This window comes from Bacillus sp. FJAT-49711 (assembly GCF_018343715.1).
In the GTDB taxonomy this organism is placed as follows: domain Bacteria; phylum Bacillota; class Bacilli; order Bacillales; family Bacillaceae_C; genus Lederbergia.
Map to the genome: position 1 here is coordinate 247,032 of NZ_JAGYPL010000003.1, position 57,671 is coordinate 304,702.

The following is a 57,671-nucleotide window of genomic DNA, read 5'->3' on the forward strand; positions in this document are numbered from 1 at the left end:
AGATCCTTAACGGCTTTATGTTTATGACCACAATGAGAACAAAGTTGACTGGAAGCAAAATTCCTTGCAACAAGGACTACTTGTTTTCCGTACCATTTTGCTTTATATTCCAACATCGTTCTGAATTGTGACCACGATACTTCACTGATTGCCTTTGCAAGATGGACATTTTTAAGCATCTTTTTTACAGCTAAATCTTCCATCCCAATCAAGTCGTGGTTTTTAACAAGATGGGTGGAGATTTTATGCAGCCTATCCTGCCGTGAGTTCGTGATTTTTTCATGGATTTTGGCGACTTTCACTCGTTGTTTATGCCAATTGGAGGAGCCTACTTGTCGCCTGGATAGGATACGTTGGGCGTTGGCTAACTTTTCCTCTAACGTGCGAAAAAACGTTGGATTTTTGTATACGGTTCCATCTGATAGAGTGGCAAAATCTTTTAATCCAACATCGACCCCTATGGATGAACCTGTTTTGGGTAGGGGCTGTATATCCACTTCAGCAAGAATGGAAACAAAATATTTACCAGCAGGGTTCCGCCGAATGGTGGCATTGATTATTCGCCCATAAACTTCTCGACTTTTCGCAAAGCGTACAAGTCCCAGTTTTGGGAGTTTTATCTGTTTGCCCAGCACGGCAATATTTCCATTTACATATTTCGTTGTGTAGGATTGAACAGGATTTCTTTTTGACTTAAAGCGAGGCTCATCATTTTGCTTTTTGTAATATCTTCTATAAGCTTCATGGACGATTTCAACCGATTTTTGCAGGGCGATGCTGTCTATTTCTTTCAAGAATGGATAGTGTTTCTTCAACTCTGGAAGAGCTTTAATCGACTTGTTCTTATGGAAAAATTCCCCTTTCCAGTTGTTCCTAGGGAGTTGTCCGTTTTGAACCATTTCCGCAACAATATGCCAATAGGCATCTTTCCCTTTTTGTTTTCCTACAAAATAATTGTAAACAAAACGGCAACAACCGAGGGTTTTGGCGATTAGGACTTCTTGTGTTTTAGTGGGATAGATTCTGAACTTATAGGCCCTGTTCACGATCAAAGGATGCTCACCTCCCCTTCTGATTTTGAATGTATTGCCGAATCTGGGTCTCTGTCTGTTCGCTTGCGGTTGCGACAAAATAAGAAGGGTTCCAGAGATGACCACCCCAGAGTGTCCCTTTTAACTCAGGGAACTCTTTAAATATCAATGTACCATATGTTAGCACCTTTTTGTGATTAAGTTACGATTATCCAGGGTCTATATGCAATCTGTATTTTGGCATATGTCGAATCGTTAACGTGATATGAAATCACGCCCGATTCGAAGCCGATTCGTCTCATGATTGAAATCACAAGTGTTCTCGGCTATATCATAAAATAAGATAAAAATCTTGTCATAAATGAACCTCTCAATATTAATTCCTTCAATTTAAATATACCTTACCTTGTTTGAAAAAACATTGCTCCAATTGATCTGATTTTCTAATGAGGAAGACTGGATGAAAGAGAGGAAAATGCAGAGTGGCACAACAGAAAACGTATCTTTGTGCCACTATTTCAGTATATGAAAAGACTAAATTAGTTTGTAAATGTAATCATTATTTTTATTAATATGATCTTACTTTGCAAGCTCCATATATGTTATAGAGACTTTTAGATTGGCATTTCTTTCCCTAATGCGATCGAGTAATTCTTTATCCTTTGTCGTATTTTTGCTGCGAATGGCATATGTGTACAAAATCATCGTACCTAGATTAGTAGTTTCAATTTGCCTAAGTTGATGACTATTTGTATATTGCATGAATATTTCATCCAATAGATTTTCATGATTTAAATTTTCAGGAATCGTAACTTTTAATATTTGCGTATCTTTTCCTTTCCCATAGCTAAATCTATAGAGCAGATAAAATATAAAGCTGCCAAATATCGTTAACATAATCGCTAGATCAAACTTAAACAATCCACAAGTCATCCCGACACAGAGGCCAAAAAATATATAAGCAATATCCTTAGCATCCGTTACAGCACTTCTAAAGCGTATTAATGAGAATACCGCAAATAAACCGAAAGCTACTCCTGAATTACCACTTACTACATTCATTACGACCGAAACAATAACACTCATAATAATAATTGTATGGACAAAGGCTTGGGAATACCGCTCGCCTGTAAACGTCAATTGATAGACTTTTGTAATAATCAAACTTAGTACTAATGCAATAATCATCGCAATTAAGCTCTTCCATGCTGTCGTTGCATCCATTACATTGTTTGTCGAAAAAAATTGATTGAAAACATCCATTTTACATTACTCCCGCTAATTGTAATTCTTCCTTAATAAGGTTGTTCGGAATTTCTTCACTTCTTAACAATTCCAAGCTTGTGCAGAACTTGGATGCGCCTCTTTGTTCACACTGTAAATCTTGTAATATACGAGTCAGCCATAAAGGCACACTGTCGTTTACTTTTACCTCTAATACAACAAGATTCGGATCAATAAAATGTTTCCCAAATGGCCCGTGTTCAATAGATAGATCATCGTTGCGACACCGAAGGTTAAAATCACATGTTATTCTTAAATCCGGATCATCAATACCATGCAAAGCATGTCTGTCGTAGCTGACGACCATTTCGGGATATAAATTATAAAGTTGTCGGAAATAATGAATTTCACGTAAAACTTGTGTATTAGAAGTATCATATTCTTTCAATGGCAAGTCGAGATTGTTTGTTAAATAGCGGTATGCCTCTTTAAGAGGTATAACCATTCTTCTTTTATTCACGACCTTTTTGTGCTTTTGTTTTACTTCAAAAAAAGCTTTGCCATTTATAGAAGTATCATCGTATACGCGCAGCCTAAGCTTCTGCCTATACTTATATTTATTTTTTGTTTCAAAATATATCCTTTTATCAGGACTCTCAAAATATAAAGTGGTTATGGTATATCTACCTTCTATACCATTTTTATCAGGTCGCATATTAGGCAATATTTGTTTAACTAATTCATCATATTGCTCTTTCGTTATTAAATACTTTTGCTCTTTCCGTCTAAATATTTCAATAGCCATTATTTCATCACCTTTATGACTGAAATATCTTGTTTTCGATACTTTTTATTTATCGTGAAAATTTTCATATTCTTTTTCAAGGATTCTACCTGTTTGTGAATCTATTTTTATTTCAACTTTTTGATTGTCCGTAACAAACTCAATCTCATATTCATGATCCTCTGCATCAAAATCAACTTCCGTCACTTTTCCGTTTGAATCACCTAAAGCAATAGAAATAGCTTTTTCCCTGGTGATGGCTTGATTTTCATTTGACTTTTGAGATCTGATATTCGTTTCTTCCGATTCTTCTTTATCCACTTTCATTACTGCACCTGTAATCGCATCAATATCTACTTCTATTTCACCGTAATTCGATACTAAATCAACCTCATATGTCAGCTTACTATTATCTTTCTCTAATTTAATGCTTTTTAAATCTCCTCCCGTTTCATTTATAGCTATTTCAGTTGCTTTTTCCATTGTAATAATGGAAGACCTTTCCTCTTTTTGTATTATCGATTCACTATTGGATATTGCATTAACACTAGCAACCCCGCCCAAAATAACAAATCCAGCAACTCCTGCAATCAGCAAATTCTTTTTCATCTATAAATGTCCTCCCTTTGTTTGATGTAATTACATCATATCCATTCAATATGAGGACATAGGGATGAGAAGATGAGAATTTAATGAGAAAGAGGAAAGAGGAAAGAGGAAAGATTTCATTCACTTAATCATCCCATTCAATGCTTTTCACTTCTCCGGTTATCGCATTAATTTGAATATCTGCTTCCCTATCATCCGTTTCTATTTCCACAAAGTAATAAAGCTGCCCATTCAATTCCTCTAAATCTACATCATCTACTTCGCCCTGAACGGTTTTAAGCGCAATCTTTATCGCTTCCTCTTTCGTTAAATTCTTTATTTCTTCTTTTACCGGCACCTTTTTTTCTTCTTTTTTATTTACGATTTCACCCGTTACGCCGTTTAAAGTTATAAATACCTTATTCTCGCTATTCTCCACAACCGCATCATAATAAGCCACTTGATTGTTGATTCTCAATTTTAGATCTTCAATTTTTCCGTTTTGCTCCTTCTCGATAATTCTTTCTATTTCTTCGGTCGATAACCTTTTGTCCTTTTCCTCTTCTCCCCTGCTAATGTCGAGCACATCACCGGAGAAACGGTCTATTTTTATATAGTATTTTCCAGTTGTTAGTTGAATTGTCATATCATAAATGTCATCTTTAAGTTTAAAGTCAACGATTTTTCCATTGAATCTTTCTTGTGCAATTTCTTTAGCTTTTGCTTCGGATATTGGTTCACCGGAAGGCGATACACCAAGAAATTGCCAAGCAAATATGACAACTAAAAGGAAGAGAGCGGCACCCATTCCCAATTGTTTCATTTTTAATTTCTTCATATTTTTCACCTCAAAATAATCTTATTAAATCCACCATAGCAGAGGAAAATGAGAAATTAATTAGAATCCGGCAGGTGAAGATGTATTTGTGCTGTTGTCCCTTTTCCTTCCTCACTTAGTAATTTGATTTGAACGTTTATCACATCTGCAATTTCCTTAGCAAGCGACAAGCCGAGGCCAAATCCCCCTGTTTTCCTCGTTCTTGCAGTATCTACTCGATAAAAGCGATCAAACACTTTTGATATATCAGAAGAAGGAATACCTATTCCGTAATCGATAATTTCGATTAAGCCTTTATCTCCTTCCTTATTAATCTGAATTGTTATTGGAGCATCGCTATATTTGCAGGCATTTTCCATTAATATATAGAGTATATGTTTTAATCTTTGCCTGTCTGTGTACACAGTAACGCGCTCCTTTACATTCAACACGATTTCTCTCCCAAAAGCAGTGCCAAAAGATTGTATCGTATCGGTTGCCACTTCTTCTAATTGGACGATTTGCATCACAATATTCCATTTTTCCTCGTGTTTAGCTAGCAATAATAATTGTTGTGTCAATTCTCGCATCCGTACAGCCTCGGAATGGATTGCCTCTACTGATTCATGAAAAAGATCTGGTTGTTGTAATCCCCGACGTTTTAATAAACTAGCATAGGATTCAATGATTGTAAGAGGTGTTTTTAATTCATGGGAAGCACTCATTACAAATTGTTCCTGGCGCTCATAATTTGTTTCCAACTGGTCGATCATCGCATTAAAAGTCTCTCCCATTAAAGATAATTCATCATTGGATTTCTTTGGCAATGATATCCGATTATATTTACCACTTTTCCGGATTTCAGCCATTGTTTCAATGATCGATAAAATGGGTCTAGAAATAAAATTACTCAAAATCCGCGAAGAGAGTAACACAGGAATCGTTGCAATGAATGTAATTGTAATTAACACAATTCTTAATATACTTAATATATGGGCAGTCCCATCTAGGCTTTCTGTCATTTGCAGATTAGCAATTCTTCCATCCTTCGTAATAATAGGAGTCGATATGAAGGTGTGGGGCAGCTTTTTGTATTGGACAATCTTTTTTGTTTCCTGTCTATAATAGGAAGTAGGCATTTCGATTAAATGTTTCTGCTTGGGATCCGTAATGGTAATATCTGCTTTTCCATTTGCATCTACAATTTTGACCATTCCATTCACAGGCATATAAGCTCTAAGCAAGTCCCTCATATTAATCGAGCTATCCATTTTATTCATACCTTCTACTGTTTTTAATGCTTCAGCTTCGGATCGTTCCAATTCATGATTCAGCATTAACCGATTAAAGGAAAAATAAATAGCACTATTAATCAATACAAGTAAGAGAATAAACATAACAGAAGTATAAAGATTAATTTTAGTATGTAGTTTCATTGTTCATCCTTCAGCACATAGCCGATTCCTCTAACCGTATGAATAAGAGGTCGGTCATATGGTTTATCTAATTTATTTCGCAAATAACGGATATACACATCCACTACGTTCGTATCTCCAAAATAATCATAACCCCATACACCATCTAATAATTGCTCCCTATTCAAAACATGTCGCGCATTTTTCAACAAATAGGCAAGCAGATCAAACTCACGCGGTGTCAGTTCAATTAAATCTTCTCCCCTGTAAACTTCTCTTGTATCCTCACTTAATTTTAGATCCGAAAATTCTAGCCAATTGAAATTCTTAACGGAATTTGTTTTCTGTAAAGTTAATCTTAATGCCGCCCTAATTCTTGCCAGCAACTCCTCAATCTGAAATGGCTTCGTAATATAATCATTGGCTCCAAGGTCAAGTCCTGCCACCTTATCTTCTACCGAATCTTTAGCAGTTAATAAAATGACAGGTATACTTGAATCAACGGACCGAATGCGACGCAGTAGTTCAATTCCACTTAATCCTGGCAACATTACATCAAGCAAAATCAAGTCCCACTTTTCTTTCTGAAAAATCGCAAACCCTTCCATACCGTCATACACTTTCACTGTTTCGTATCCTTCAGCTGTCAGCTCAAGTTCAAGTACTCTAGCTATTTTCACTTCATCTTCCACTATTAAAATTCGCGGTTTAGTCATCTTCACCATCATCCCTCACTAATAATTATGCTTTTATGAAAACAGCAAATGTAAATGAAATCAACTTTCTTATACTTACATTATTTATATGAATTTTCATCTTTCATACGTCTGATTACCTTTAGTATGTCTCAAAACTCTGTTGCTTCCAACCTTCTCACTTTGTCTTACCTTATTTTATTATGGATCATCTCCAAGATTTTCCCTTTGGTTTTTCAAAACAGTTATTCGGGAATAACACGATTACAAGAGAGGGGAAGCATAATGCCGAAAAAGGTTAAAAAAAGAATTTTAATAACAGGTCTTCTATTATTCTTAAGTTTTTATATAGGCACCATCTATTATCAAGAGAATAAGCCCTTGCCAAAGGGTGTATCATTTGAGGGAGATGTACACTATTTGCAAGAGAATCAAGTGCGCTTCTTATACGATTTAACGTATAAGAATAACAAGGAAACAAAGCATGAACAAGAAATATTTGACACTGTTTTTCAAGCGATTGACGAAGCGGAACAATTTGTAGTTATGGACTTCTTCTTATTCAATGATTACTACGATCAGAGTTTAGATTTTCCTCCTCTAAGTACTTCATTAATGGATGTCCTTATCGAAAAAAAGAGACACAACCCTAATATTGAAATGGTACTAATTACGGATGAAATTAATATTTCGTACGGTTCCCATAAAAATTGGCAATTTGAAAAGCTAAAGGACCATGGAATAACAGTTTTGTTGACAGATGTTGATCCCCTCAGAGATTCCAATCCTTTATATTCCGCAATATGGCGTATATTTTTTCAGTGGTTTGGTCAGGCAGGAAAAGGAACACTCGCTAATCTGATGGCTGACCAAGCACCGGACATGACATTTCGCTCCTATCTGAAATTACTGAACGTTAAAGCCAATCATCGAAAAACAGTTGCGACAGATAAAAAAGCATTTGTTTTATCTGGAAATCCTCATGATGCGAGTGCTTACCACTCCAATATTGGATTTGAACTGGAAGGTCCTATTATTGAAGATGTGCTAAAAACGGAGCAAGCGGCAGCCAACTTGGCAGGTAGGTATGTCCTTCCTACTTACAACGGAAAACATGAGACCGGTGATGTTGCCGTACAGCTTTTAACAGAAGGGAAAGTGGCAAATAAGGTGATTCAATCCCTTAAAGAGTCGCGAAAAGATGATGAAATTTGGATGGCTATGTTTTATTTAGCCGAACGGGAAGTAGTCGAGGAATTATTGGCAGCTAGTGATCGAGGGGTTAAAATCAACTTAATTTTAGATCCAAACGAAAACGCATTTGGCTCCAAAAAATCCGGGCTTCCAAATCGGCCAGTCGCGCAAGAATTACACGAAAAATCAAAAGGGAATATTCATATTCGTTGGTATAATACTGGAGAAGAGCAATACCACCCTAAGCTGCTTTATATTAAGAAAAAAGACAAAGTCACGATTATTGGCGGCTCTACTAATTTCACCCAGCGCAACATGGACGATTTCAACTTGGAAACGAATGTAATAATAAAAGCGAAAGCTGATGGAAGGCTTGCGAAAGACTTGGATGACTACTTTAATCGTCAATGGAATAATCAAAACGGTGAGTTTACTTTAGACTTTGAGAAATATCAAAACGCGCTTACGACGCTCCAGAGAGTAGTTTATACAATACAAAAGTGGTTATATTTTACAACGTATTAATTTTTAGAGCAGGCGGTTCTACTTTTCAGTACACCGCCTGCTGCATGTATTAGGCTTTTGAAGCTTCCAATTCTTTCTCTTTATCCTCCCATATTCTTGATCGCCATCGCCTCATCAGGATAATTCCCCTCACCCACTCATCCACAACGAAGCCGATCCAGATGCCGATTAAGCCCAATCCAAAGTGAATGCCAAGTATATAAGCAATCGGAACACTAATTAACCACATTCCTAAAATAGCAATGAAAACAGGAAAATTCACGTCACCAGCAGCTTTAAGAGAATTATTAAATATAAGATTAAATGCACGTCCTGGTTCGAGTAATAATGTTAAGAGAATGATAGAGGATCCAAGCACAATAATATCTGAGCTATTAGTAAAGATTTTAAGCAGCGGCTTTGAAAAAATAAAAAATAACCCTGCTACAAAAAGTGCTACTAGAGCCGCTATTTTATAAATGTGCATACTTTGCTTAAAAGCTTCATCCATTCTTTTCTCTCCAATTTTTCGAGAGATAAGAATTAATGTACCTTGACCAAGCGCCCCTGAAAACATCGTGATAAAAGCTCTTAAATTAGTCGTATACACATTAGTAGTTAATGCTGTGGTGCCAATCATAGCAATAAAAATAGTAATGACAACCATTTGTAAGTTCCATGCAATCGAGTCGACTGATGAAGGAATCCCGATTTTAAGAAGATTTTTAACATGTTGTTTTGGAAAACGGAATAATTTGGTTAACGGAATAGACTCGCCAATCCGTTTTTTTAATATGACGAAAAGAATTATCATTCCGATAAAACGACTTGCAACCGTTGCAATTGCTACCCCTTTAACACCTAAAACAGGAATGCCGAATGGACCAAAAATAAATAAATAGTTACCGATAATATTGAGGATGTTGACTCCCGTCATGACGTACATGACTTGCTTTGTTAAGCCATGTCCTTTCATAACAGCTGACACTGTTAGCATTAATGATTGAATGAAGGTAAAGCCACCGATAATGAACATATAGATCGTCGCATCTTTCATTAGTTCAGCAGGCAACCCCATTAGCTGTAAAATAGTTGGAGAAAATATGATTAAAATCAAACTGATAATTAAACCAAACAAAAAATTTAGAGAAATGGAGACTCTAGTGATTTCCGAAGTACTTAGTTTGTCTTTTGCTCCTACATAGCGTGAAACTAATATCGTTGTACCAATGGTCACCATGCTGCAAAGCATAATAGTCATCGCAAGGATCTGGTCGGAAAAACCAACGGCCGCAACAGCATTGTCCGAATAATGACTTAGCATAAACGTATCGGCAATTCCCATTAATCTCAACATCATGATTTCAATCAAAATCGGCCAAGCAAGTGCAAATAAAGTTAACGTTTGAGCCTTTTTGCTTTCCATAAAACCCTCCTCCGTAGTCGGTCCATCCATTTTTTAACATGTGTCCTTATTTTAATCGTCAAATTTATATAAAAACAGTCTGAAAATTTTATTATTTGTATGCTATACTTAACTTAGGAGTTAGGAAAGCGGAAGCTCCTTGCTTATCGACGTACAAACTTCGGGGCCTCTGACTGAGATAAAGGAAACACAGCGAGGAACGAGCTGATGTTGACTTATCGTAGGGAAGAGGACAAGAAGTTTGCTAGTCGATAGGCGCTAAAGCTAGACAAAAAATGAGCGAGCTGCCTGTTCGAAAAGGCAACTCGCTTTTTTTCATTTGCGGTGAAAATCTACATTGTCTCATCTAATGAAGAAATGAGGAAGTCAACATTATTCGTTAAAAACAGTGTTTGATAATAATCTAAATAGGTAATCTGTGTGATTTCTAAAGCCTGCTTCTAATCCGATTAATGTTACCGCGGCTTCTTTCTCTGTTACAATGACTGCTTGACCTCTTGCAGATTCTCTGTTTTTCCAATGTCCAGAAAGAAAGAAATCTTCTTCTTGACCAAAGGTGGCAAAGACTCTTGTTTCTTCGGTATTGGAGTACCAAACAGGTCCATATACGAATCCGATGTCGTCTTGTCCATAACCGGCTGTTATCCCTTCACCTTTGTAATCAATCCGTACGATACCATTAGAGCTTGAAGATCCAGTATTCACATCCACATTGGTTATCCCTAGTGACTTAGCAACTCTTGATGCACCAGATCCTATTGCGATGTATTGGCCATTATGCTCAATAAACTCATATACATTGTGAAATAGATGGATTGTTAAATGTAATTGTAAAAGTGCACCAATTATTAAAAGCCTTAACCTCTTCCCTAGCTATGATTGAAATATCAATCGTCCATTCGCCTTCATGTATATCTCCATAAAAGGTATACGGTGAACTTTTTTCTTGTTCTTGATGAATGACGATTGGCTGGGGTGTTTGTGCTTTAATGAATTGACCTCTTAATTTTTTCTGCTGATCATGAATGATATAGGTCAGCCACATATATTGTTCGTTTCTCACTTCAATGGAAACGGAATGGACATCACTTGGTACATAAAAACGTAATAATTGATTTAACTGATGAGAATCCTTATCTTGTTTGACCTCTATTTCCAACAATTTGATCACCCCATCGATTTTTTTGTTCCCTTTATTGTTATGATTTGTTTATAACAAAATATACGAGCTGCTTTTTATGGAACTTTCAGATTAAATCTTTCTTGGCTTCACCTCCAAGAGTTCTTAATATTCAGTTATAAGTTATACTACTACAAATGAGTCAAAAGCAAAATAAAAGATGCCTAAGATTTTATCCGAGGCATCTTTTATAATATTATTCCACCGTCACTGACAATTCCTTCAACAGCAATGAAGGGGAACCAATCCCACTCGACGATACATATAAATCTGATCCAATTTCCTGGATGTTCTTAAGCAGGTCAAAGAAGTTTCCGGCAATCGTCATTTGCTTTACAGGTGTTTCGACTTTTCCATCCTTTACATAAAAACCATTGGCAGCCACTGAGAAATCGCCTGATACCGTATCCGCACCAGAATGCAAGCCAGATAGTTTTGTCACGATAATCGCTTCATTTTGGGATTCTACCAATTCATCATACGTCTTTTCACTTGGTGTGATATAAAAGTTAGAAGGTGCAATAACAAGCGTCCCTTTATATGAAGGTTTATAAGCATGACCTGTCGATTCCACCCCAGCTTTTTTTGCTGTTTTCTGATTGTGGAGCAGCGTGTTCAAAGTACCGTTTTCGACCACATTGCAAACTTTAGAGGCTACGCCTTCTCCATCAAAATTTCGGCTTGAAAAACCTTCATCATAAAATGGGTCATCCACGATTTTCACGTTTTCAGCTGCTATTTTCTCTCCTACTTTATCTTTTAATAGTGAACGGCCTTTTTGAGCAACTTCTGCAGAAAATACAGAAGTAAATGTATTAAGAAGGTCCGCAGCCGCATCTTTGCGCAGGATGATTGGGTACTTTTTACTTGGGATTGATTGTTCACCTAAATACGAAAGGGCTTCTTCCGCGGCTTCTTTCGCAATTTCATCAGGATTCAGCTTAGAGAAATCTTTCGTAATCTTTACCGTAAATCCACTTTTTGTTTCTTCCTCCTGCTTAACGACAACAGACAAAACAAGAGCAAGATAATTCATACGGTCATGAAGAACCAATCCTTTACTGTTGGCAAGCAGCCTCTCCTTTGATTGCTCGATCAGTTTACAATAATTAAGCGACGCGATTCGTGGATCAAACTCAGAAACTTTATGTTCCACTTCCTTTAAAAAGTTAATTTTATCAGGAATCGATACAGCATCTAATGCTTCCGAATAAAAATCCTTTTCTTCATACTCATCGCTTCCCGAAAAAATATCGTCTTGCTCTTCTTCTTCAATGGTTTCTGCATTTGCTTTTGCTCTTTCAAGTAAAAAAGAGATGGATTCAAGATCAAATTTTTCGGTATAGGCGTAGCCCATTTTTCCATTAAAGATTCCCCTAAAAGATAATCCTCCATCTTCCGCGGTTTCATAATGATCCAATTCGCCTTTGTATACATCACAAGCAAAACGCTTTGATTTTTCATAATAAATTTCCATATCCTCAAAACCATGCGAAAGACCATTTCCCATAAGCATTTCCTGGAATTTCTCAATCTTCATGATTTACTCTCCCTTCGTTCCGCCAACGGTTATTTCACTAACGCGTATCATTGGCTGGCCGACATTAACCGGAAGGCTGCCGCTTACAGATCCGCACATACCTGCTCCGTGAGCCAAGTTATTTCCGACCATATCTACGAGTTGGAGTGTCTTCGGCCCATTTCCGATTAAAGTGGCTCCTTTTACAGGTGCTCCGATTTTCCCGTTTTCCACTAGATAGGCTTCCATAATGGCAAAGTTATAGTCCCCAGTTGCCGTATTTACCGAACCACCACCCATATATTTAGCATAAAGACCGTGCTCCGTATTCGCGATAATCTCTTCCGGAGTCGATTTTCCGGGCGCAATAAATGTATTTGTCATTCTTGATGTTGGGTTATATCGATAAGATTCGCGGCGGCTTGAACCTGTAGCTTCCATGCCCATTCGGCGTCCATTGAATTTATCAATCAAATAGCCTTTTAAAATACCATTTTCGATAAGGACATTTTTACGTGTTTTTTCCCCTTCATCATCTATATTGAGAGAACCCCACTCATTAGCAAGTGTTCCATCATCGATATATGTGACGATTTCAGGTGCCACTCTCTCTCCAATTCGATTTGCAAAAATAGAATTACTTTTCGCTACAGAAGTTGCTTCCAACCCATGTCCACACGCTTCATGAAAAATAACTCCGCCAAACTCGTTGTCGATAATGACAGGGAATTTCCCGCTCGGACATTCTTCAGCATGAAGCATCGTCACAGCAATTCGTGCCGCTTCTCCAGCATAATGTTCTAGATCTAATCCTTCGAAAAACTCAAAACCTTTGTAGGCACCAGGTCCGTAAAAGCCTGGCTGCATTTGGGTGCCATCAGAAGCAATCGCTTGAATAGCCAGTCGGCTTCTAACCCGTTTATCTTCTACGAATTTTCCTTCAGAGTTGGCAATCAAAACATTTTGTTCATGATCAAGCAAGCTGACAGTTGCTTGCGCAATACTAGGATGATAGTGTTTTGTAATATCGTATGCTTTTTTCATGACCGCTACTTTACGAGCGTTTTCAATCGATTGCGGCATTTGGATAATTTTATGTAATGGCTCAATTGTTTCTTGTTGAAGTGTAGCCGGGATATGTCTGACATCCCCTTTGATCGCGTGCGCTGCCTGTTGAGCTGCTTTTACAAGCCCTTCTTTTGAAAAATCAGTCGTATACGCATACACACTTTGGAGACCATTGAAAACTCTAATTCCTACTCCAGCATCTCTTCCAGAATTACTTTTTTCAATTTTTCCGTCTTGAAGAACTAAAGTATTTGAAAAGCGGTCCTCAGCAAACACTTCTGCAAAATCTCCACCTGTTGATAATGCTGCGGATATTACATCCTCTATTGTTGATTTACTTAGCATATCATGCATTCCCTCCTTGCAAGTTTTAAATGATTATTAATAGTTTACTATATTATTCCGTTATTTTTACTATTATGAAGGAAACTTTCTAAATTGTTTTGAAAAATAGCCAATTCAAGTAAAAGTATGTTCCATCAGTAATTATGTCGTAGCAGTTCAATTGAATTGGTCCACGTGCCCAATACCTATAGAAAGCGCGATCGTTGTCCATAACCCATTCTGTAATCCATCGTTCATCTATTGTTCATATTAGATTCATATGATCATAGCAAGGAGGAGAGGGATATGTTTAAATATTGGTTATTCTTGCACTTTGCAGGTATTTCAATTTGGGTCGGTTCCCTATTAACTGTAACCATACTATTATTTATAGTGAAAAAGCATCTTGGTTCAAAAGAGCTGTCAACCATCGTTAAAAAAATGACAAAGGTCGTCAATACTCTTATTCATCCGAGCGCTTTTTTCGTTTTACTCAGCGGGATTTTCATGATGATCGCGATGAATTTTGGAGATTCTCCAAAGCCTTTTTACTTAGAATTTATGGAACGAATTGGCGGAATGACGGTTCTTTTCACGATTATTGCTGTTAGTATATTTGGACGCAAGGTTGTGAAAAAATTTAACACTCTTGAAAAAGAAGGTAGTCTTATTGCGCATCCAGCGAGTATCAATACGTATATTACAATGATGCTGATTTCAGTTTTGTTAGTGTTAACAGTTATCTTTGTTGTAAGCTTCAAATTTTAAGTAAAAAAAACGAAAGACCTCCTTCAAGAAGTCTTTCGTTTTTCCTATCTCGGCAGCCTAACAGTAAACTTAGTCCCTCTTCCCAGTTCACTCTCCACAATAATGAAGCCACCATGAAGTTCAATAATCTTCTTCACAACAGATAGACCGAGGCCACTGCCAGATTTTGTTCGGTTTCGAGATTTATCTCCCATATAAAAACGGTCAAAAATTTGCGGCAGCTCTTCTTCTGAAATTCCGCTTCCTGTGTCACGTACAGATACGATAATATCCTCATCCACCGTGATATCGATATAAATCGAGCCATCTACTTCTGTGAACTTAATGCTATTTGTAAGCAAGTTCATCCAAACTTGAAACAATAATTGTTTGTCCGCCTCAATGACAAGCTCTGGCAGATCTAATTCCATCCGCAAGCCTTTTTTGCTCCATTCCCATTCCGTAAGCAATACGACTTCCCTGATTTGCTCATCAAGACGAAACGAACTCTTTTTGACTGCCTTTACTTCTTTATCAAGAGAGGAAAGCATTAATAATTGTTTACTCAAGGAAGATAAACGGCTCGTCTCTTTTTCGATGATCGCTAAGTAACGATCGGTCTCTTCTTCACTTCCCATCTTTGAACGGATTGCTTTCGTAAATCCTTGTATGGAAGTGAGTGGCGATTGGATTTCATGTGATACATTCGAAACGAATTCTTGGCGCATTTCATCTACCTTTTGCAATGATTTTGCCATCCGCTCAAAGTCTTTCGCCAATGCCCCAATTTCATCAGAACGCTGACTGTCAAAAGTGAAATCAAAATTACCACTTGCAATTTTCCGTGTTGCTTTCGTTAACTTTTTGATTGGTCGAACGAGGAATGTCGCAAAAATAACAATTAACAGCATACTGATGAAAAATGTTAAACCTAATATTAAGCTAAAAACAATCCGCATTTCACCAAACTGCTTTTCTACATTCGGACGGACAAATAGAGCTTCCAACCCGCCATTGACTTTAATCGGAACACCAATACTATTTTTCACATCATCTTTGAAAAAACCTGTGACAAATAAATTGCTCTTAAACTCACTAATCCCATGGTACGTATGACCATCAAGAACAGATTGAATGATGGACCCATCCAATTCATAATGACGAAATGGATCCCCAAACTGCACTCCAACCATATTTTGATCGACTAAATAAAGCTGGAAATTCATTTTTGCTACACTCGTTAAATATTCATGAATATTGATTCCTTCGGAGTTTTCGTAGAGATAGACGATTTCATTTGCAATTTCCTTTATTTTATCCTCATTATATTCTTTTAACTTCGCATGATAATAAAGATTAGAAAATAAAAAAGCGATGATACCGCTAACGAGCGCGACAAACATAAAAGTGAAAACAATTCTTACATATAAAGTCTTCATTGGCTTTTTACCTCTAACTTATAACCTATGCCACGGACAGTAATAATTTGAAAATCATCTGTTATATCACGAAAACGCTCGCGCAGCCTTTTAATGTGAACATCAACCGTTCTGCTATCCCCTTCAAAATCAGTCCCCCATATAAACTGTATGAGCTGCTCCCTCGTATACATACGATCCGGTTGGCTAGCAAGCTGCGCAAGCAACTGAAATTCTTTAAGCGGCAAAATGAAGCTTTGAGTGCCGACTTTCACTTCATAATTGTTCCGATCAATCACTGTGTTTTTCATCGTAATAATATTATTTGATACCATTTGATATCTGCGAAGCAGTGCTCGTATCCTGAAAAGGAGCTCTTCTGGTTCAAATGGTTTTACGACATAATCATCTGTTCCTGATAAGAAGCCTTTTGCCTTATCCTCCATTTCGCCTTTAGCTGTAAGTAAAATCACAGGAATATCGTAATATTTTCGAATTTCCGTGCATAAATCCCAGCCATTTTTATGGGGCATCATAACATCTACAATTGCCAAGTGAATTTGTTTATTTTCAAGCAGCATGGAAGCTTCATTTCCATCTGCAGCTTCTACAACTACAAACCGCTCTTTCTGTAAATAAAAGCGCAGCAATTCGCGAATATGAGGATCATCATCGACGATTAGAATATGTGTGTGCATGTTAGATCTTCCTTCTTATTTTGTATAGGTGAAGCGGGATATGAGCGTGAGTCCAAATTTATGCAACCCCATCATGACAATCCCACTCGAAATTTGATCAACACTCGGATTCATTTGAAAAGGGAGTAAATCTGCCACATTAATATGTTCGGGCAAACAGAGACTTAATGCAAACCCTTGTAAAAACGGGTTCGTTATTCCTCCCATGATGCCATTTACAATAAACAATAAGCAAGCCGGAGTTAAAAGAAAGCCGCTCCATACAGCAAATCGTTTATTCCCCAACTTTACAACCGGCCACCACATAAGAATAGCTAATACAAAGAGCAGCGATGTATATCCTTTGTGCACATAGGAAATTTGGTAAAGTGTTTGCAATACGAACGGCAAATGATAAAGAAAAAACAAGATTGCAAATAAAAATAAAGAAATATACGCTAAAACATTTAACTTAAATTTAACCGGAATTCCAAGTATAAATAGCGGCGGAATAATAAAATAAAGGATGCTCATTTGAATCATATGAAAACTAAATGATAAATGGCTAATGACGGATAATGGACTCCCGATCACTAAGTAAAATAAACTGATACTTATGAAAAAAAGAATCGATCTTACGTGATAGATTTTTATAATCGTTAAATGTTTCAGTAAGAGAGCATATAAAATAGCGATTATTGCGAGAATAAATAATAATGGGAAGTTCCACTCTAGTTGTCCTTCAAGCAATACACTATTGACATGCTCCACCTCCTTGCATAAGCACGAATTTATTCATTTTATGATTCAACATTCATGTTTATTTCTAAAAATTACGCTCGGTTCTTGTCCCTATGTGTCAAAATCAAGATTGAAGGCAAGAAAATTCCTCGAATTAAAAATGTATCAAGCAAAATTCCCATCGCCATCGTAAAGCCGAATAAGAATAATTCTTGTAAGGGCTGCGTCATTAATACCGCAAAGGTTGCTGCCAAAATTAAGCCAGCTGACGAAATGACTCCACCTGTTAAAGCAACGCCTTTTCCAACCGCCTCTTTCCAAGGAAGTCTTTGCGCCTCTTCGCGTATGCGCGAAACGAGCATGATATTATAGTCGATTCCTAACGCCACCATGAAAACGAATGTATACACTGGAAGTCGATAGCTAATGGCCTCGAAGCCCATCAAATGATGGAAAATCCACCAACCAAATCCGAGAGTAGAAAAGTACGATAATAATATGGTCGACATCATTAAAATTGGCATTAGAACGGATTGTGTTTGAAAGCCAAGGACAAGAGTAAGTAATATTGTGACAAGTGAAAACAACATGATGATGTCTCGTTCATTCATTTTCCTTACATCAACTTGTTGTGCTGTTTGTCCTCCAATATGCATTTTTACATCCTTTGAAGAAAAACCACTTTCTTTTAATAATATGTTTGCTGAATCACGCAGCTTTTGAACAGCGTCGAGCGCCCCTGTATCATATGGGTTATGATCTAAAATCAACTGCAGCTGAATCGTTTTTTCTGATTTAGATAAAAAATTTCGCGGCAGGCTGTTCTGATCCGTTATGAATGGAGTAACAGAACTAACACCCGGTTGACTTTCTAATTTTTTTACAAGATTATTAACATTTTTGAAAAAATCATGATTTAATTTAAATTCTTTATTGGATTGCAACACGATATTCACAGGAGCCAATTGCCCTGCAGGATAATTTTTCTCTAACAACTCGAATCCTTGCCGCGAAGGCATGTCCTCTGGAAATGATTTTAATAGATTAAAAGAATATTTTATTGAGGAAAAGTTAAAGGCACCAATTAATAAAACGGTAAGCAGAATACAAGCTATGACAGCAGGTCGCTTAATGACTAGTTTGCTTATTTTATTCCAAACTCCAATTTTAACCTTAGCAGCACTTTCAACCTGTGGAACAAATGGCCAAAACGCTTTTCGACCCATTAAGGCAAATATGCTCGGTATTAGCGTGAGGCCCGCTAGCAAAATGACAATGACCGCTACCGAAAATACGGGTGCGAAATGATTATATGGCTGGAACACTGTGACAAATAAAGCCAGCATGGCAAGAAATACGGTTCCACCACTAAACACGATCGGTTCAGAAACATGGTAGATGGCTTCACTCATTGCAGCGTATTTAGATTCCTGTTTTTTTAATTCTTCACGATATCTTGAAAAAACAAATAGGCTATAATCTGTTAAAACAGCAAACAGTAAGACTAGCATAATGGAAATTGCGGAACTATCCACTGTGAACCAGCCGTACTTTCCAGCTACTCCTAAAACACGGTCCACCACTCCATATACAATCCCTGCAATGAAAAGTGGAGTAATCGCTAGTAACGGAGAGCGATAAATTAAGATTAAGATAATAAAAATTAATCCTACAGTCGCAAGCATTAATACGATATCCGCATTTTTAAATAAGGAGATTGTATCAGCTGATATTCCGGCAGGTCCAGTGATTTCAAACTGCATTCCTTCTACACCAATCGCATCGACTTTTTCCCTTACCTGATCCAAGGTTTTAAGGGTAATATCTGTATCTAAATCAGGCTCCAACGAAAGGTTAAAAAGGAGAGTCGATCCGTCATCGGAAAACATCTCATCTTGAACATTTTCTGGAAATTGATGAAAAGGTAATGCGTTTAAAATATATTTAGGCTTTTCATCGGAGGCTAGCCACTCGCTTAATTTGGCTATCTTTTCACGATCTTCATTTGTGATTTTTTCATTCCGATGAAAAACGAGAAGAGCCGGCATTCCGTCAATACTGGAAAATTGTTTTTTAACAATATGATCCGCAATTTCTGAAGGAGCGTCGCCACTTACACTCGCTTCTTTACTATTCACAGCATATTCCTTCGCACCTGGCGCGAACACGCTGAATAACAATACTGCTAGAAGCCAAGCAACGATTGTAATCTTTGCTCCTTTTGAACTACTTGAAAATTTTACTAGTTTTCGAAATGGTCGAAGCATGTCATTCATCTCCTACAATTTAAGGTCAGCCTCATAGTAGGAAATGAATATGAACGGAGTATGAATAGGAGATTTCGTTTACTGCTAAAGCTAAATCTTCTTGCCCTCATATGAACTTGTAAAAAATAGTATCCATTCTTTACTGTTTTTTGAAATAAATTCTTTACAGTTTTGCAAATGAATTACAGTATTATTCCGGAATTTGCCACAAATGCGATGCGCATTCATTCAATACGCATCAATAATTGTGTTGCACATTACTTTTTTTAATGCTTGGTGAAACCACATACTCCCTAGCTTCCACACACTCCTCGCAATTATCTCCACATAAAAAATAAAACGGGTTTTTCTTTAACTCTACACTTGCAACTTCAACGACATCCTTTGCTTTCATAAATTGGCACGTACCATTGCCAATTTTTTGTATAGTAAGGCAACCCTTTTCTTTTAAAAGCGACTCCATCTTATTAAAGTTTTGACAACAATGGTTGATGATTGGAATTTCAATTTTTTCGACCTTTCCGTCCCTTGACATCAACATCGTAGAGTATGTTCTATACGGCACATCATTTAAAGATTCCGCCAAATGGATCGTAGTATTGGAATCATGGGAAACACCAAACAAAAGAATCCTTCCATCAAGCTGATACGCTTTTCCGATTGGACTTTTAATTCCTTCCGGTTGATCTATTAGTTGTTCGGCGACAATTTCCGGTGCATGCTTCCCATATGCCGCAAACGCACTATTTGGATGAACACTTCTAAGCACCCCCGGCATTCTCCAAAATGTTTCAGCGACAATCCCCATATCATCCGTTGGAGTCGTTTTGGGATCAAATACTTCGTCGCCACTTGTCATTGATGGCATGACGAGTGTCCCTTCATCCCCCAAAATGTCTAGTAAACTTTCAATCACCGCGTCTGGGCCGCCCTCTATATATCCAATGTTTCGTAGTGATGTATGGACGACAAGCACCATCCCTTCTTTTACTCCAATTCTTTTAAAATCTCCAACTAATTGATTTTTAGTAAGCATGTACCCACCAACCATTTTCGTTTTCATCATTATATAATTTGCGCCCAATTATGAAAAGCTTTCCAAAAACAGTTGACAATGATTTTTAAATGTTATATGGTTAATTACATAAGTAACTAACCAATACGGTGGTGGACCAAATGAAGCATTTAATTGATGATAGGCGGCCCATTTTTATCCAAATTGCAGAGCGTATAGAGGATGACATCATCGAAGGCGGATTGCCGGAAGAATCCCAAGTTCCTTCAACGAATCAGTTCGCTCACTTTTATAAAATCAATCCAGCCACAGCTGCGAAAGGCGTAAATTTACTGGTTGACGAAGGCATCTTATATAAAAAGCGGGGTATCGGAATGTTTGTTGCAGAAGGAGCACGGTTGAAAGTCATTGAAAAGCGAAAAAAGCAGTTTTTCGAGCAATATGTCGTGACGATGATACAGGAAGCTGAAAAGTTAGGAATAACAGCTGAACAACTGATGGATATGATTCGGAAAGGAGATCGAAAATGATGAATGAAGTGGTTAAGGTCAGTAAGCTTAATAAATTTTATAATGACCATAAAGCAATCCAAGATATTAGCTTTTCAATTGATGAAAATAAAATTTATGGGCTGCTTGGTAGAAATGGTGCCGGAAAAACAACTTTAATGAAAATGATTACGGCGCAGATATTTCATACTAATGGAGATTTAAACGTATTTGGAGAAGAACCATATGAAAATGCGAAAGTACTTAAACAAATTTGTTTTATAAAAGAGAGTCAAAAATACCCTGACAATTTTAATGTCCGTGATATTTTGGAAGTATCAAAGAGTTTTTTTCCAAATTGGGATGAGGAGTATGCATACTCCTTAGTCGAAGAATTCAACCTTCCACTAAAGAAGAAAAATAGAGGACTTTCCCGAGGAATGCATTCAGCGCTTGGTATCGTAATTGGTCTTGCAAGTAGGGCACCACTCACCATTTTTGATGAACCATATCTAGGTTTGGACGCTGTTTCGAGGGAATTATTTTACAACCGTTTGATGGAGGATTACACTGAGCATCCCCGGACAATTATTTTATCTACCCATCTTATTGATGAAGTAAGTAATTTGCTGGAACATGTTTTAGTCATTGATAAAGGAAGATTAATCATCGACGAAGATGCCGAGAACTTGAGAGGCAAGGCTTTTACCGTAACAGGGCAAAAAGCAAAGGTAGAGGCATTTATTTCCGGAAAAGAAGTCATTCATCGTGAGTCATTTGGCGGGCTGCTTTCAGCGACTGTAATAGGTACCACAAATGATAATATCCATATTCCGGAACTTGAAATAACCCCTGTTTCCTTGCAGCAGTTAATTGTCCATTTAACAAAAGGAAAATCTGATAAACAAAGTGGGGTGGCGAAATGAATATTCAAAGTGTTTTAAAAATGCATCGCCGGGATAAGTGGGGTTGGTTCTTAATTCCAAACATCATAGTATTCTCCGTTTTCATTGTAAATTTAATCGTTAGCTTTTTTATTACACCAGAAGAAGCGTATTACACAGGCGGAGGATTTTCATATTTGTTTGTATACATGTTAATAGCTGGAATATTAGTAATGGCACAAACATTTCCATATGCCATTAGCATGTCCGTCAGAAGAACAGATTTCTTTATCGGTACAGCTGTAATGGGATCAATCATGAGTTTCTTCTACGCCATACTTTTACTCATTTGTTCAGTAGTTGAAAAATGGACGATTGGCTGGGGAGGAAAATTCCACTTCTTCCATTTTCCATATTTGAATGATGGAACACTTTTAGAACAATTCGTCATCTATTTCATTTTATTACTTAATGTATTTTTCCTTGGATTAATGATTTCCAGCTTCACGCGTCGTTTTGGAAAAAAAGGACTGTTTATCGCTGCTATAGCCTTATTATTGATTGCAAGTGTCGCAGCATTACTTGTAACGTATTATGAACATTGGATGGATATGATTCATTGGATTATTGATCACACTGCCGTCCAACTATCATACTGGCTCATTATACCTACACTGATTTACTTTGTCTTTTCGTACTTATTCTTGAGAAGGGCAACTGTTTAAAAAAACGCCTAGCGATGCTGACCCAATGTATCGCTAGGCATTTTTATATTTAATGGAAGGAAGTTGGACAGTTCTCCAGCTTATTTTAGAATTTTGTCAATCACAGCAACGGTGATGGACAAATCTAGTATTTATTTCACACTTTTGTCCATCATAACACTGATGATGGACAATTCCACTGCTTATTACAGAATTTTGTCAATCATAGTAACGGTGATGGACAAATCTAGCATTTATTTCACATTTTTGTCCATCATAACGCAGATGATGGACAGTTCCACTGCTTATTTTATAATTTTGTCAATCACAGCAACGGTGATGGACAAATCTAGTATTTATTTCACACTTTTGTCCATCATAACACTGATGATGGACAATTCCACTGCTTATTACAGAATTTTGTCAATCATAGTAACGGTGATGGACAAATCTAGCATTTATTTCACATTTTTGTCCATCATAACGCAGATGATGGACAGTTCCACTGCTTATTTTATAATTTTGTCCATCATAACACTGATGATGGACAATTCCACTGCTTATTCTAGAATTTTGTCCATTATAGCATTGGAGATGAATATTCCTACTACTCCAATAAAATATGAGACTTTCTCGTTTTTTTAAATCGATTACTTTGAGCATCAAAAAGACCATAATGCCTATTTTTGCACCCCTTCCCCTCCCTTCATACAATTAGACGGACAAAAGCAGATTGTATTACAAATCATGTTAGTATCTAGTAAAACAATATATTATAGGCATTGAACCCTCTAGATTTATTCGCAGGTGAGATTCTGAAGTTGGACAGCTAAAGATTAAGTTAAAACTAGAAGAATATAAAGATATGTTTTCATCAATTAAAAAAGCCACTCAGTCCACCAAATCAAGATTCGGTAGGAATGAGTAGCTTAATTTTACTTTTAACGATTTTCATATGCTGCAATTTTGTCTTCAAGCTGCAATGTTAAGGCGATTTCGTCCCAGCCGTTTAATAGCATTTGACGGCGGTATGGGTCGACTTTGAATGAGTAAGTGTCTCCGTCCTCTGTCACAACGGTTTCTGTTTCAAGGGAGACGGTGATTTTTAATGGTTTTTCCTTTGATTTTTTTAGTAAATCTTCAACATCAGCTTCAGATAATTGGATTGGGAGTAGGCCATTTTTGAAGCTGTTGTTAAAAAAGATATCCGCAAAGCTCATTGCGATGATGACTCTGAATCCGTAATCACCGAGTGCCCACGGTGCGTGCTCACGTGATGAACCGCAGCCAAAGTTTTCTCGAGCGATTAAAATTTCACTTCCGGCATACTCTTCATTATTCAGTTCAAAGTCCGCTCTTTCCACTCCATTATCATCGTAGCGCCAATGATAAAAAAGGTATTTTCCAAATCCGGTACGCTCAATTCTTTTTAAAAATTGCTTTGGTATGATTTGGTCCGTATCTACATTTGAACGATCCAACGGAGCAAGTACGCTCGTTACTTCTTTGATCGGCCTCATACAAGCGCCCCCTCTTGTTTAAAAGTACGAACATCAACGAAGCGACCAGCAATGGCAGCAGCTGCTGCCATCGCAGGACTGACTAAGTGAGTACGTGAGCCATTTCCTTGGCGGCCTTCAAAATTACGATTGGATGTTGAAGCGCATCTCATGCCCGCTGGAACTTGGTCAGCATTCATGGCAAGGCACATGCTGCATCCAGATTCCCTCCATTCAAATCCAGCATCAAGGAAAATTTTATCTAAGCCTTCCTCTTCCGCCTGTCTCTTAACTGAATGGGAACCAGGTACTACAATCGCATTAACGCCACTGTTCACTTTCTCACCTGCAACAATTTTAGAAGCTGCTCGTAAATCCTCGATTCGAGAATTCGTGCAAGAACCGATGAACACATATTGAATCTCAATATCTGTCATTCTAGTTCCACCTTCAAGTCCCATATATTCAAGAGCTTTTTCAATTTCTGCCTTCTCTGCATCCGTTTTTCCATCTTTAGGACGCGGTACAGATCCATTTACGCCAACACCCATACCAGGGTTTGTACCCCATGTAACAACAGGCTCAATTTCAGATGCATCAATTTCAATGACTGCATCATACTTAGCATCAGCATCAGTTACTAGCTCGCGCCATTCTGATTTTAGCTTTTCAAATTCTTCTCCAACTGGAACATGAGGACGACCTTCCAAATAAGCAAACGTAGTTTCGTCAGGGCTGATTAATCCAGCTTTTGCACCAGCTTCAATGGACATATTACAAACCGTCATTCGTTGTTCCATCGTTAACTTTCTGATGGCATCGCCTGTATACTCAAAAATATGGCCTGTTCCAACGTTGATTCCGTATTTCGCAATAATCGCCAAAATTAAGTCTTTTGATGTAACACCTTGGCCTAACTCGCCATTCACTTTAACTTGCATCGTTTTCGGCTCTGCTTGCCATAATGTTTGAGTCGAAAGAACATGCTCCACTTCACTCGTTCCAATTCCAAATGCTAAAGCACCAAATGCACCATGTGTGGAAGTATGGCTGTCTCCACAAACAATTGTTTTGCCAGGTTGCGTTAATCCAAGCTCAGGGCCGATTACGTGAACGATTCCCTGGTCCGGATGACCCATACCAGCTAACGGAACTCCAAACTCCGCACAGTTTTTCTCAAGAGTTGTCATTTGCTTCTCGGAAATTGGATCTGTTACAGCTTCATTCAAACGAGTTGGAACGTTATGATCCATCGTTGCAAAAGTTAAATCTGGTCTGCGTACTTTTCTCCCGTTTAGGCGCAAACCTTCAAATGCTTGTGGAGAAGTCACTTCATGAACGAGATGAAGATCGATATATAGCAAATCTGGTTTCCCTTCTTCTCGATGAACGACATGCTTCTCCCAAATCTTTTCAATAATCGTTTTGCCCATCTTTCTTCACCTCACCGTTCAATTTCGCTGACAATCTTTTCAGTCATGTCAGTCGTGGATAATACTTGCCTTCCGATATTTTTGAATTCACTTGTACAATAGCCTGCCTCAAGAACATTTTTAACTGCCGCCTCAACCGCATTCGCTTCTTCTAACATTCCGAACGAGCTGCGCAGCATCATTGCTGTTGATAAAATAGCTCCAAGCGGATTGGCGATATTTTTCCCGGCAATATCAGGTGCGGATCCATGAATGGGTTCATATAATCCAAAACCGTCTGCACGAAGACTAGCCGATGGCAACATTCCAAGTGAACCTGTAATGACAGAAGCTTCATCGCTTAAAATATCCCCAAACATGTTTTCCGTTACGATTACATCAAAAGCTGCTGGATACGTGATTAATTTCATCGCTGCCGCATCTACAAGCATATGTTCATATTCTACTTCTGGGTATCTAGCTGCAACTTCTTCGACAATTTTTCTCCAAAGCTTGCTTGACTCAAGTACATTCGCTTTATCAACTGATGTTACTTTGTTCTTGCGTTGTTTTGCCAAATCAAAGGCGTGAATGACTACACGCTCTATTTCATCACGGCCGTAAACTAAAGTATCAACTGCTTTATCGTCATCATGGAAACTTGGTTCACCGAAATACAAGCCACCTGTAAGTTCCCTTACAATCATCATGTCGACGCCTTCAGCAACTTCTTCCTTCAAAGGAGAAACAGAGAGCAGGCTTTTAAAAGCCTGTACAGGTCGGAGATTTACACTTAATTCAAAGTGTTTACGAATTTGGAGAAGCCCTCTTTCAGGTCGAAGATCAGATGGATTGTTATCCCATTTTGGTCCGCCGACTGCTCCAAGAATAATCGCATCACTTTCTTCACAAATTCGGATTGTTTCATCTGGCAATGGCTGACCAACTTTGTCAATGGCCTCTCCACCGAGCAGGCCGTATACCCATTCAAATTCGTGATGAAAACGACGCCCAATTGCTTCTAATACTGCTAGGCTTGAATCTGTCACTTCTTTTCCTATTCCGTCTCCACGTAATACAGCTACTCGTTTCTTCAATCTCAACTTCCCCTTCTATACGGTTGTCATTAACTGCTTCATTTGTGATTGAAGCAGTATGCGATTCACAGCATTTAAATATGCTTTAGCAGATGCTTCTAATACATCCTGCGCAGAATCTCTACCTGAAAGAACCTCGCCATTAAATGTTATATTAATGACTGCTTCGGCAAGAGCATCCCTGCCTTTTCCTATAGATGAAACTCGATAATCCAATACATGGACTTCTCCTTCCACCACTTTTTCAAGTGCATTAAAGATAGCTTCAACACTTCCCGCACCACTCGTTGCTTCTCCAACTATGTTGCCATCAGGTGTTTTTACGGTAACAGTTGCCAAAGGCTCTTGCACCGATGTATATTGAACGCCGACAGTTTCAAGTTCGTATATAGAAGTCTCCGAATCTTTTAACTGCTCATTCGTTAAAATCGTCCATAAATCTTCATTCGTAATTTCTTTCTTGCGATCGGCTAGTTTTTTAAATTGTATAAATGCATGATTCAAAGATTTGGAATCTAGTTCAAACCCAAAAGATTTAGCACGATCTTGGAAAGCGTGTCGCCCAGAATGTTTTCCTAACACTAAACTGTTTGACGTTTCGCCGATAAGTTCTGGTGTAATGATTTCATATGTTGTCGGCTCTTTTAAAACTCCATCTTGATGAATGCCTGATTCGTGTGCGAAAGCATTTTTGCCGACTACCGCTTTATTCGCTTGAACGGCCATTCCTGTTAACTTGCTAACAAGCTGGCTTGTACGTTTTATTTCATTCAACGTTAAGTTTGTTTCGATTTGATAAAAATCTTTCCTCGTATAAAGAGCGACGCCCACTTCTTCCAAAGCGACATTACCTGCTCTTTCCCCAATACCATTTACAGTACCTTCGATTTGATCAGCGCCATTTTCAATCGCTGCAAGTGTATTGGCAACTGCCATTCCAAGGTCATTGTGGCAGTGAGCCGAAAGTGTAGCTTCCCTAATATTCGGAACATTTTCTTTTAAATACTTAAATAATGCTCCGTATTCCTCAGGGGTCGCGTAGCCAACTGTATCTGGAATATTAATAACCGATGCACCGGCTTTAATAGCCTGTTCTACGATTTGAGTGAGGAAAGCTCGATCGGAGCGGAATGCATCCTCAGCTGACCATTGAACGATTGGAAAAAAACTTTTTGCATACTTAATCGTTTCAATCGTTGTTTGCACTACTTGTTCAGGAGTTTGTTTTAATTTATACGTCATGTGTATTGGAGAAGTAGCAATGAAAACGTGGAGCCTAGGGCATTCCGCCACTTTCAACGCTTCCCATGCATGATCAATATCTGATTTGACTGAACGCGCCAGGCCTGTGACAGATGAGTCTTTTATTGTTGAGGCAATTTTTTTTACAGCATCTAAATCACCCGGAGAGGCGGCGGGAAACCCCGCCTCCATAATATCCACTCCGAATCTTTCAAGCTGTTTCGCGATTTCGAGTTTTTCAGCTGTATTTAGATTCACTCCAGCCGATTGCTCTCCATCACGCAAGGTTGTATCAAATATGTCAATTTTTCGCACTTGAAACCACAGCTTTCTTCTTACCAGCTTTAACAAATGGCATCATTTCACGAAGCTCTTGACCTACTTTCTCAATTAAATGTTCGCTTTCACGACGGTTAATCGCATTGAATTCTGGACGATTCAATTGGTTTTCTAGCAACCAGCCTTTTGCGAATTTACCAGTTTGGATATCTTCCAAAATATCTTTCATACGTGCTTTCGTATCAGCATCTACAACTCGTGGTCCAGAAACGAAGTCTCCCCATTGTGCTGTATCAGAGATAGAGTAGCGCATTCCAGCAAGGCCATCTTCGTACATTAGGTCTACGATCAATTTTAATTCATGTAAACACTCAAAGTATGCTACTTCTGGTTGGTATCCAGCTTCTACAAGTGTTTCGAAACCAGCTTTTACAAGGGCAGTTGTTCCGCCGCAAAGCACTGCTTGCTCTCCGAATAGATCTGTTTCCGTTTCTTCTTGGAATGTTGTTTCAAGTACACCTGCACGAGCGCCGCCAACACCTTTTGCATAAGCCAATGCTAAATCTCTTGCTTGACCTGTTGCATCTTGATATACCGCAAATAATGCTGGTACCCCTGCACCTTGTTCAAACGTACGGCGTACAAGATGTCCTGGGCCTTTAGGTGCTACTAGGAATACATCCACATCTGAAGGTGGTACGATTTGATTGAAGTGAACGTTAAAACCATGAGCAAATACTAACGCTTTACCAGCTGAAAGTTCTGGTTTTACTTCATTTTCATATACAGCTGTTTGTCTTTCGTCTGGAAGTAAGATCATGATGATATCTGCTTTCGAACTTGCTTCTTGAACGGAATAAACTTCATGTCCATCTTCAACCGCTTGATCGTAAGATTTACCAGGTCTAATTCCAACGATAACGTCAAAACCGCTGTCTTTTAAGTTGCTTGCATGTGCGTGTCCTTGTGAACCATATCCTAAAATTGCGATTTTCTTTTCTTGTAATACTGACTCATTGATTTCGTTATTGTAATATACTTTTGCCATTTTTTCTCCATCTCCTCTTAAAGTTGTAAAATTGATAGTTGTTGTGTTTCTGTTTTTTGATGTTCGCGAACAAATGCAGTTACACCTGTTCTTGATATATCTTTAATGCCATAAGGCTTTAACAACTCCATAAATGCGTCCACTTTGTCAGGTTCCCCTGTTACTTGCACGGTGATCATGTTTTTCCCCATATCGATGACCGTTGCCCTAAAAGGTTCAATAATGCTATATACTTCACTTCGCATGGAAGGCGGACACTGTACTTTAATAAGTGCCAACTCACGAGTAACAATCGACTTATCGGTAATATCCGACACCTTCAATACATCAATTTGTTTCTGCAACTGCTTGAGCAGCTGCTCCATTTTAGCGGGATCATCCATTGGCACGATGAAAGTCATTTTAGAAACAGCTGGATTTCCCGTAGGGCCAACCGTAATGCTGTCAATATTAAATTGCCTTTTGGCAAATAATCCGGTAATACGATTTAACACACCAGGGTTATTGTTGACTGTTACAGTTACAACTCGTTTCATTCTCCCACCCCTATCATTTCATGAAGTCCTTTTCCTGGGGCAACCATCGGATAAACATTTTCAGCTTCAATAACTCGACAATCAATTAATACAGGTTCGTCTGTATTGAAGGCTTCTTCAAATACAGCTTTAGCTTCTTCTTCAGTAGTTGCTATATATCCTTTAATTCCATAAGCTTCAGCCAATTTTATAAAATCAGGTTGATTTGGAATTAATGAGTGAGAATAACGCTCTTCATAAAATGTTTGTTGCCATTGACGAACCATTCCAAGACATTTGTTATTGATGATGACAACTTTTACTGGAAGATTCAGTTCTTTTATAATGGAAAGTTCTTGCAATGTCATTTGGAAACCGCCATCTCCTGTAACTGCTACAACCGTTTTATCAGGCTCACCTAATTGTGCACCAATCGATGAAGGGAACCCAAAGCCCATCGTACCTAGCCCACCTGAAGTAACCCAATTATTCGGACCATTAAATCCGTAATATTGTGCTGCCCACATTTGATGCTGGCCAACGTCAGTCGTTACAATGGCATCTCCACCCGTAATGTCGTGAATCATTTTGATGACATGTGGTGAAGAAAGAGAATTTTCTGGTGAAGCCGGTTTTTTAAACGGATATTTTTCTTTACTTTCTTGTAAAGCGTCCGTCCATTCTGATATATCTGGAATATTTAATTCCATGTTCAGTAACTCTTCCAATACGATTTTTGCATCTCCAACAATCGGAACAGCAGTTGGAACATTTTTACCGATTTCAGCTGGATCGATATCAATATGAGCCACCGTCGCATTCGGAGCAAAGTGCTTCAAGTTACCAGTTAGACGATCATCAAAGCGAGCACCAATATTAATGAGCAAATCGCAATCAGTTATAGCCATATTGGATGTGTACGTTCCATGCATCCCCGCCATCCCTAAAAATTGAGGATGATCCCCAGGGATTGTACCTAATCCAAGAAGTGTATTTGTAATTGGAAACCCAGTTTTTTCAACGAATTCTTTTAAATAATCTGACGCTTTTGCGAATAGTACTCCCGCGCCTGCAAGAATCAATGGCTTTTTAGCATTAGCCATTACACTTACAAGCTTTTGCAATTGCAAATAATTCGGCTTTGTCGTTGGTTGATAACCTGGTAGATTAATCGAAGCATCAGGAAATACCTTTGTTACTTGTTGTGACGCAATATCTTTTGGAATATCAATTAGAACTGGTCCTGGACGTCCAGTAGACGCAATATAAAAAGCCTCTTTAATAATTCTTCCAAGATCTTCAATTCTTTTTACTTGGTAATTATGTTTTGTAATTGGCATTGTAATGCCGACAATGTCTGATTCTTGGAATGCATCTGTTCCAAGCGCAGAGCTTGCAACTTGACCCGTGAACACGACGAGTGGCAATGAGTCCATCATAGCATCCGCAATACCTGTAACAAGATTCGTCGCGCCGGGTCCAGATGTAGCAATGACGACCCCTGGCCTTCCAGTGACTCTTGCATAGCCTTCTGCAGCGTGAATAGCTCCTTGTTCATGTCTCGTCAAGACGTGCCTGATTGGATTTTTGTGCAATGCATCATAAATTGGCAGTGCAGCTCCTCCAGGATAACCGAACATAATTTCAACGTTCTCTTTTTGCAATGCCTCGATGAAAAGGTCTGCCCCAGTCTTCACTTGTACTGTTGTTGCCGCGTCAGATTTTTGGTCACTCGTTCCCATCGGGATACCCATACTCACCACTAGCGCCTTCCTTTCAATTTTGATTTTTTTAAAACATATCGCATTTTATTGATTTAATGCATTAACTTATGAAATATTTACTTTTCTTTGTTCTGCTGTTGGAGTGAGAGCCTTCCACTTCTCCAATAAAAAAAAGTCTTTTCAGCCCACAAAAAAGGAGAACCTTTTATGCAGGGATGAAAAAACTTTCATGGTACCACCCTACTTCTCAGTGTAGATCACTGACTCAGGAGCGACAATTATGTCACTCATTGATAACGGGAACTTACATTTTATCCCCGTGAACCCTTACTTGCTAAAGCTTTCAGGATTCCCGCTCCGAGGCGATGTCACAAATGGCTGTATTGTCGGTTTCCAGCAGTTCCGACTCTCTGGTAATACAGGGCTCCATTCATTTTTACCTCTTCATTGCATTGTTGTTTGTTCATTTATAACATAAAAGTTGTTTTTTGTCATATTTTCATTACGCCGCCTGTGCTGGCAGAAGTAACAAGTTTAGAGTATCTAGCTAAATAGCCTTTTTTGATCTTTGGTTCAAATGGTTTTAAATTAGCTTTTCTTTCAGCTAAAATTTCATCTGAAACTTTTAAATCAATCGTACGATTTGTTAAGTCGATGAAAATCTCATCTCCATCCTCAACTAGAGCAATGGGTCCACCCTCAGCCGCTTCCGGCGAAATATGTCCGATTGATATACCTCTAGATGCTCCTGAGAAACGACCGTCTGTAATAAGTGCAACTTTTGTTCCAAGGCCTCTACCTGCAATAGCTGCAGTAGGTGCAAGCATTTCCGGCATACCAGGTCCACCTTTTGGTCCTTCATAGCGAATGACAACAACATGACCTTCTTTTACCGTTCCATCATTAATACCTTGTTGCGCGTCTTCTTGTGATTCAAAAACAATTGCTTTTCCAAGGAATGTTTTTATCGAAGGATCTACAGCGCCGACTTTAATGACGCCTCCATCCGGTGCTATATTACCGTAAAGGATGGAAAGTCCACCTACAGGACTATATGGATTTTCTTTCGGTCTAATGACTCCAGGATTTGTGATGACATGTTCTTTTACGTTTTCGTACACAGTTTTACCTGTTACCGTCATTCTATCCCTTTCAATGGCATTCATCTCGCATAGTTCACGTATAATGGCACTGACTCCGCCGGCATCGTGTACATCTTGCATTGTATAATCGGATGCAGGCGCAATTTTAGATAAATATGGAACTCGCTTAGCCACTTCATTGATACGAGATAAATCGTAATCGATATCAGCCTCATGTGCAATAGCTAATGTGTGAAGAACAGTGTTTGTTGACCCACCCATTGCCATATCAAGTGCAAATGCATCATCGATTGTTTGTTCACTAATTATATCACGAGGTTTAACATTTTCCTTCACCATTCTAACTAAATGATGAGCAGCCTCTTTAATTAATCTGTGGCGTTCTTTTGATGTCGCTACAATTGTACCGTTGCCAGGCAATGCTACACCTAGCATTTCCATGAGCGAGTTCATTGAGTTTGCAGTAAACATTCCTGAACAGGAACCACAAGTAGGACAAGCATTCTGTTCAATGTCGAGGAGTTTTTCTGCAGTCATTTTCCCTGCATGGAATGCACCAACTCCTTCGAAAACGGATGAAAGTGTTAATGGTTCGCCTTCTGATGAAGTTCCGCCTTCCATAGGTCCACCTGATACAAAAATGGAAGGGACATTCGTTCTATATGCCGCCATCAACATTCCAGGAGTGATTTTATCACAGTTCGGAATGTAGAAAACTCCATCAAACCAGTGAGCATTAATAACGGTCTCTGCAGCATCTGCGATCAGCTCTCTGCTTGGCAAGGAATAACGCATTCCAATGTGACCCATCGCAATTCCGTCATCTACCCCAATTGTATTAAACTCGAACGGAACCCCGCCTGCTTCCCAAATTGCTTCTTTGACCACATCTGCAAATTCTCTTAAGTGCTTGTGACCAGGAATAATATCAATATAGGAATTACAGACTCCAATGAACGGTTTCTCCAAATCTCTTGTTTTTACACCTGTTGCATATAATAAGCTGCGGTGTGGGGCACGATCAATCCCCTTTTTTATCATATCGCTTCTCATTATGACATCTCCTGTTTCTTTAGGCCGTATTAATTAGCCACATTTAATGATTCATCGTATATATTAACTCCGTCAGTAAGCGTCAACTCTCGGAAACTTTCAAGCAGGTCTTTTGTTATAGGACCAGGTTTTCCATCTCCAATGATTCTTCCATCAACTTTTTTAACAGCAATTACTTCTGCAGCAGTTCCTGTTAAGAAGACTTCATCAGCTGTATATACATCATGCCGTGTAAATATGGCTTCTTCGACTTCATATCCTTTTGCACGAGCGATATCAATTATTGCATTTCTAGTAATTCCAACAAGGGCACCAACATGTCCCGGAGGTGTTAGTATTTTTTTATCTCTTATGATAAAAATATTATCCGCTGAACCTTCCGCCACATATCCCTGATCATTGAGCATGAGAGCTTCAGGAACCCCAGCAAGATTTGCTTCTATTTTAACGAGAACATTATTTAAATAATTTAATGATTTTACCATTGGATTTAACACATCTGAACGATTCCGTCTCGTCGCCACTGTGATGATTTCAAGTCCAGTTTCGTATAATTCCTTTGGAAAAATACTTAGTGGTTCAGCAATGACAATGACTGTTGCTTTTTCGCAAGTATACGGATTTAAACCCAAGTCCCCTACTCCACGAGATACAACGAGGCGAACGTATCCATCTGTTAATTTGTTTTTGCGGAGTGTTTCCGTAACAATGCTCGACATCTCCTCTTTCGTGTATGGAATGGTTAACATGATTGATTTCGCTGAGTCATACAGACGTGTTAAATGCTCGTCTAAGCGAAACACATTCCCAGAATATGCACGAATTCCTTCGAAGATTCCATCTCCGTAGAGAAATCCATGATCATACACTGACACGACAGCTTCTTCTTTTTTTACGAATCGGCCATCAAGGAAGATCAATTGTTCACTCATTACTATTCGCCCCTCTCTATAAAATTATATTTTCAAAGTTATTTTGATTTATTAAATTGTTCCAATAATACCGCGGTATTGCTGAAAGGTCAAGACATTTTCAGAATGTTTTATCAGTTGTAAAAAGTCCATTAATTTTGTATCCGTTTTCATTGTTTTTGCACCAACGTTTGAAAAATTTATACTATTTATGAATTTTCAATGAATTTTTTAATCTATGAATCTTCAATTGAATAACTATATCAGTATTTCTACTTGCATCGTGCTTTGAACGCTCCAATTTGACAGCTGTGCTTATTTTTTTATAGGAAAAAGCAATTAAAAAACAGCTGCGTGAATGTCAACCTTTTAAAGGAAATTAGTACGCAGCTGCTTGCTATGGAAATTATTTTATGGGGATTTAGGGGTTTTTTTAATATGTGGATATTCTAATGGTGAATTTATGCCATTCCCATCGTTTTTTTTATTCGTAGGATATCTTTTTTATTATGCCAAGTGTCATCTTTCAGAATATCGATGCTATCTCCCATATCTTTCATTTGTTCTTTAATTTCTCCAAATTCTTTGGCATTCTGATGACGCATCTCACTCAATTCAGCTTTTAGCATCTCTTGTCCATTTCTTAACCCACTTAAAATGAACCCATGCTCTTTTAAAGTTTCACTATGCATGTCCAGTTTTTGACTATGCTCATTTAATATCTGGCTATGTTGATTTAAAATTTGGCTATGCTCTCTTAATATCCCGCTATGCTCATTCAATGTATCCTTTATCTCATACAGGATGCCCATAATTTCTTTAGCCATCTCCATTTTATTCGCCTCCTTTCTACATATATCTAGTATATCATCTGTCCCAAAAGAAAAGTAGGCTGCCGAGTAGTCTCGTCAGCCTTAATTTTTTATTTACGATGCATCTTAAATTCTAAAAATAGATCATTATAGTGAGCTAACATCTTCTTCCCTAAGTTATCATACACTTCAAGACGTTCTGTTAACTCCGGAGAAGGGTAAAACCGTTCATCGCTTGTCATGTCTTCTGGCATATATTCTAATGCTTTTGAATTTGGAGTCGAATAACCAATATATTCAGCGTTTTGGGCAGCATTTTCAGGATCAAGCATAAAGTTAATAAATTTGTGGGCACCTTCCACATTTTGGGAGGATTTAGGAATAACCATATTATCAAACCACAAATTTGAGCCTTCTTCCGGGACAACATAGTCAATATCTTCATTTTCCCACATAATATCCGCTGCTTCTCCAGACCATGTTACTCCAATAGCAGCTTCTTCATTGGCAATAAGTAATTTTATTTCATCACCAATAATTGCTTTAACATTAGGCGTAAGTTTATCAAGTTTGTGTTTCGCTTCCAAAAGACGGTCTTTATTCGTTTCATTTAATGAATAATGCAAACTGTTCAGTCCCATCCCAATGATCTCACGGGCACCATCGACAAGGAATATTTGATTTTTTAAATCTGGATCCCATAAATCATTCCAGCTTTTAATTTCTTTTCCGTCAAGCATTTTCGGATTATACACAATTCCAACTGTACCCCAAAAATAAGGTATAGAGTATTGATTATTTGGATCAAAAGACAAATCCATAAACCGTTTATCAATATATTTTAAGTTGGGCAATTTACTATGATCAAGCGGCAGGAGTAAATTTTCCTCTTCCATTTTGCTAATCGCATATTCCGAAGGGACTGAAATATCATAAGATGTACCGCCTTGTGATATTTTTGTCATCATCGCCTCATTTGAATCAAATGTTTCGTAAATCACTTTTATCCCTGTTTCTTTCTCGAATTTCTTAATTAAATCAGGATCAATATAATCTCCCCAATTATAAACATTCAAAACATTTCCACTCGTATATCCTTGTGATGAATTCATATGAGAAGTCAGATACATCAAGGCAAAAGAAACAATAAAGATGAGAGAAAATAAACGTACTAATTTACTCATGATTTCCTCACCCCCGCAGCTTGTGTTCTCACGTTGCGCTGGTTAACAAAATAGTATCCAATGACAAGCACAAGAGTCAGTAAAAAGATCAGTGTCGATAATGCATTAATTTCTAATGAAATTCCTTGGCGAGCACGTGAGTAAATTTCGACTGATAATGTTGAAAATCCATTGCCAGTTACAAAAAACGTAACAGCGAAGTCATCAAGCGAATACGTTAATGCCATGAAAAAGCCCGCAAAAATACCTGGTGTAATATAAGGCAAAATAACCTTTGATAAAATATCCCAATTCGTAGCACCAAGATCCCTAGCTGCGTCAATGAGGGAAGATCTCATTTCTTGAAGCTTAGGCAACACCATAATGACAACGATTGGTACACTGAATGCAATATGAGATAATAAGACCGATGTAAAACCTAGCTTAATCCCAATCATCGTAAACATAATGAGGAAAGATGCTCCAATTATGACGTCTGGGCTAACGATTAAAACGTTATTTAATGTTTGAAGCGTATTTTTATACCGCAGTCTCTTAACATACGTTATCGCAAGAGCTCCGACAACTCCAAGAATCGTGGAGATCGCTGCTGAAAGCAATGCGATGATTAACGTATTTAATGCTATGATGATAAGCCTCGTATCTTGGAAAACTTCCCCGTACCATTCAAACGTAAAACCTTCAAAATCACGCATCGTTCCCCCGCTATTAAAGGAATAATACATTAGATATAGAATCGGAGCATACAATATGAAAAAAACAATGATCAAATATAATTTAGCAAATTTGCTTTTTCCATTCATACGAGATCACCCCGTTTTCTATTACCAGTTAAAATCATAATAACCGCCATTGCGATAATTAAGAAAACCGCAATTGTGGCACCCATTCCCCAGTCCTGTGTGACGAGAAAATGTTGTTCAATCGCCGTACCGAGAGTAATAACACGGTTCCCTGAGATTAGTCTTGTAATCATGAACAAGGAAAGAGCCGGAATAAATACAGCCTGACAACCTGATTTTACTCCGTCTAAAGTTAGCGGGAAAATAACTCTTCTAAAAGTTGTCCATGTAGAAGCCCCAAGATCACTCGCAGCATCGACTAAAGATGGATTCATTTTCTCAAGCGCATTGTAAATCGGAAGAATCATAAATGGAATAAAAATATAAACTGCAACAAAAATAAAACTAAAATCCGTAAATAATATTTGCTTCGAACCTATTCCTATTACTTCAAGAAAGTTGTTTGCTGGTCCATAAGCTCCGAATATTCCAAGGAATGCATATGCTTTTAAAAGCAAGTTAATCCAGGAAGGTAAAATAATTAGTAAAATCCATAGTTGCCCATGCTTTGTCTTAGTTATGAAATACGCTGTCGGGTATGCAATCAATAATGAAAAAGCTGTAATTAAGAAAGCATACCAAAAAGAACTAAGCGTCATTTTTAAATAAACAGGTGTGAAGAACTTTTGGTAATTGGTTATTGTAAAATTGCCATCAATATCAAAAAAGGAATAATAAACAACGAGTAAAATAGGTGCCACAACAAATAATGCAATCCACACAACATATGGAATCAAATAAAAGTTCCGCGTTTTATTTCGCATGGCTTACCTCATCATAAGCTTCCAAGCGTTTATCAAACTCTTCTTCCGTTTCACCAAAACGCATGACATGAATGGCCTCGGGATCAAAACGAAGTCCAACTTCATCTCCAGCTTCTGCTTTCTTTGTAGAATGGACAAGCCACTCATTTCCTGCCTCATCGTAACAGCATATTTCGTAATGAACACCTCGGAACAGCTGTGAATCTACCCTAACATGTAAATTTTCAGAATCTCTCGAAGTAATTTCCAAATCTTCCGGTCTAATGACAATTTCAACGGATTCATTCGGATTAAAGCCTTGGTCAACACAATCATATTGTTTACCGTTAAATTCGACTAAGAAATCTTTAATCATCTTTCCAGGAATAATATTCGATTCTCCGATAAAATCTGCAACAAAACGGTTAATGGGCTCATCATAAATATCAATAGGAGTTCCGCTCTGCTGAATTTTCCCTTTGTTAATAACAAAAATTTCATCGGACATCGCCAGTGCTTCTTCTTGATCATGGGTAACAAAAATAAAGGTAATGCCGAGTCGTTGCTGCAATTCACGAAGCTCATATTGCATTTCCGTTCTCAATTTTAAATCAAGCGCTGATAGCGGCTCGTCTAGTAAAATGACTTGAGGTTCATTTACGATGGCACGTGCAATCGCTACACGTTGACGTTGCCCTCCTGACATCTCATTTATTTCGCGATTTTCATAACCAGCCAAGTTTACAAATTTCAGCGCTTCTTTTACCTTTTGATCGATTTCCGCTTTTTTCTTTTTCTTAATTCGCAAGCCAAATGCGACATTTTCAAAAACATTTAAATGTGGAAATAAAGCATAATCCTGAAATACTGTATTCACTTGACGCTCATTTGCAGGAATTTTATTGATCTTTTTCCCGTTAAAAAAAATGGCCCCTTTTGAAGGTTCAATGAATCCGGCAATCAAACGTAGAATTGTAGTCTTTCCACACCCAGAAGGACCGAGCAAGGTATAAAATTTCCCACGTTCGATTTCAAAGCTTACATCATCCAAAACTAGTTCATCATCATATTGTTTTGATACATTTTCAAAACGTATAATCGTCTTATCTGTCATCATTGCCCCTCCATTTACATCATTTTTTCCAAAAGCTGTTTCTTTAATGTTTGTTGTTTGTAAAAGCCTAATAGCCATATAATTATAAAGTCAAATTTATATTTTCTATCATCAAGTATTTGAAAAAAGAGACTTTACAAATAAGAATCGGTCGCAACCAAGATTAGCTCCGAAACACCTTTGTGTACATTGCTAATCTGATGTTGATGAGATGCATGAAAATAAATAGATTCACCGGCTTTAGCATAATACGTATGTTTGCCCAATTGAATCACAACCTGACCCTTGATCACGTATGCGAAGGTTTCAGAAAGAGAAGGTTCAAATTGCTTGAACTCCCCATTTTCCTCTAACGTAAGCCAAATTGGTTCCATTTCCATTTCATTAGATTCAGGAACTAACCATTTGATCTCATATCCCTTTTCATCATCTTTGTATTCAGTTTGATCTTCTTCTCCGTATACTACTTTTTGTTCGCGCTCTTCCTCATCGAAAAATTGCTTCGGGGTGCAGCCTAGTACTTCCAGTATGTTAAAAAAAGTATCGATTGAAGGAGAGCTTAAATCTCTTTCCAACTGTGAAATATAACCTTTGCTTAAATCAGTGCGTTCCCCTAACTCCTCTTGCGTCAGCCCTTTCTTCAATCGCAAATTCTTAATTTTATTTCCGATCAGCATCAATATGACCTCAATCATGTTTAATATTAGTAAACTCTAAGTAAATAAAGTTTAGTATAACAAAACTTTCAGTTTACTTTTAACCTCAAATTATTATACCGAAATATGTAGATACTTCAATACTTTTTTTACTTTTTGTCTTGCTAAATTTGTCCATTGATTTCTGGCAGCAGTTTCGCTTTCTTTTTAAATATAAATGCAATATTAATCTGCAACTGAAACTTTCTTTATTCCGCAATAAACTTTAAAAAGCCATTTATGATTGAATTTGTTTAGGTCGATCTTTTTCAATGTTTGACAGTAGATCATCTGCCCTCAATAAATTTAGAAAGCTATCCATCGATTTTGTATGAAAAGGCGTTTGAACAATAATGGAAAACTGGCGTTTAAAAGGTAGACCTTTTACCTTTAAAATTTTTAATGTCCCTAGTTCCACTTCTTTTCTCGTGGCCCATTGGGAAAGTAGACTTACTCCTAATCCAGCTTCTACTGATTCTTTAATAAGTTGATTGCTTCCGAATTTCATTACTGTAGGGGAGATGCCAAATAGTTGGAAAACGTGTTCTGTTGCTTCTCTCGTTCCTGATCCATTCTCGCGGACAATCCATGTTTCATTCGCAAGTTCAGAACATACTATTTCTTTTTTTATTGTAGCCAATCGATGATTTGATGAAACTACGACATACATTTCATCCTCTAAAAATGGTTCTAGTTTTAACTTCGAATTGCGTAATCCTCCTTCAATGATTCCAATATCTAATTGATTGCCAGTAACAAGTTCCGCTATTTCTTTTGTGTTTCCGATCGTAATTGTTGGTTTAATTAGTGGATATTTTTCGAGTGTATGGGCAATGATATGCGGCAACACATATTCTCCAAATGTATAGCTTGCTCCAATTGATAAGGGGCCACTCGTTTTATTCGTCACATCATCAACTAAGCGCTGCATTTTTGTATACAGTCCAATAATTTCTTTTGCATGATGATAAACAATCTCACCCGCTTTATTTAGACGAACATACTTATTACTCCGTTCTAATAACTTCGTTCCCATTTCCCGCTCAAATTGTTGAATATATTGACTGACTGCGGGCTGAGTCATATGAAGTTCTTCTGCCGCCCGGGAAAAACTTTCTTTCTCTGCGACTTTCACGAATACTTCCAACTTCTGCTCCATTCATCCTCACCTCTACTATAAGCACTTACTTATTATTACTATTATAATCATTTATTTTCCTTATAAGATAATAAGTATTATTCTGGAAGAGGACTTAATAATTGGAGGTCGTTTTATGGAAAAACACCAAAAAAGGACAGTAGGCATTCCCATGGTGGGCGGAATTGCCTTTACATTTTTAATAGCCTTCCTCGGATTTTGGTTAGCAAAAGTGCCAGGATTCAATATGGTTGGCCAACTTGCTTGTGCCATCATTATCGCAATTGTTTATAGACAAATCTTTGGCTACCCTGAACAGATTCGCCCAGGCATTGTATTTTCATCGAAAAGATTATTAAGAATGGCAATTATTTTATACGGTCTTAAATTAGATATAGCGGTCGTACTTCAAGATGGACTAGGACTGCTAGCTCGTGATGTTGGTGTCATTATTTTCGCTATTTTTGTAACCGTTTGGATCGCTAAGCGTTTGAAGGCAAATCCTACAATCTCCTTATTGCTTGGTGTCGGCACGGGTGTATGCGGCGCAGCAGCAATCGCGGCAGTCGCACCTATTATTAAATCTAAGGATGAAGATACCGCCATTAGTGTCGGAATTATTGCGCTCGTAGGAACTGTGTTCGCCATAGGCTATACCCTTGTTCGTCCGTTTTTACCTCTTACAGATATCGAGTTCGGCACTTGGGCTGGTATGAGTCTTCATGAAATTGCCCAAGTTATCCTTGCAGCAGATGTTGGCGGTGAAGATGCATTAGCAATTGGGTTGCTAGCTAAATTAGGTCGCGTATTTTTGCTTATTCCCCTTTGTTTTCTTTTTATGTATTGGATGAAGAGAAAATCTGTGGATGACAGCAATTCTGCTAAAATTGAATTCCCATGGTTTTTAATCGGTTTTATTATTATGAGTGTGATCGGGAGCTATGTTTTAGGACATTCCATTCCCTATCCTGAAAGTGTAAAAAGCGTTGTTACATCGGTCACTAGCTGGCTATTGACAGCCGCCATGGTTGGCCTCGGATTAAACGTAAGCCTTAGCGATCTAAAAACAAAAGCATTAAAACCACTAATCGCTATGGTGATTACGTCATTGGCCTTATCCGTATTAGTATTTTTTATTATTTGAATGCAAAACGGCACTTCTTTTAAAGAACAGAAGTGCGTTCCTTTAACCTATAGAAATCTTGACTTGGGGGTCACGATGAACGGATTCATCGTGACCCTCCAACCATCACAATAAGAGGTGAATGGCACATTGGACGAACCATCGTGACCTACAATTCCCCGAATATGGATTGGAGAGCATATTGAACTGTAATATTTCATACTAAAAAACGGCACCCCAAAATTGGAAGTGCCGTTTTTTGATTTTTGGTCTAGCTACTGCGCCTATCGACTTGTGGATTTCTGCTCCCCTTCCTACGATAAGTCAACATCGATTCGTCCTTTGGACTCATCGTGTTTCCTTTATCTCGTCAGGGAATTCGAAATCCATACGTCGATGGACAGGCGCTTCCGCTTTTCTATTATGCGCCAAGCTTCTGTCCCAGCTGGAGTTGGTACATTTGATAGTATTTACCTTTTTTCTCCATTAGGTCGTCGTGGTTTCCGCGTTCAACGATCGTTCCGCGATCAAGGACTAAAATCTGATCTGCATTTTTAATTGTTGAAAGCCTATGCGCAATAATGAAGGTTGTACGTCCTTTTTTCAGTACATTCATCGCTTCTTGAATGATCGTTTCTGTTTCAGTATCGATGCTGGAGGTTGCTTCATCTAAAATGAGAATAGCTGGATCGAATGCTAATGCACGAGCAAAAGAAATTAGCTGGCGCTGTCCAGATGAAAGTGTGCTTCCCTTTTCAACTACAGGCTCATCAATCCCTTTTTCTAAATTTTTCAGAACTCGATCAGCTCCAACTGCTTTCAATGCGTCTTCAACCTTTTTGCGCGAAATCCGCGGGTCATTCAAACTGACATTTGATGCAATCGTTCCAGTAAACAGATATGGATCTTGCAAAACGATTCCCATATGTTCTCGCAGCGTTTGTTTTGGTATATCTTGTATATTTTTTCCATCAATTCTAATCTCGCCTCGATTGGAATCATAAAAGCGGAATAAAATATTCATAATGGAACTTTTTCCCGATCCTGTGTGTCCGACAAGTGCCACTGTTTCCCCTTGTTTCGCTTTAAAATGGATATCTTTTAATACATCTTCATTTTCTTTATATCCAAAATACACATGGTCAAACTCGACATTTCCTTTATACCGTTCCATTTTTTCAGTACTGACCTCTTCACCTTTTTCGTCAAGCAAGCGAAAAACGCGTTCCCCAGCAACTAATGCTTGCTCAAGATTGGAGAATTGATTCACGATATTCATAACAGGGTAAAATAGTCTGTTGATGTAATCAACATAGGCATATAAAACACCAATTGTCACAACTGAATGAGCACCTAGTGAATTACTCCCGAAATACCAAATGAATCCGACGAAAACAATGTTTTTTAACACCCCTACAAAATTATGGGATGATAAAGAGTTCAATATTAGCAGTTTATTTTGATAGCGAAAATGCGTCTCGTTCATTTCTTCAAACTCTGCGCTCATTTGCTTTTCACGGCGGAACGCTTGAATAATTGTCATTCCTTGAATGGATTCATTGATCATTGCATTTAGTTCACTTACTTTAGAACGAATTACATGATTGTATTTAGAAGCAAACTTTCTATAAAAAATCATCCATGCAAATAATATTGGAATGAGCAGCATACATAGCAAAGCCAGCCTAGCATCTAAAATAAACATTGCTGTAAAAATTCCAATGATATAGATGAATCCAGTAAAGAAATTTGATAATACCGCAACATACAGTTCCCGGATTGCTTCCGTATCATTTGTTATTCGTGCAACAACTTTTCCTGCTGGTAAATCATCAAAGTAACGGATAGGCAAACGCTGTACATGTGCAAATATATCCATTCGCATTTTTTGAATAATACGATTTGCCGCTTTTTGCAAATAAAAGTACTGTCCATAGCTAAAGATCGCAGAAAAAACGAATAAACCAAAGTAGAGAGCAAGCAACTTCGTAATAGCAGGTATTTCGGGCTTATAGAAAGCGAGCGTATCGTTAACCGAAAGTTTTTTTGCTGTATATTCTTTTGTTTCGCCTTGTGAAGTGATTGAAATTTTATTGTCCTTAACCGCACGCTCCCCTTCAAATGGAACGATGTCATTTACAAAGTAAAATTTTTTATCAACTTGTATAATTGTTGCTCTATTTCTGTCTTCGGCCATTTCCTTTTCTGTAGCATACAGTTCTCTTACATAAGAATTCCCTTCAAACTCTACCGCTGATTTCCCTTGACTTGCCTCAAGCCAATGATCTTCAATTCCTAAAATATGTTCATCAATCAGCTTTTTCGCAATAAATGGGCCAAGGACGTCTGCACCAACTGAAACAGTCAGCATCGTCAATGCAGCAATAATGAGTCCTTTAAAAAACAATGCATATTTATATAACCTTTTACCGGTCATTATGCGTTCACCTCCTCAAGGAGCGAATCTTCCACTTGCTGTCTATCATATTGTTCTTTATACCATCCAGCAGCTTGCAATAAATCTTGATGGGTTCCTTCCTCTACAACTTTCCCATCATCAAAAACAATAATCCAATCGGCATGCTCGATTGCAGATAGACGATGCGTTGTAATAATCGTTGTTTTCCCACTGCGCTCATTGCGTATATTTCTAATAATCCGAGACTCTGTTTTACCATCTACAGCAGATAAAGAGTCATCTAATATTAATAGCTCTGGATTTTTAATTAGCGCCCGCGCAATTGAAATTCTTTGCTTTTGTCCTCCTGAAAGAGCCACTCCTTTTTCTCCAACAAGTGTTTCCAAACCTTCCGGGAGCATTTGTAAATCTTTTTCAAAATAAGCAAGGTAAATCGCTTTTTTTAGATCTTCTTCCGTTGCTTTGTCATCGCCAAAAAGAATATTTTCCCTGACACTTCTAGAAAACAGGACGTGATCTTGTGGAACATAGCCAATCCAACTACGTACCTGAGCTTTCGACTGTTCTTTCATGTTGATATCAGAAATATAAATATCGCCATCACCTAAAGGGTACTCCCGTAAAAACTGTTTAATAAATGTTGTCTTTCCGCTTCCAGTTTTCCCGACAACTCCAATGGTTGCACCGCGTTTTATATGCACATTCAAGTTAGCTAAATTATTTGTTTTAGAAGACGGATAACGAAATGTAACATCTGCTAATTGAATGGTTTCCGGTTGCTCGATTAATTTTGGTGCGATAGGATCTTTTACATCTTCTTCGTAGTTCAAAGTTTCTTGAACCCGGTCAAGCGATGCATTTCCTCTTTGCATAATATTGATCAATTCACCAATTGCAAACATTGGCCAAGTAAGCATCCCCAAATAAACATTGAAGGAAACGAGCAGCCCTAATGATATTTCTTGGTGGAACACAAGGTATGTTCCGTAAGAAAGACCAATGATATAGCTGATCCCTGTAATTATCCTTGTTGCTGGTGTGAAAAGGGCATCGATTCTTTCAACATGGATATTCTTTTCGTACACGTCTTCTGTCATTTTTTGAAAATCAGCTTCACTTGCCTTTTCTTGAACGTATGCTCTGGTAACCCTTACACCTGATACAGATTCAAGAACACGGTCGTTCATTTCTCCAAAGGCATCTTGTGCTGCTGTAAAACGAGTATGAATTTTATTACCAAGGACTGTTATAACCCAGGCCAAAATCGGTAATGGCAAAACTGCCGCAATTGTAAGTTTCCAAGAAACGAGGAATCCCATTGTCAATAAAATGGTTAACATATATAAGGTAGAGTCAAACAATGTCAACACTCCGAAACCTGCTGTTACGGAAATAGCGCGTAAATCATTTGTCCCTCTAGCCATTAAGTCTCCAGTTCTATTTTTTTCAAAAAAAGTCGGAGTCATCTTTAATAAATGATTCATAAAGCGGGAGCGCAGCGTTTTTTCCACTATAAAAGCCCCGCCGAAAAGTTGATATTGCCAAACGTACGTAATCCAATAGTTTAATAATGCTCCACCACCCAATATTGCCACATATATAAATAACGTATTGTAAGTTAAGGATCCTAGAAAGATATTGTCAATCGCCGATCCCAAAATCATCGGTGGAATTACTTCAAAGAGATTTGCAAATCCTAGTAATACAAGCGCTATAGTATAACGCTTCCAATGCTGTTTAAAAAACCATCCTAATTTTGTTAAAACACTAAACATTTTTCATACCTCCCTTTTTGCCAACCAACCAAGTGAAAGCTACCCACTCTCCAGCTCCACTGTTTTCATCAATAAAATAATATTCAACATCTTTTTTCCTCCCCCAATTTTTTATATGAAAAAAGCGCGAAACACTTGTTCCCCCAAAGAAAATGAAAAAAGCATAGTGCGCCTATAAATATGCGCAGCTATGCTTCACATAAAAAAGACACGGGTATCCTACAACCCGCGTCCTTAATCTAATGTTACGTCAGATCATGCTATTAAACGGCAGGCTGAATTCATATTAAATTGGTAATCATTTACAATTAACTTTTTCATCATGATCAGCCTCCCTTCCTTAAATGATTTGTTTTGAATGCTCATATGTTAGCATGAGAGATTTTGTCATGTCAATTACTTTTTGGAAAAACTTTCATAACAACATGATGACCGGTTTTATACAACTATATACTGCTGCCTAAGAATCTTTATGAAAAAAGTGTAAACACTAAAAAAAGTGGAAAAGAATCTATGTTCAATAAAATACTAAAGGGGAAAATATAATGGAATTTAAGAATAGACAGGAAATCGTACAAAGTGTCCCTCAGAAAGGATTTTTTGGTCATCCGCGAGGACTATTCACACTGTTTTTCACTGAGTTTTGGGAACGCTTTTCATATTATGGAATGAGGGCGATCCTCATTTATTATATGTACTACGCTATTTCCGAAGGCGGACTCGAAATGGACAAGACGACAGCAGCATCAGTCATGGCCATATATGGATCCCTTGTTTACATGTCCGGAATAATTGGAGGCTGGATAGCGGACCGATTGCTCGGTACGAAAAAAACGGTTTTCTTTGGCGGAGTTTTAATTATGGGAGGACATATCGCCTTGTCTTTTCCTGGAGGAATAAAGGCACTATTTTTATCAATGGGATTGATCGTGCTCGGGACTGGACTTTTAAAACCAAATGTCTCAAGTATTGTTGGGGATCTATATAGCGAAGATGATAATCGCCGTGATGCAGGATTCAGTATTTTCTATATGGGAATTAACTTAGGAGCTTTAATTGCCCCTTTTATCGTCGGTACTCTTGGACAAAAATACAATTTTCATCTTGGTTTTGGAGTAGCAGCTATCGGGATGCTTGTTGGATTGATTATTTTTTTGGCAACAAGAAAGAAAAATTTAGGACTTGCCGGCTCGCTTGTGCCGAACCCTCTATCGAGAGATGAAAGGAAAAGAGTTTATTTAAGCTTTGTTATTGCAGCTCTCATCATTATATTCCTCGCTATTATTTCGATTAACACTGGGATTTTAACGATTGATCGCTTTACTATGTTGGTTAGTATTTTGGGAATTATCATACCTACACTTTATTTTATTGTGATGTATCGAAGTAAAAAAACAACCTCTGACGAACGATCAAATTTAATTGCTTATATTCCATTATTTATAGCCGCTATTATGTTTTGGGCTATTCAAGAACAGGGATCGATTATTTTAGCTCAGTACGCTGACGAACGGACACAATTAAATTTCACAGGAATCAAATTAGAATCATCCTGGTTCCAGTCACTAAATCCAATATTTATCGTCATTTTCGCTCCTTTTTTTGCATGGTTGTGGATAAAACTTGGTAACCGACAACCTTCAACTGCTGGAAAATTCGCATTTGGGCTTGTATTGGCAGGTCTTTCTTTTATCGTCATGATTTTTCCTGCTTATTATAATGGAGTCGACACGCTTGTAAGTCCTATATGGCTTGTACTTAGTTTCTTTCTTGTCGTACTCGGAGAACTTTGCTTATCGCCTGTCGGCCTTTCTGCCACAACAAGATTGGCACCAGCTGCCTTCTCTGCGCAAACAATGAGCCTTTGGTTTTTATCAAATGCTTCCGCTCAAGCCATAAACGCTCAGCTTGTGAAGTTATATAAACCTGAAACAGAAATAATCTATTTTGGTGTCATTGGCGCAATATCTATTTTACTTGGACTTATTTTGTTTGCGATGTCGCCTAAGATTCAGACGTATATGCGGGGGACTAGATAGAGTTAATGAAAAAACCATCATCCAATTAGAAGAGGGTGATGGTTCTTTCATTTTAGGGCAAATATTTAATATAATATTGATGAAACTTGAGACCCGCAATAGAATCATGGGTTAATGACCTTTCACAATGGAATAGGGACATACATGCAATTTCTTTCCTAACGTAAGTCCGATTGAGATGCAAGTAGCACCATCACTCACGTTCAAGCGAAAAGGGAATTGATTCAGCACTTGGCCTTCGTAGTGATTTAGATCCTATCGAGACGGAAGCTCATATTCACTCCGTATCCGCCAAAATTTATGTCCTATTGAGAAATTAGTACGGTTTCGGACTAAGAAGTGCCCTTGCTTTATTGATTGTCTCCATATACTCATTCTTTGGTATGGACTCAGCCACGATTCCAGCGCCGGCTTGCAAATAAGCATGTTGGTCTTTTATGACGAGGGAACGTATAGCAATCGCAAAGTCGACATCTCCGTTTGCGTTAACGTAGCCAATGGCTCCAGCGTAGACGCCACGCTTCACTTTTTCAAGATCATTAATGATTTGCATGGCGCGAGGTTTTGGAGCGCCAGACACCGTTCCGGCAGGAAGAGATGAAATGAGTGCATCGATACCTGTTTTTCCTTCTGAAAGCGTCCCTTCCAACTCGGACACGATATGCATGACATGACGATATCGTTCAATTTTCATATATTGTTTAATGTTTATCGTATCATCTAAACATATATCCTTTAAATCCTCGCAGCTTAAATCTACGAGCATGCGATGTTCGGATAATTCTTTTTCATCTGCTAATAGTTCTGCTTCCAACGCAAGATCTTCTGTTTGGGTTTCTCCGCGCCTTCTAGTCCCAGCAATCGGGTTTGTTGAGACTATTTGCCCGCTCGTTTTTATGAAACTTTCGGGGGATGCACCTAATACGACGTATTCATCAAAATCAACGTAAAACATATATGGAGATGGATTGGAATTTCTTAAGACGCGGTAAAAATGAAATGGATCCGCGCCAACCTTTCCAATCATTCTTTGTGATAAGACGACTTGTTCGATTTCACCTTGCTTAATATAATTTTGGGCTATTTCTACCTTACGGATGAATTCCTCCTTTTCTATTTGAGGAACGAACTCAATTTTACAATCTGTCAACGATTCATCCTGTTCTTTCCGAGCTATTTGCGCTTCCAATTCATTAATGCGCTTTTCCAAGTCTTCTTCTGTTCGCTCTCCCCTTAAATCGATGGCGAGCACATAGATGGATTGGGCTAAATGGTCATATACAATTGCATCTTCGTATACCATAAAATGAATGTCCGGCATATTGATTTCATCTTCTAATTGTTCACCAATATGAACATACTGACGAATTGCATCATAGCCAACATACCCAACAGCACCACCATAAAAAGGAAACGGGAGATTTAAATCCAATTTCGGAAGTGCTGCCTGAATGATTTCAAGCGGCAAGCCTGTTTCTTCCTTTACCCCTTCTGGAGAAAAAACCGATGCTTTATTATTATCCCCGATGATCTCCATAACAGGGTTCACACCAATAAATGAATAGCGTCCTTGTTCATTATGCTTTAGCGAACTTTCCAGCAAAAACTTTTTCTTTCCCTCAAGCCTCAAGAAAATGTTAATCGGAGTAAGTACATCCCCATTCAATTTTCTCATTTTAAAATTTACTTCTTTCGTTTGCATCCTCTTTTCCCCTTCCTTATTTTCGAAATATTAGAAAAGCGCAAGCGCCTTGCTCATCGACGTACAGGCCCACAGGATGTGGGTCCGTCGACGTCGCCACAGGACGTGGCGGCTTTTAGTCGACGTTCCTTATTTGTCCTTCGACTGAGATAAAGGAAACACGGCGAGGTTGGAAAAGCGGAAGGCGCCCGATCAGCCCCGACAAGCAAATGTTCTGAGGCGAAAAAGTCTGCACTTTGACTTTATTGCCTCAGGTTATTTGACCTCGAGGGGCTGGCGCCTGCAGCTAGACAGAACGAGCCGATGTTGACTTATCGTAGGGAGGAGGACAAGAAGTTTGCTAGTCGATAGGCGTTGGAGCTGGACAAAAAAAGCCCCCAGACAAACACAAATTAGTGTTCATCTGAGGGCGATATAACCGCGGTGCCACCTCGTATTGGAGATTCTTTTTCATAATCCCCATCTCTTTCAGGCACAGGATTACTTCCGATGCCCTATCCATGTAACGGCGGAAAACCGGATTTCCCTACTTAATTTCAAGAAATCACTCTCAAGTCCATTCCGTATAAGCTTACGTACCGGATTCACACCAACACCGGCTCTCTGTAACGAATCACTTACACATACTACTCTTGATCAACGCTTTAAATTTTATTTAATTGAACGCAAAAAGGTCCCTCATCCAAAGGACGAAGGACCGTGGTGCCACCTTTATTCAGCCAAAATCAGCTCTCTTCCGCACAATGTCCAAATACATTATGCGTGCTCCCTTGTATCGACGGGATTTTCGCCAAAGCCTACACCAAATTATTATCCGGTTCGGTTTGGAAGCTCAGAAGCCCATTCACCTGCATAAATCACACCGATTCGCACCAACCACCGGCTCTCTTAAGTGTCACACAAGTTACTATTCTTCCTCATTGCCTAAAATAGGATGTTCAAAATCCCGGTAAAAATGACACTTTGAATTTCTTCGTTGGCTTATTTCTCCGCGGCTCATGTATCTAAAAGCATACATTCCGCTGCTCGAAAACGCGCAGCCTCGAACTTCCGACGCACAGGATGTGCTAGTGTCGGCGTTGCTGACAGGACGTTAGCGCTTTTAGCCGACTTGGTCCTTTTTATCCTCAATTTTGAACTCGCAATAAAATTGTTAATTGATTGATTATGATCATATTAAAAATTTTCTGTCATGTCAATCATTATTTTCCTAACATTAAGCGATGGTTGCCAAAAAGTTTCGCCGTGATAGGGAATAAAATAATGATTAATAAGGCATAGCTTCCTACTGCAATTCCAAATGCTTCCGCAGTCAACTGCCCACTGAAAGCATCGCGGACGAATAAAAATAAGTTCATGAATGGGACTGCATACAATGGGAGGCTTAAAGCTTCACTTGCAAAAAACATAAACAACATTGGAAGAGTAATCATCCCTATTACGGGTGTCATATAATAACCCGCTTCTTTTACCGAGTTTGCCATCATGCTTAAAGTCATTTCAACTTGAGAAAAGAAAATGGCAAACAATACGATTATAACAATACTCATAAGAACAAATGGAACTGGGTTCTCAATGGCTGCCATTCCTTTTTTAAGTTCCGTAGTAAAATTGACAAATATACTTAGTAATGCGATACATAATACACCGGTGAATATTCCGAGTAAGGAAATTGTCATCCATTTCGCCAATAATATTTTGATCGGCTTAATGGGTGTAATAAGTAATGCTTCAATGGTTTTCTTTTCTTTCTCACCTGCAAACAGCTCAGTTGCCGAAGGGTATGATCCATTTGCAATCGCCATTGGAATCAAAAGTGGAATTAAAATGGCCAGCATAAAAGATGCCATGGCGTTTTCTTCATCTTTTGTCGTTTTTGTCTCAATTTGAAAGACCTCCAGAACACTGCTGTCAATATTTTCTCCAGCTAGGCGTACATTGACGGCATCTTGCTGCCATTGGTTAATTCCAGACATCACAATATTTGAGGCGTTGGAAGAGTCTTGACTGCCTGGATCAAAAATAATACTTACCGGTATTGCTTCCTGTTTTTCTAACTTTTGTTTCCAATTCTCATCAAACTTAATTCCAATCTGAACCTTTTTTTCTTCAACTGCTATTTGTACATCTTGAAGTTTTTCTATTGTCAAAGTAGGCATATATTTCTCTAACTGTGTTACAAGTTCAGAATCTACCCCTTCTTCCACAGCCACGCTAAATTCCTCTTCATCACTCGTTGTTAGAATTTTATCATAAAAAAATGTCAATCCTGCCATCATCAATAACGGAAAAATAATGAGCAAGGTAATACTGCGCTTATCTCGTAAAACATCTTTCATTTCTTTTAGAAAAATTGTTTTAAACATATAAATCACCTCTTACTACTTTGGAAGTAAATAAATAATTGAGATCCCTGCTGTTTTCCTGAGCATAAAGATCTTCCAGACTCCCCTCATATACCATCTGTCCTTTATGCATCATAATCACGTCCTCACATAGTTGGGCAATTTCGTCCATAATATGAGTCGAAAATACGATTGTTTTCCCTTCATTTTTATATTGAAAAATAAATTCACGAAAAATATTTGATGATGTAATATCGAGTCCAGTTGTCGGTTCATCGAAAAGAACAATATCTGGATCATGGATAAGTGTACGGGCAATCGCGACCTTCTGCTTCATTCCTTTCGAAAATCCTTCTACTTTTCGGTCCAAATATTTACGCATGCCAAATCTTTTTGCGAGCATTTCAATTTGGTTTTTAATATCATGAGGAGACATGCCATACAGACTACCGAAGTACTCTAGATTTTCTCGGGCCGTTAATCGATTATAAAGACCCGTTTCGGAACCGAACAATACCCCTAGTCGAGATCTCACCTTCTCTTTATTTTCATATATATTTTCTCCATCCAAAGTGATGGTTCCTTCGTCAGGCTCAATTAGCGTACAAAGCATTCGAAGCAGCGTCGTTTTCCCCGCACCATTTTCTCCAATAAGTCCAACAACGTGGCCTTCTTTAATATTCAGCGATAAGTAATCAATGGCTTTTACTATTTGTTTTTTATCTTTAAATTGTTTTGATACTTGATTGACGACGATCATGCCGTTCCTCTCCTTCGCTTCAAGTTCTAACTGTATTGTAAAGCTAAAAGTATTTTTGGTCTGCCGTTATGTCGCAAAGAGGAACTTACATGTCGCGAAAGGGGTTAAAATCTTTCTGAACAGGAATTAGAAAAATGATTTATAATGATGGTTAGTACGTTTCAAAGGGGTAATTGCCATGAAAGTGGGCATTGTGGATGATAGAACAATAGACTTGGATAAATTGAAATATATTTTACAAGAAGAAGAGGATGTCGAACTTATTTTTGCAACGACAAATCCTGAGGAAGCTTATACTGAAATTCAAAAAAACAAGATTGATTTATTAATAGCAGATATTGAAATGCCGGGAATATCAGGGTATGAATTAGCTGATTTTATTCAAACGCATGGCCTATTAATATCGGTCATCTTTGTTACGGCTAAAAGCGGTTATGCCGTGCATGCGTTTGAATTAAATGTTCACGATTATATATTAAAGCCTTATAAAAAAGAAAGACTTTTACAAGCTTTAGCAAAATATCGCGATAAGCAGCATGCAGGCAATTTGACTGGACGATTAATTCTTAAACAAAAAGGCCATATCGAAATGATACCAAAAAAAGACATTATTTTTGCAGAACGAACCGGCCGATCCACAACTATTTACACGATAAATTCATCATATGAAACGTATATGACGATGAATGAACTGGAAGGAAGTCTTCGTGAGAATAACTTTATTCGTTCGCACCGCTCCTTTATTATTAATCTGCATTTTGTAAAAAGCTTTTCTATTTATACAAAAAAATCATATAGCGTCACATTCGATGGTACAAAACAAATCGCGATGCTGACAAAAGAAAAAATGGATTACTTGCAAAAGTATTATTTTTGAGGTGAAAAAATGCCGTTGTTTCTTAATATATCGACAACTTTGATAGCCACTGTGTTGACGGCTGCTTTGTTCGTTCAATTATTTTTATATAAAAAAGAGCCATTTCCTAGTCTTTGGGTGATTGTGACCTCAATGATGCAGCTATGTTGGTTAGCAGCAGCCTTTTTGGCTAAAATACCATATATCGCTCTCGGTTCCATCTTTCCCTTCGCTGCTCTTTTTTTTATGCGAACAGCTTTAAAAGAAGAAAAAGAAAAAAATAGACTGCTGTCCGAAAACTATGAACAACAAATGGAATTATTATATGAACTGCGAAAGCAACGTCATGATCTACAAAAGCATACTTCTGCACTTTTACATACGAGTAATTCTTCCAAGGAATATCAATCCGAACTACATAAGCGTTATACACAAATTGATGGCATTTTGCGGAGTGAATCGAACGTTGTGGCTGGGGCTCTTTATGCATACAATGAACAGGCGCGGGAAAGAGGAGTAAATTTGAAATATCATTTCCAACATGCGATTTCTGGTTTGCCACTATCAGATTACGAGCTAATATCACTGATCGGAAATATTATGGAAAATAGCATTGACGCCGCTTATGATTTCAACATGTCAACCGGGCGGTTAGGGGCCATTCACTTTTCTTGCCGCAAGCAAAGTGGGCTTTGGATTATTATGTGTAAAAATGATACATTGCCCCTTCGCAACGATATAATTGAACGAATTTTTACAAATAGATCAATTTCAACAAAATTTGGGGAACATGAAGGTATCGGTACTCAACAAATTATGCGTATCGTAAAAGCTCATGAAGGGATGCTTGATTTTTCTGTAATTAAGAATACATTTACGTTGAAAATTAAAATTCCTGACGTACGAATTTGAAGGTGATAAATTGGAGCAGCTTAATGAACAAAAACTAATCGAGGCTTGTCTTTTAGCTGGGAAAATATTAATGAAAAGTGGGGCAGAAACGTATCGTGTTGAGGATACAATGATGAGAATGGCCGCTGCCTGCGGGTTTAATGAAAGCCAAAGCTTTGTTACGCCAACTGGAATTATTTTTTCATTGGAAGGTTCAGATCCATCACAATTTGTTCGAATTAGTGAGCGTGGAACCGATTTGGAAAGAATTGCGAAAGTCAATCATATCTCAAGAGGCATGGCAGAGGGAAAATTGAATACAGATGAAGCTTACTTAGCCCTTAAGGAATTAGAAAATGCTAATCTTTCTTTTCCTATTTGGATGCAAATCGCAGCGGCGGCTATTGCGAGCGGAAGTTTTTTAATTATGTTTAAAGGAATTTGGGCGGACTATATTCCTGCCTTACTTGTTGGCGGAATAGGATTTTCAACCTTTTTAATCGTACACTTCCAAGCAAAAGTTAAATTTTTCGCTGAGTTTTCAGCTTCTTTTGTCATCGGATTATTAGGATTATTAGCTGTAAACTACGACTTAGGACAGCAGCTTGATTTGATTGTCATCGCATCCGTCATGCCTCTTGTACCTGGGTTACTCATTACAAATGCTATCCGTGATTTAATGGCAGGCCATTTCGTGTCAGGATTATCAAAAGGGGCGGAAGCTTTTCTCACAGCTTTAGCAATTGGTGCGGGAGTTGCGGTTGTGTACTCATTATGGATATAAAAAGGATGTAAAGATATGTATTATTTAACACATTTAATTTTAAGTATGATATCCGCCATCGGGTTCGGAATCATTTTTAATGCCCCGCGAAAGGCACTGTTTCATTGTGGAGTTGTAGGGATGGCAGGATGGTTTGTTTATATCATCATGATTGATTCGGGGATTGACGTTGTCCAAGCAGCATTTAGCGGTGCCTTTATAGTTGCAATCATTGGGCATATCATGGCAAAGCGATATAAAACGCCAATTATCGTTTTTATAGTAGCCGGAGTCATACCGCTTGTACCCGGCGGAACCGCTTATGATGCAATGCGCCACGTAGTAAGTAATGATTATTCAAATGCTATTCCGCTTGCCATGAAAGCCTTCATCATCGCAAGCGCCATAGCAATGGGGCTTGTTTTCGCAGAAGTTTTCGTACAGTTTGTAATGAAACTTACGAAAGGGATGAAAAAGAAAGGAATGTGACACTCTCATTTTTTTTCATTCTTTTGATCAAATTTCCCCTTAAAATTTACACGATAATTAATATAGTTGATAATCATTCCAGCTAGTAAACCAATAATAATAACGATATAACCTAAATCCGTACGCCTGCTTAGCCCATACCATAAAACAGCTATATATATGAATACTACAAGGATACGAATCACAAGATATTTTTTCATAAGAATTTCCTCTCAATTTCATAGATAAAATCCGATCCCAAAAAGATCGGATTTTTTTATATAGGCTCTTTTCTAAGACAATGTTGCTAATGCCTATGAAGAATCGTTAAACTTTCATATTAGGTGTAAAGGCCAGATTTTAGGCTTCACAAGAAGATCAAACTTTAAGAAAAAAGTCTTTATTTATCAGTTGGAATCACACAGTTGCCGTCCTCGCAGCTGGCTCCATCTTCATCGCCGGATAAATCCTGAAGGATGGGAGAACTATTTTCCTCCTGCCAAACCTTTTCAAGCGCACCTAAAAAAGTTTCTGGAGCCTGCGCACCAGAGATAGCATATTTTTGATTAATGACGAAAAATGGTACGCCGCGAACACCGATTTGCTGCGCTGTTCTTTCATCATCACGAACTTCATCAGCAAAAGCATTATCATCCCTTAACACAGATAGGGCCTTTTCACGATCAAGTCCTACTGCTTCAGCAAGGTCAGCCAAAGTGCTTTTATCACTAAGCTTCATTGAATCTGTAAAATATGCTTTAAGCAACACCTCTGTTAATGAGGCATCCTTGCTTTCAGTTTTTGCATAATGGGCAAGTCGATGAGCATCGAATGTATTTGTCGGGACCATTTGCTCAAAATTAAAGGTAAGACCAACACTTCTAGCCTGCTCGCCTACTCCTTCATTCATTCTCTTAGCCTCTTCAACAGGCACCCCGTACTTCGCAGCAAGCACTTCATGAATGTTTTTATTTTGCTCTGTCGGAGAATTCGGATCTAGTTCGAAACTCCGAAACTCTAATTCCACTTTATTGCGATGTGGAAACATCGATAATGCTTCCTCTAATCGGCGTTTACCAATAAAACAAAATGGGCACACAAAATCAGACCACACTTCAATTTTCATAACTTGCACCCTCTTTTTATAATTTTGTTTTCCGATAGCTTCCTAGCACTTTTACATCATGACCATATGCTTCAAGAATCGTAACAGCTTTTTTCAAATTCGCTTCGTGCACACCAAGTGCCGCTTCGATGAAAAATCGATACGTACCGAGTTTTTTCTTAGTTGGGCGAGATTCAATCCATGAAAGGTTAATATTTAAAGAAGAAAATACATTTAATATGATCGCTAGCAACCCCGGACGGTCTTCGGTCGGTGTAATTAAAAGCATTGATTTATCCGTTTC

Annotated in this window: 53 protein-coding genes, 1 pseudogene and 3 other annotated features (1 of these 57 only partly in view); of the genes and pseudogenes, 11 read left to right on the forward strand and 43 right to left on the reverse strand. The window is 38.1% G+C overall.

What is annotated here, in order from left to right:
* The 8 genes and pseudogenes from tnpB to KHA96_RS15290 form a co-directional block, all read right to left on the reverse strand.
* A partial coding sequence (tnpB, locus tag KHA96_RS15255; RefSeq protein ID WP_213130634.1) for an IS200/IS605 family element RNA-guided endonuclease TnpB occupies nt 1–1,052 on the reverse strand: 1,052 nt, incomplete at its 3' end.
* Nucleotides 1,053–1,059: 7 nt separating this feature from the next.
* Nucleotides 1,060–1,200 (reverse strand): annotated as a pseudogene (locus tag KHA96_RS15260) (transposase); the annotation flags it as partial.
* 410 nt (nt 1,201–1,610) lie between these two features.
* Nucleotides 1,611–2,294 carry a DUF4956 domain-containing protein gene (locus KHA96_RS15265; RefSeq protein WP_213130182.1) on the reverse strand — a complete coding sequence of 228 codons (684 nt, stop codon included), beginning with the start codon at nt 2,292–2,294 and terminating at the stop codon, nt 1,611–1,613.
* Between the two features lies 1 nt (nt 2,295).
* Nucleotides 2,296–3,060, reverse strand: a complete 765-nt coding sequence (locus tag KHA96_RS15270) for a polyphosphate polymerase domain-containing protein (protein ID WP_213130183.1) — start codon at nt 3,058–3,060, stop codon at nt 2,296–2,298.
* A 45-nt stretch (nt 3,061–3,105) separates the two neighbouring features.
* A complete protein-coding gene (locus tag KHA96_RS15275; RefSeq protein ID WP_213130184.1) occupies nt 3,106–3,648 on the reverse strand; it encodes a PepSY domain-containing protein in 543 nt (180 codons plus the stop codon).
* Between the two features lie 124 nt (nt 3,649–3,772).
* A complete protein-coding gene (locus KHA96_RS15280; RefSeq protein ID WP_249315643.1) occupies nt 3,773–4,465 on the reverse strand; it encodes a PepSY domain-containing protein in 693 nt (230 codons plus the stop codon).
* A gap of 56 nt (nt 4,466–4,521) precedes the next feature.
* Nucleotides 4,522–5,880, reverse strand: coding sequence for a sensor histidine kinase (locus KHA96_RS15285; RefSeq protein ID WP_213130185.1), 1,359 nt, complete (start codon nt 5,878–5,880; stop codon nt 4,522–4,524).
* Nucleotides 5,877–6,575, reverse strand: coding sequence for a response regulator transcription factor (locus KHA96_RS15290; protein WP_213130186.1), 699 nt, complete (start codon nt 6,573–6,575; stop codon nt 5,877–5,879). The genes KHA96_RS15285 and KHA96_RS15290 overlap by 4 nt, the downstream gene beginning before the upstream one ends.
* Nucleotides 6,576–6,839: 264 nt before the next feature.
* On the opposite strand from KHA96_RS15290, the gene KHA96_RS15295 reads away from it, so the two are divergent.
* On the forward strand, nt 6,840–8,273 hold the full coding sequence (locus tag KHA96_RS15295; RefSeq protein ID WP_213130187.1) for a phospholipase D family protein: 1,434 nt from the start codon (nt 6,840–6,842) through the stop codon (nt 8,271–8,273).
* 49 nt (nt 8,274–8,322) lie between these two features.
* On the opposite strand, the gene KHA96_RS15300 is transcribed toward KHA96_RS15295, so the two are convergent.
* From KHA96_RS15300 to KHA96_RS15320, 5 genes are all read right to left on the reverse strand, one after another.
* Nucleotides 8,323–9,678, reverse strand: a complete 1,356-nt coding sequence (locus tag KHA96_RS15300; protein WP_213130188.1) for an MATE family efflux transporter — start codon at nt 9,676–9,678, stop codon at nt 8,323–8,325.
* A 372-nt stretch (nt 9,679–10,050) separates the two neighbouring features.
* On the reverse strand, nt 10,051–10,389 hold the full coding sequence (locus KHA96_RS15305; protein ID WP_213130189.1) for a hypothetical protein: 339 nt from the start codon (nt 10,387–10,389) through the stop codon (nt 10,051–10,053).
* Between the two features lie 79 nt (nt 10,390–10,468).
* Complete coding sequence (locus KHA96_RS15310) at nt 10,469–10,837, reverse strand: hypothetical protein (RefSeq protein ID WP_213130190.1); 369 nt, start codon at nt 10,835–10,837, stop codon at nt 10,469–10,471.
* A 217-nt stretch (nt 10,838–11,054) separates the two neighbouring features.
* Nucleotides 11,055–12,398, reverse strand: coding sequence for a TldD/PmbA family protein (locus KHA96_RS15315; RefSeq protein ID WP_213130191.1), 1,344 nt, complete (start codon nt 12,396–12,398; stop codon nt 11,055–11,057).
* A 3-nt stretch (nt 12,399–12,401) separates the two neighbouring features.
* Nucleotides 12,402–13,790, reverse strand: coding sequence for a TldD/PmbA family protein (locus tag KHA96_RS15320; RefSeq protein ID WP_213130192.1), 1,389 nt, complete (start codon nt 13,788–13,790; stop codon nt 12,402–12,404).
* Between the two features lie 285 nt (nt 13,791–14,075).
* On the opposite strand from KHA96_RS15320, the gene KHA96_RS15325 reads away from it, so the two are divergent.
* Nucleotides 14,076–14,537 (forward strand): hypothetical protein, encoded by a 462-nt coding sequence (locus KHA96_RS15325; protein ID WP_213130193.1) that lies wholly within the window; start codon nt 14,076–14,078, stop codon nt 14,535–14,537.
* 44 nt (nt 14,538–14,581) lie between these two features.
* Here KHA96_RS15325 and KHA96_RS15330 read toward each other — a convergent pair whose 3' ends face one another.
* The 5 genes from KHA96_RS15330 to KHA96_RS15350 form a co-directional block, all read right to left on the reverse strand.
* Nucleotides 14,582–15,955 (reverse strand): sensor histidine kinase, encoded by a 1,374-nt coding sequence (locus KHA96_RS15330; RefSeq protein WP_213130194.1) that lies wholly within the window; start codon nt 15,953–15,955, stop codon nt 14,582–14,584.
* Nucleotides 15,952–16,632 (reverse strand): response regulator transcription factor, encoded by a 681-nt coding sequence (locus KHA96_RS15335; RefSeq protein WP_213130195.1) that lies wholly within the window; start codon nt 16,630–16,632, stop codon nt 15,952–15,954. Before KHA96_RS15335 ends, KHA96_RS15330 begins: the two co-directional genes overlap by 4 nt.
* A 15-nt stretch (nt 16,633–16,647) precedes the next feature.
* Nucleotides 16,648–17,361: a cytochrome c oxidase assembly protein gene (locus tag KHA96_RS15340; protein ID WP_213130196.1), complete on the reverse strand. Its 714-nt coding sequence runs from the start codon at nt 17,359–17,361 to the stop codon at nt 16,648–16,650.
* An 83-nt stretch (nt 17,362–17,444) separates the two neighbouring features.
* Entirely contained in the window at nt 17,445–19,619 is a 2,175-nt protein-coding gene (locus KHA96_RS15345) for an MMPL family transporter (protein WP_213130197.1), read from the reverse strand.
* Between the two features lie 238 nt (nt 19,620–19,857).
* On the reverse strand, nt 19,858–20,685 hold the full coding sequence (locus tag KHA96_RS15350; RefSeq protein WP_213130198.1) for an AAC(3) family N-acetyltransferase: 828 nt from the start codon (nt 20,683–20,685) through the stop codon (nt 19,858–19,860).
* A gap of 110 nt (nt 20,686–20,795) precedes the next feature.
* Here KHA96_RS15350 and KHA96_RS15355 point away from each other — a divergent pair, with 110 nt between their 5' ends.
* The 3 genes from KHA96_RS15355 to KHA96_RS15365 are packed head-to-tail and all read left to right on the forward strand — an operon-like array spanning nt 20,796 to nt 22,731.
* Nucleotides 20,796–21,164 carry a GntR family transcriptional regulator gene (locus tag KHA96_RS15355; protein ID WP_213130199.1) on the forward strand — a complete coding sequence of 123 codons (369 nt, stop codon included), beginning with the start codon at nt 20,796–20,798 and terminating at the stop codon, nt 21,162–21,164.
* Nucleotides 21,161–22,048 carry an ABC transporter ATP-binding protein gene (locus KHA96_RS15360; protein WP_213130200.1) on the forward strand — a complete coding sequence of 296 codons (888 nt, stop codon included), beginning with the start codon at nt 21,161–21,163 and terminating at the stop codon, nt 22,046–22,048. The genes KHA96_RS15355 and KHA96_RS15360 overlap by 4 nt, the downstream gene beginning before the upstream one ends.
* On the forward strand, nt 22,045–22,731 hold the full coding sequence (locus KHA96_RS15365; protein WP_213130201.1) for a hypothetical protein: 687 nt from the start codon (nt 22,045–22,047) through the stop codon (nt 22,729–22,731). The genes KHA96_RS15360 and KHA96_RS15365 overlap by 4 nt, the downstream gene beginning before the upstream one ends.
* 402 nt (nt 22,732–23,133) lie before the next feature.
* Here the strand turns inward: KHA96_RS15365 and KHA96_RS15370 are convergent, their stop codons facing one another.
* From KHA96_RS15370 to KHA96_RS15450, 17 genes are all read right to left on the reverse strand, one after another.
* Nucleotides 23,134–23,373, reverse strand: a complete 240-nt coding sequence (locus KHA96_RS15370; protein ID WP_213130202.1) for a hypothetical protein — start codon at nt 23,371–23,373, stop codon at nt 23,134–23,136.
* Nucleotides 23,374–23,651: 278 nt separating this feature from the next.
* A complete protein-coding gene (leuD, locus tag KHA96_RS15375) occupies nt 23,652–24,230 on the reverse strand; it encodes a 3-isopropylmalate dehydratase small subunit (RefSeq protein ID WP_213130203.1) in 579 nt (192 codons plus the stop codon).
* Nucleotides 24,227–25,642, reverse strand: coding sequence for a 3-isopropylmalate dehydratase large subunit (gene leuC / locus KHA96_RS15380; RefSeq protein ID WP_213130204.1), 1,416 nt, complete (start codon nt 25,640–25,642; stop codon nt 24,227–24,229). Before leuC ends, leuD begins: the two co-directional genes overlap by 4 nt.
* 11 nt (nt 25,643–25,653) lie before the next feature.
* A complete protein-coding gene (gene leuB, locus KHA96_RS15385) occupies nt 25,654–26,718 on the reverse strand; it encodes a 3-isopropylmalate dehydrogenase (protein WP_213130205.1) in 1,065 nt (354 codons plus the stop codon).
* 15 nt (nt 26,719–26,733) lie between these two features.
* A complete protein-coding gene (locus KHA96_RS15390; RefSeq protein WP_213130206.1) occupies nt 26,734–28,275 on the reverse strand; it encodes a 2-isopropylmalate synthase in 1,542 nt (513 codons plus the stop codon).
* Nucleotides 28,262–29,287, reverse strand: a complete 1,026-nt coding sequence (gene ilvC / locus KHA96_RS15395) for a ketol-acid reductoisomerase (RefSeq protein ID WP_213130207.1) — start codon at nt 29,285–29,287, stop codon at nt 28,262–28,264. The genes KHA96_RS15390 and ilvC overlap by 14 nt, the downstream gene beginning before the upstream one ends.
* Nucleotides 29,288–29,304: 17 nt before the next feature.
* Entirely contained in the window at nt 29,305–29,823 is a 519-nt protein-coding gene (gene ilvN, locus KHA96_RS15400) for an acetolactate synthase small subunit (protein ID WP_213130208.1), read from the reverse strand.
* Entirely contained in the window at nt 29,820–31,544 is a 1,725-nt protein-coding gene (gene ilvB, locus KHA96_RS15405) for an acetolactate synthase large subunit (RefSeq protein ID WP_213130636.1), read from the reverse strand. Before ilvB ends, ilvN begins: the two co-directional genes overlap by 4 nt.
* A gap of 190 nt (nt 31,545–31,734) precedes the next feature.
* Nucleotides 31,735–31,983 (reverse strand) — a binding site (T-box leader).
* 34 nt (nt 31,984–32,017) lie between these two features.
* Entirely contained in the window at nt 32,018–33,682 is a 1,665-nt protein-coding gene (gene ilvD, locus KHA96_RS15410; RefSeq protein WP_213130209.1) for a dihydroxy-acid dehydratase, read from the reverse strand.
* A 29-nt stretch (nt 33,683–33,711) separates the two neighbouring features.
* Nucleotides 33,712–34,614, reverse strand: a complete 903-nt coding sequence (gene ilvE / locus KHA96_RS15415) for a branched-chain-amino-acid transaminase (protein WP_213130210.1) — start codon at nt 34,612–34,614, stop codon at nt 33,712–33,714.
* A gap of 440 nt (nt 34,615–35,054) precedes the next feature.
* Nucleotides 35,055–35,426: a hypothetical protein gene (locus KHA96_RS15420; RefSeq protein ID WP_249315644.1), complete on the reverse strand. Its 372-nt coding sequence runs from the start codon at nt 35,424–35,426 to the stop codon at nt 35,055–35,057.
* Between the two features lie 89 nt (nt 35,427–35,515).
* Nucleotides 35,516–36,589, reverse strand: coding sequence for an ABC transporter substrate-binding protein (locus KHA96_RS15425; protein ID WP_213130211.1), 1,074 nt, complete (start codon nt 36,587–36,589; stop codon nt 35,516–35,518).
* Nucleotides 36,586–37,392 (reverse strand): ABC transporter permease, encoded by an 807-nt coding sequence (locus KHA96_RS15430; RefSeq protein ID WP_213130212.1) that lies wholly within the window; start codon nt 37,390–37,392, stop codon nt 36,586–36,588. Before KHA96_RS15430 ends, KHA96_RS15425 begins: the two co-directional genes overlap by 4 nt.
* Entirely contained in the window at nt 37,389–38,195 is an 807-nt protein-coding gene (locus tag KHA96_RS15435; RefSeq protein ID WP_213130213.1) for an ABC transporter permease, read from the reverse strand. Before KHA96_RS15435 ends, KHA96_RS15430 begins: the two co-directional genes overlap by 4 nt.
* The gene (locus KHA96_RS15440; protein WP_213130638.1) at nt 38,185–39,288 is read right to left on the reverse strand and encodes an ABC transporter ATP-binding protein; all 1,104 of its coding nucleotides are present in this window, start codon (nt 39,286–39,288) and stop codon (nt 38,185–38,187) included. The genes KHA96_RS15435 and KHA96_RS15440 overlap by 11 nt, the downstream gene beginning before the upstream one ends.
* A gap of 134 nt (nt 39,289–39,422) precedes the next feature.
* Complete coding sequence (locus KHA96_RS15445) at nt 39,423–39,965, reverse strand: helix-turn-helix domain-containing protein (protein ID WP_213130214.1); 543 nt, start codon at nt 39,963–39,965, stop codon at nt 39,423–39,425.
* 256 nt (nt 39,966–40,221) lie between these two features.
* Nucleotides 40,222–41,142, reverse strand: coding sequence for a LysR family transcriptional regulator (locus KHA96_RS15450; protein WP_213130215.1), 921 nt, complete (start codon nt 41,140–41,142; stop codon nt 40,222–40,224).
* 115 nt (nt 41,143–41,257) lie between these two features.
* Between KHA96_RS15450 and KHA96_RS15455 the strand changes: the two genes are divergently transcribed.
* Nucleotides 41,258–42,265 (forward strand): YeiH family protein, encoded by a 1,008-nt coding sequence (locus tag KHA96_RS15455; protein ID WP_213130216.1) that lies wholly within the window; start codon nt 41,258–41,260, stop codon nt 42,263–42,265.
* A gap of 400 nt (nt 42,266–42,665) precedes the next feature.
* Here the strand turns inward: KHA96_RS15455 and KHA96_RS15460 are convergent, their stop codons facing one another.
* Entirely contained in the window at nt 42,666–44,681 is a 2,016-nt protein-coding gene (locus KHA96_RS15460; protein WP_249315645.1) for an ABC transporter ATP-binding protein, read from the reverse strand.
* Nucleotides 44,681–46,438, reverse strand: a complete 1,758-nt coding sequence (locus tag KHA96_RS15465) for an ABC transporter ATP-binding protein (RefSeq protein WP_213130217.1) — start codon at nt 46,436–46,438, stop codon at nt 44,681–44,683. The genes KHA96_RS15460 and KHA96_RS15465 overlap by 1 nt, the downstream gene beginning before the upstream one ends.
* A gap of 545 nt (nt 46,439–46,983) precedes the next feature.
* Between KHA96_RS15465 and KHA96_RS15470 the strand changes: the two genes are divergently transcribed.
* Nucleotides 46,984–48,477 carry a peptide MFS transporter gene (locus KHA96_RS15470; RefSeq protein WP_213130218.1) on the forward strand — a complete coding sequence of 498 codons (1,494 nt, stop codon included), beginning with the start codon at nt 46,984–46,986 and terminating at the stop codon, nt 48,475–48,477.
* Between the two features lie 316 nt (nt 48,478–48,793).
* On the opposite strand, the gene trpE is transcribed toward KHA96_RS15470, so the two are convergent.
* The 3 genes from trpE to KHA96_RS15485 form a co-directional block, all read right to left on the reverse strand.
* Nucleotides 48,794–50,179: an anthranilate synthase component I gene (gene trpE / locus KHA96_RS15475; protein WP_213130219.1), complete on the reverse strand. Its 1,386-nt coding sequence runs from the start codon at nt 50,177–50,179 to the stop codon at nt 48,794–48,796.
* A gap of 402 nt (nt 50,180–50,581) precedes the next feature.
* Nucleotides 50,582–50,828, reverse strand: a binding site (T-box leader).
* A 33-nt stretch (nt 50,829–50,861) separates the two neighbouring features.
* Nucleotides 50,862–51,109: a binding site (T-box leader), on the reverse strand.
* Between the two features lie 272 nt (nt 51,110–51,381).
* Nucleotides 51,382–52,545, reverse strand: coding sequence for an ABC transporter permease (locus KHA96_RS15480; protein ID WP_213130220.1), 1,164 nt, complete (start codon nt 52,543–52,545; stop codon nt 51,382–51,384).
* Nucleotides 52,538–53,284 carry an ATP-binding cassette domain-containing protein gene (locus tag KHA96_RS15485; protein WP_213130221.1) on the reverse strand — a complete coding sequence of 249 codons (747 nt, stop codon included), beginning with the start codon at nt 53,282–53,284 and terminating at the stop codon, nt 52,538–52,540. Before KHA96_RS15485 ends, KHA96_RS15480 begins: the two co-directional genes overlap by 8 nt.
* Nucleotides 53,285–53,462: 178 nt before the next feature.
* On the opposite strand from KHA96_RS15485, the gene KHA96_RS15490 reads away from it, so the two are divergent.
* From KHA96_RS15490 to KHA96_RS15505, 4 genes are read left to right on the forward strand one after another with little or no spacing between them, the layout of a single operon-like run.
* The gene (locus KHA96_RS15490; RefSeq protein WP_213130222.1) at nt 53,463–54,161 is read left to right on the forward strand and encodes a LytR/AlgR family response regulator transcription factor; all 699 of its coding nucleotides are present in this window, start codon (nt 53,463–53,465) and stop codon (nt 54,159–54,161) included.
* A gap of 9 nt (nt 54,162–54,170) precedes the next feature.
* Nucleotides 54,171–55,052, forward strand: a complete 882-nt coding sequence (locus KHA96_RS15495; protein ID WP_213130223.1) for a sensor histidine kinase — start codon at nt 54,171–54,173, stop codon at nt 55,050–55,052.
* Between the two features lie 10 nt (nt 55,053–55,062).
* On the forward strand, nt 55,063–55,815 hold the full coding sequence (locus KHA96_RS15500; RefSeq protein WP_213130224.1) for a threonine/serine exporter family protein: 753 nt from the start codon (nt 55,063–55,065) through the stop codon (nt 55,813–55,815).
* A gap of 15 nt (nt 55,816–55,830) precedes the next feature.
* Nucleotides 55,831–56,283, forward strand: coding sequence for a threonine/serine exporter family protein (locus KHA96_RS15505; protein ID WP_213130225.1), 453 nt, complete (start codon nt 55,831–55,833; stop codon nt 56,281–56,283).
* A gap of 5 nt (nt 56,284–56,288) precedes the next feature.
* On the opposite strand, the gene KHA96_RS15510 is transcribed toward KHA96_RS15505, so the two are convergent.
* From KHA96_RS15510 to pheA, 3 genes are all read right to left on the reverse strand, one after another.
* The gene (locus tag KHA96_RS15510; RefSeq protein ID WP_213130226.1) at nt 56,289–56,483 is read right to left on the reverse strand and encodes a hypothetical protein; all 195 of its coding nucleotides are present in this window, start codon (nt 56,481–56,483) and stop codon (nt 56,289–56,291) included.
* Between the two features lie 179 nt (nt 56,484–56,662).
* Nucleotides 56,663–57,388, reverse strand: coding sequence for a DsbA family oxidoreductase (locus KHA96_RS15515; protein ID WP_213130227.1), 726 nt, complete (start codon nt 57,386–57,388; stop codon nt 56,663–56,665).
* Nucleotides 57,389–57,404: 16 nt separating this feature from the next.
* Nucleotides 57,405–57,671, reverse strand: partial view of a prephenate dehydratase gene (pheA, locus tag KHA96_RS15520; protein WP_349305774.1) — the final stretch only. It continues 567 nt past the right edge of the window; the window shows 267 of its 834 coding nt (coding positions 568–834); the start codon falls outside the window, past its right edge — the gene reads right to left on this strand; the stop codon is at nt 57,405–57,407.

What these genes read in the sequence shown, in the direction of transcription:
- KHA96_RS15265 (WP_213130182.1), bottom strand. Translation starts at nt 2,294, where the DNA reads ATGGATGTTTTCAATCAATTTTTTTCGACAAACAATGTAATGGATGCA.
- KHA96_RS15270 (WP_213130183.1), bottom strand. Translation starts at nt 3,060, where the DNA reads ATGGCTATTGAAATATTTAGACGGAAAGAGCAAAAGTATTTAATAACG.
- KHA96_RS15275 (WP_213130184.1), bottom strand. Translation starts at nt 3,648, where the DNA reads ATGAAAAAGAATTTGCTGATTGCAGGAGTTGCTGGATTTGTTATTTTG.
- KHA96_RS15280 (WP_249315643.1), bottom strand. Translation starts at nt 4,465, where the DNA reads ATGAAGAAATTAAAAATGAAACAATTGGGAATGGGTGCCGCTCTCTTC.
- KHA96_RS15285 (WP_213130185.1), bottom strand. Translation starts at nt 5,880, where the DNA reads ATGAAACTACATACTAAAATTAATCTTTATACTTCTGTTATGTTTATT.
- KHA96_RS15290 (WP_213130186.1), bottom strand. Translation starts at nt 6,575, where the DNA reads ATGACTAAACCGCGAATTTTAATAGTGGAAGATGAAGTGAAAATAGCT.
- KHA96_RS15295 (WP_213130187.1), top strand. Translation starts at nt 6,840, where the DNA reads ATGCCGAAAAAGGTTAAAAAAAGAATTTTAATAACAGGTCTTCTATTA.
- KHA96_RS15300 (WP_213130188.1), bottom strand. Translation starts at nt 9,678, where the DNA reads ATGGAAAGCAAAAAGGCTCAAACGTTAACTTTATTTGCACTTGCTTGG.
- KHA96_RS15315 (WP_213130191.1), bottom strand. Translation starts at nt 12,398, where the DNA reads ATGAAGATTGAGAAATTCCAGGAAATGCTTATGGGAAATGGTCTTTCG.
- KHA96_RS15320 (WP_213130192.1), bottom strand. Translation starts at nt 13,790, where the DNA reads ATGCTAAGTAAATCAACAATAGAGGATGTAATATCCGCAGCATTATCA.
- KHA96_RS15325 (WP_213130193.1), top strand. Translation starts at nt 14,076, where the DNA reads ATGTTTAAATATTGGTTATTCTTGCACTTTGCAGGTATTTCAATTTGG.
- KHA96_RS15330 (WP_213130194.1), bottom strand. Translation starts at nt 15,955, where the DNA reads ATGAAGACTTTATATGTAAGAATTGTTTTCACTTTTATGTTTGTCGCG.
- KHA96_RS15335 (WP_213130195.1), bottom strand. Translation starts at nt 16,632, where the DNA reads ATGCACACACATATTCTAATCGTCGATGATGATCCTCATATTCGCGAA.
- KHA96_RS15345 (WP_213130197.1), bottom strand. Translation starts at nt 19,619, where the DNA reads ATGCTTCGACCATTTCGAAAACTAGTAAAATTTTCAAGTAGTTCAAAA.
- KHA96_RS15350 (WP_213130198.1), bottom strand. Translation starts at nt 20,685, where the DNA reads ATGATGAAAACGAAAATGGTTGGTGGGTACATGCTTACTAAAAATCAA.
- KHA96_RS15355 (WP_213130199.1), top strand. Translation starts at nt 20,796, where the DNA reads ATGAAGCATTTAATTGATGATAGGCGGCCCATTTTTATCCAAATTGCA.
- KHA96_RS15360 (WP_213130200.1), top strand. Translation starts at nt 21,161, where the DNA reads ATGATGAATGAAGTGGTTAAGGTCAGTAAGCTTAATAAATTTTATAAT.
- KHA96_RS15365 (WP_213130201.1), top strand. Translation starts at nt 22,045, where the DNA reads ATGAATATTCAAAGTGTTTTAAAAATGCATCGCCGGGATAAGTGGGGT.
- KHA96_RS15370 (WP_213130202.1), bottom strand. Translation starts at nt 23,373, where the DNA reads ATGCTCAAAGTAATCGATTTAAAAAAACGAGAAAGTCTCATATTTTAT.
- leuD (WP_213130203.1), bottom strand. Translation starts at nt 24,230, where the DNA reads ATGAGGCCGATCAAAGAAGTAACGAGCGTACTTGCTCCGTTGGATCGT.
- leuC (WP_213130204.1), bottom strand. Translation starts at nt 25,642, where the DNA reads ATGGGCAAAACGATTATTGAAAAGATTTGGGAGAAGCATGTCGTTCAT.
- ilvC (WP_213130207.1), bottom strand. Translation starts at nt 29,287, where the DNA reads ATGGCAAAAGTATATTACAATAACGAAATCAATGAGTCAGTATTACAA.
- ilvN (WP_213130208.1), bottom strand. Translation starts at nt 29,823, where the DNA reads ATGAAACGAGTTGTAACTGTAACAGTCAACAATAACCCTGGTGTGTTA.
- ilvB (WP_213130636.1), bottom strand. Translation starts at nt 31,544, where the DNA reads ATGGGAACGAGTGACCAAAAATCTGACGCGGCAACAACAGTACAAGTG.
- ilvD (WP_213130209.1), bottom strand. Translation starts at nt 33,682, where the DNA reads ATGAGAAGCGATATGATAAAAAAGGGGATTGATCGTGCCCCACACCGC.
- ilvE (WP_213130210.1), bottom strand. Translation starts at nt 34,614, where the DNA reads ATGAGTGAACAATTGATCTTCCTTGATGGCCGATTCGTAAAAAAAGAA.
- KHA96_RS15420 (WP_249315644.1), bottom strand. Translation starts at nt 35,426, where the DNA reads ATGGAGATGGCTAAAGAAATTATGGGCATCCTGTATGAGATAAAGGAT.
- KHA96_RS15425 (WP_213130211.1), bottom strand. Translation starts at nt 36,589, where the DNA reads ATGAGTAAATTAGTACGTTTATTTTCTCTCATCTTTATTGTTTCTTTT.
- KHA96_RS15430 (WP_213130212.1), bottom strand. Translation starts at nt 37,392, where the DNA reads ATGAATGGAAAAAGCAAATTTGCTAAATTATATTTGATCATTGTTTTT.
- KHA96_RS15435 (WP_213130213.1), bottom strand. Translation starts at nt 38,195, where the DNA reads ATGCGAAATAAAACGCGGAACTTTTATTTGATTCCATATGTTGTGTGG.
- KHA96_RS15440 (WP_213130638.1), bottom strand. Translation starts at nt 39,288, where the DNA reads ATGACAGATAAGACGATTATACGTTTTGAAAATGTATCAAAACAATAT.
- KHA96_RS15445 (WP_213130214.1), bottom strand. Translation starts at nt 39,965, where the DNA reads ATGCTGATCGGAAATAAAATTAAGAATTTGCGATTGAAGAAAGGGCTG.
- KHA96_RS15450 (WP_213130215.1), bottom strand. Translation starts at nt 41,142, where the DNA reads ATGGAGCAGAAGTTGGAAGTATTCGTGAAAGTCGCAGAGAAAGAAAGT.
- KHA96_RS15455 (WP_213130216.1), top strand. Translation starts at nt 41,258, where the DNA reads ATGGAAAAACACCAAAAAAGGACAGTAGGCATTCCCATGGTGGGCGGA.
- KHA96_RS15460 (WP_249315645.1), bottom strand. Translation starts at nt 44,681, where the DNA reads ATGACCGGTAAAAGGTTATATAAATATGCATTGTTTTTTAAAGGACTC.
- KHA96_RS15465 (WP_213130217.1), bottom strand. Translation starts at nt 46,438, where the DNA reads ATGTTTAGTGTTTTAACAAAATTAGGATGGTTTTTTAAACAGCATTGG.
- KHA96_RS15470 (WP_213130218.1), top strand. Translation starts at nt 46,984, where the DNA reads ATGGAATTTAAGAATAGACAGGAAATCGTACAAAGTGTCCCTCAGAAA.
- trpE (WP_213130219.1), bottom strand. Translation starts at nt 50,179, where the DNA reads ATGCAAACGAAAGAAGTAAATTTTAAAATGAGAAAATTGAATGGGGAT.
- KHA96_RS15480 (WP_213130220.1), bottom strand. Translation starts at nt 52,545, where the DNA reads ATGTTTAAAACAATTTTTCTAAAAGAAATGAAAGATGTTTTACGAGAT.
- KHA96_RS15485 (WP_213130221.1), bottom strand. Translation starts at nt 53,284, where the DNA reads ATGATCGTCGTCAATCAAGTATCAAAACAATTTAAAGATAAAAAACAA.
- KHA96_RS15490 (WP_213130222.1), top strand. Translation starts at nt 53,463, where the DNA reads ATGAAAGTGGGCATTGTGGATGATAGAACAATAGACTTGGATAAATTG.
- KHA96_RS15495 (WP_213130223.1), top strand. Translation starts at nt 54,171, where the DNA reads ATGCCGTTGTTTCTTAATATATCGACAACTTTGATAGCCACTGTGTTG.
- KHA96_RS15505 (WP_213130225.1), top strand. Translation starts at nt 55,831, where the DNA reads ATGTATTATTTAACACATTTAATTTTAAGTATGATATCCGCCATCGGG.
- KHA96_RS15510 (WP_213130226.1), bottom strand. Translation starts at nt 56,483, where the DNA reads ATGAAAAAATATCTTGTGATTCGTATCCTTGTAGTATTCATATATATA.
- KHA96_RS15515 (WP_213130227.1), bottom strand. Translation starts at nt 57,388, where the DNA reads ATGAAAATTGAAGTGTGGTCTGATTTTGTGTGCCCATTTTGTTTTATT.